Source organism: Roseburia intestinalis L1-82, from assembly GCF_900537995.1.
Classification (GTDB): domain Bacteria; phylum Bacillota; class Clostridia; order Lachnospirales; family Lachnospiraceae; genus Roseburia; species Roseburia intestinalis.
The window spans coordinates 142,843-200,000 of the sequence record NZ_LR027880.1 but is presented as its reverse complement, the minus strand read 5'-3'; the positions used below and the strand labels follow the sequence as shown (position 1 = coordinate 200,000).

Annotated in this window: 57 protein-coding genes, 1 tRNA gene and 1 other RNA gene (2 of these 59 only partly in view); 13 read left to right on the top strand and 46 right to left on the bottom strand. The window is 43.3% G+C overall.

The window, feature by feature from the left end; translation table 11 throughout:
- The 6 genes from RIL182_RS00985 to recR form a co-directional block, all read right to left on the bottom strand.
- Positions 1-130, bottom strand: partial view of a CvpA family protein gene (locus tag RIL182_RS00985; protein WP_006858684.1) — the start only. It extends 578 nt beyond the left edge of the window; the window shows 130 of its 708 coding nt (coding positions 1-130); the start codon lies at positions 128-130; its stop codon lies beyond the left edge, outside the window.
- A gap of 11 nt (positions 131-141) precedes the next feature.
- Positions 142-1,338 carry a DUF5711 family protein gene (locus RIL182_RS00980; protein WP_006858685.1) on the bottom strand — a complete coding sequence of 399 codons (1,197 nt, stop codon included), beginning with the start codon at positions 1,336-1,338 and terminating at the stop codon, positions 142-144.
- A gap of 168 nt (positions 1,339-1,506) precedes the next feature.
- Positions 1,507-3,015 (bottom strand): LysM peptidoglycan-binding domain-containing protein, encoded by a 1,509-nt coding sequence (locus tag RIL182_RS00975; protein ID WP_006858686.1) that lies wholly within the window; start codon positions 3,013-3,015, stop codon positions 1,507-1,509.
- A 170-nt stretch (positions 3,016-3,185) separates the two neighbouring features.
- A complete protein-coding gene (locus RIL182_RS00970; RefSeq protein WP_006858687.1) occupies positions 3,186-4,127 on the bottom strand; it encodes a transketolase family protein in 942 nt (313 codons plus the stop codon).
- Positions 4,115-4,951, bottom strand: coding sequence for a transketolase (locus RIL182_RS00965; RefSeq protein ID WP_006858688.1), 837 nt, complete (start codon positions 4,949-4,951; stop codon positions 4,115-4,117). Before RIL182_RS00965 ends, RIL182_RS00970 begins: the two co-directional genes overlap by 13 nt.
- Before the next feature lie 31 nt (positions 4,952-4,982).
- The gene (gene recR / locus RIL182_RS00960; RefSeq protein WP_006858689.1) at positions 4,983-5,579 is read right to left on the bottom strand and encodes a recombination mediator RecR; all 597 of its coding nucleotides are present in this window, start codon (positions 5,577-5,579) and stop codon (positions 4,983-4,985) included.
- Between the two features lie 204 nt (positions 5,580-5,783).
- On the opposite strand from recR, the gene RIL182_RS21045 reads away from it, so the two are divergent.
- Positions 5,784-5,939 (top strand): hypothetical protein, encoded by a 156-nt coding sequence (locus tag RIL182_RS21045; RefSeq protein WP_006858690.1) that lies wholly within the window; start codon positions 5,784-5,786, stop codon positions 5,937-5,939.
- Between the two features lie 75 nt (positions 5,940-6,014).
- Here RIL182_RS21045 and RIL182_RS00955 read toward each other — a convergent pair whose 3' ends face one another.
- From RIL182_RS00955 to RIL182_RS00840, 23 genes are all read right to left on the bottom strand, one after another.
- A complete protein-coding gene (locus tag RIL182_RS00955) occupies positions 6,015-8,663 on the bottom strand; it encodes a heavy metal translocating P-type ATPase (protein WP_006858712.1) in 2,649 nt (882 codons plus the stop codon).
- Between the two features lie 16 nt (positions 8,664-8,679).
- Positions 8,680-8,994, bottom strand: a complete 315-nt coding sequence (locus tag RIL182_RS00950; protein WP_006858691.1) for a metal-sensing transcriptional repressor — start codon at positions 8,992-8,994, stop codon at positions 8,680-8,682.
- Between the two features lie 141 nt (positions 8,995-9,135).
- Positions 9,136-10,467: an MATE family efflux transporter gene (locus tag RIL182_RS00945; RefSeq protein ID WP_006858692.1), complete on the bottom strand. Its 1,332-nt coding sequence runs from the start codon at positions 10,465-10,467 to the stop codon at positions 9,136-9,138.
- Between the two features lie 98 nt (positions 10,468-10,565).
- On the bottom strand, positions 10,566-10,943 hold the full coding sequence (locus tag RIL182_RS00940; protein WP_006858693.1) for a type II toxin-antitoxin system death-on-curing family toxin: 378 nt from the start codon (positions 10,941-10,943) through the stop codon (positions 10,566-10,568).
- On the bottom strand, positions 10,940-11,182 hold the full coding sequence (locus RIL182_RS00935) for a hypothetical protein (RefSeq protein WP_006858694.1): 243 nt from the start codon (positions 11,180-11,182) through the stop codon (positions 10,940-10,942). Before RIL182_RS00935 ends, RIL182_RS00940 begins: the two co-directional genes overlap by 4 nt.
- Before the next feature lie 137 nt (positions 11,183-11,319).
- On the bottom strand, positions 11,320-11,745 hold the full coding sequence (locus tag RIL182_RS00930; RefSeq protein WP_015561583.1) for a flavodoxin: 426 nt from the start codon (positions 11,743-11,745) through the stop codon (positions 11,320-11,322).
- A 190-nt stretch (positions 11,746-11,935) separates the two neighbouring features.
- Positions 11,936-12,541 carry a DUF3793 family protein gene (locus RIL182_RS00925; RefSeq protein WP_015519953.1) on the bottom strand — a complete coding sequence of 202 codons (606 nt, stop codon included), beginning with the start codon at positions 12,539-12,541 and terminating at the stop codon, positions 11,936-11,938.
- 521 nt (positions 12,542-13,062) lie between these two features.
- Complete coding sequence (locus tag RIL182_RS00920) at positions 13,063-13,554, bottom strand: hypothetical protein (RefSeq protein ID WP_006858715.1); 492 nt, start codon at positions 13,552-13,554, stop codon at positions 13,063-13,065.
- The gene (locus tag RIL182_RS00915; RefSeq protein ID WP_242655629.1) at positions 13,551-14,396 is read right to left on the bottom strand and encodes an endonuclease/exonuclease/phosphatase family protein; all 846 of its coding nucleotides are present in this window, start codon (positions 14,394-14,396) and stop codon (positions 13,551-13,553) included. Before RIL182_RS00915 ends, RIL182_RS00920 begins: the two co-directional genes overlap by 4 nt.
- A 55-nt stretch (positions 14,397-14,451) precedes the next feature.
- Positions 14,452-15,225: a GTP pyrophosphokinase gene (locus tag RIL182_RS00910; protein ID WP_006858696.1), complete on the bottom strand. Its 774-nt coding sequence runs from the start codon at positions 15,223-15,225 to the stop codon at positions 14,452-14,454.
- 177 nt (positions 15,226-15,402) lie between these two features.
- Positions 15,403-16,611, bottom strand: a complete 1,209-nt coding sequence (locus RIL182_RS00905; protein ID WP_044999472.1) for a UTP--glucose-1-phosphate uridylyltransferase — start codon at positions 16,609-16,611, stop codon at positions 15,403-15,405.
- Positions 16,612-16,750: 139 nt separating this feature from the next.
- On the bottom strand, positions 16,751-17,617 hold the full coding sequence (locus RIL182_RS00900; protein WP_015519948.1) for a YitT family protein: 867 nt from the start codon (positions 17,615-17,617) through the stop codon (positions 16,751-16,753).
- Between the two features lie 112 nt (positions 17,618-17,729).
- Positions 17,730-20,297, bottom strand: a complete 2,568-nt coding sequence (locus tag RIL182_RS00895; protein WP_134522977.1) for a hybrid sensor histidine kinase/response regulator — start codon at positions 20,295-20,297, stop codon at positions 17,730-17,732.
- Complete coding sequence (locus tag RIL182_RS00890) at positions 20,287-21,102, bottom strand: substrate-binding periplasmic protein (RefSeq protein ID WP_006858719.1); 816 nt, start codon at positions 21,100-21,102, stop codon at positions 20,287-20,289. Before RIL182_RS00890 ends, RIL182_RS00895 begins: the two co-directional genes overlap by 11 nt.
- 371 nt (positions 21,103-21,473) lie before the next feature.
- Positions 21,474-21,758, bottom strand: coding sequence for an acylphosphatase (locus tag RIL182_RS00880; protein WP_006858720.1), 285 nt, complete (start codon positions 21,756-21,758; stop codon positions 21,474-21,476).
- Between the two features lie 13 nt (positions 21,759-21,771).
- Positions 21,772-21,945 (bottom strand): hypothetical protein, encoded by a 174-nt coding sequence (locus RIL182_RS00875; RefSeq protein WP_006858699.1) that lies wholly within the window; start codon positions 21,943-21,945, stop codon positions 21,772-21,774.
- On the bottom strand, positions 21,945-22,190 hold the full coding sequence (locus tag RIL182_RS00870; protein WP_157579712.1) for a hypothetical protein: 246 nt from the start codon (positions 22,188-22,190) through the stop codon (positions 21,945-21,947). Before RIL182_RS00870 ends, RIL182_RS00875 begins: the two co-directional genes overlap by 1 nt.
- A gap of 20 nt (positions 22,191-22,210) precedes the next feature.
- Positions 22,211-22,891 carry a 3'-5' exonuclease gene (locus tag RIL182_RS00865; protein WP_006858700.1) on the bottom strand — a complete coding sequence of 227 codons (681 nt, stop codon included), beginning with the start codon at positions 22,889-22,891 and terminating at the stop codon, positions 22,211-22,213.
- 45 nt (positions 22,892-22,936) lie between these two features.
- On the bottom strand, positions 22,937-23,470 hold the full coding sequence (locus tag RIL182_RS00860; RefSeq protein WP_015561568.1) for a histidine phosphatase family protein: 534 nt from the start codon (positions 23,468-23,470) through the stop codon (positions 22,937-22,939).
- Between the two features lie 56 nt (positions 23,471-23,526).
- Positions 23,527-23,796: an FYDLN acid domain-containing protein gene (locus RIL182_RS00855; RefSeq protein WP_006858701.1), complete on the bottom strand. Its 270-nt coding sequence runs from the start codon at positions 23,794-23,796 to the stop codon at positions 23,527-23,529.
- A 298-nt stretch (positions 23,797-24,094) separates the two neighbouring features.
- The gene (fliB, locus tag RIL182_RS00850; protein ID WP_006858702.1) at positions 24,095-25,270 is read right to left on the bottom strand and encodes a flagellin lysine-N-methylase; all 1,176 of its coding nucleotides are present in this window, start codon (positions 25,268-25,270) and stop codon (positions 24,095-24,097) included.
- Between the two features lie 88 nt (positions 25,271-25,358).
- A complete protein-coding gene (locus RIL182_RS21905) occupies positions 25,359-26,984 on the bottom strand; it encodes a flagellin N-terminal helical domain-containing protein (RefSeq protein ID WP_006858703.1) in 1,626 nt (541 codons plus the stop codon).
- Between the two features lie 162 nt (positions 26,985-27,146).
- Positions 27,147-27,407 carry a carbon storage regulator gene (locus tag RIL182_RS00840; protein ID WP_006858704.1) on the bottom strand — a complete coding sequence of 87 codons (261 nt, stop codon included), beginning with the start codon at positions 27,405-27,407 and terminating at the stop codon, positions 27,147-27,149.
- A gap of 105 nt (positions 27,408-27,512) precedes the next feature.
- On the opposite strand from RIL182_RS00840, the gene RIL182_RS00835 reads away from it, so the two are divergent.
- Both RIL182_RS00835 and RIL182_RS00830 read left to right on the top strand, forming a co-directional pair.
- Positions 27,513-28,091: a tyrosine-type recombinase/integrase gene (locus RIL182_RS00835; RefSeq protein WP_006858705.1), complete on the top strand. Its 579-nt coding sequence runs from the start codon at positions 27,513-27,515 to the stop codon at positions 28,089-28,091.
- A gap of 222 nt (positions 28,092-28,313) precedes the next feature.
- On the top strand, positions 28,314-29,084 hold the full coding sequence (locus tag RIL182_RS00830) for a DUF6062 family protein (RefSeq protein ID WP_044999473.1): 771 nt from the start codon (positions 28,314-28,316) through the stop codon (positions 29,082-29,084).
- Positions 29,085-29,193: 109 nt separating this feature from the next.
- Here the strand turns inward: RIL182_RS00830 and RIL182_RS00825 are convergent, their stop codons facing one another.
- From RIL182_RS00825 to RIL182_RS00815, 3 genes are read right to left on the bottom strand one after another with little or no spacing between them, the layout of a single operon-like run.
- Entirely contained in the window at positions 29,194-29,544 is a 351-nt protein-coding gene (locus RIL182_RS00825) for a YbaB/EbfC family nucleoid-associated protein (RefSeq protein ID WP_006858706.1), read from the bottom strand.
- 10 nt (positions 29,545-29,554) lie between these two features.
- Positions 29,555-31,135: a DNA polymerase III subunit gamma/tau gene (gene dnaX / locus RIL182_RS00820; protein WP_006858707.1), complete on the bottom strand. Its 1,581-nt coding sequence runs from the start codon at positions 31,133-31,135 to the stop codon at positions 29,555-29,557.
- Position 31,136: 1 nt separating this feature from the next.
- On the bottom strand, positions 31,137-32,210 hold the full coding sequence (locus tag RIL182_RS00815) for a 6-phosphofructokinase (RefSeq protein ID WP_015561561.1): 1,074 nt from the start codon (positions 32,208-32,210) through the stop codon (positions 31,137-31,139).
- 308 nt (positions 32,211-32,518) lie between these two features.
- Here RIL182_RS00815 and RIL182_RS00810 point away from each other — a divergent pair, with 308 nt between their 5' ends.
- The 4 genes from RIL182_RS00810 (at position 32,519) to RIL182_RS00795 (ending at position 35,299) form a co-directional block, all read left to right on the top strand.
- Complete coding sequence (locus RIL182_RS00810; RefSeq protein ID WP_044999474.1) at positions 32,519-33,514, top strand: virulence RhuM family protein; 996 nt, start codon at positions 32,519-32,521, stop codon at positions 33,512-33,514.
- Between the two features lie 70 nt (positions 33,515-33,584).
- On the top strand, positions 33,585-34,130 hold the full coding sequence (locus tag RIL182_RS00805; protein ID WP_044999475.1) for a Uma2 family endonuclease: 546 nt from the start codon (positions 33,585-33,587) through the stop codon (positions 34,128-34,130).
- A gap of 175 nt (positions 34,131-34,305) precedes the next feature.
- On the top strand, positions 34,306-35,022 hold the full coding sequence (locus tag RIL182_RS00800) for a tyrosine-type recombinase/integrase (protein WP_157579713.1): 717 nt from the start codon (positions 34,306-34,308) through the stop codon (positions 35,020-35,022).
- Positions 35,023-35,068: 46 nt separating this feature from the next.
- Positions 35,069-35,299 carry a site-specific integrase gene (locus RIL182_RS00795; protein WP_006858728.1) on the top strand — a complete coding sequence of 77 codons (231 nt, stop codon included), beginning with the start codon at positions 35,069-35,071 and terminating at the stop codon, positions 35,297-35,299.
- A 145-nt stretch (positions 35,300-35,444) separates the two neighbouring features.
- Here RIL182_RS00795 and RIL182_RS00790 read toward each other — a convergent pair.
- Positions 35,445-35,518 (bottom strand) — tRNA-Pro (locus tag RIL182_RS00790).
- 255 nt (positions 35,519-35,773) lie between these two features.
- Between RIL182_RS00790 and RIL182_RS00785 the strand changes: the two genes are divergently transcribed.
- Together RIL182_RS00785 and RIL182_RS00780 are read left to right on the top strand one after the other, a co-directional pair.
- Positions 35,774-37,216 (top strand): sodium:proton antiporter, encoded by a 1,443-nt coding sequence (locus RIL182_RS00785; protein WP_006858708.1) that lies wholly within the window; start codon positions 35,774-35,776, stop codon positions 37,214-37,216.
- A gap of 15 nt (positions 37,217-37,231) precedes the next feature.
- Positions 37,232-38,230 carry a cytidylate kinase-like family protein gene (locus tag RIL182_RS00780; RefSeq protein WP_006858709.1) on the top strand — a complete coding sequence of 333 codons (999 nt, stop codon included), beginning with the start codon at positions 37,232-37,234 and terminating at the stop codon, positions 38,228-38,230.
- Positions 38,231-38,494: 264 nt separating this feature from the next.
- Here the strand turns inward: RIL182_RS00780 and RIL182_RS00775 are convergent, their stop codons facing one another.
- The 6 genes from RIL182_RS00775 to tadA all read right to left on the bottom strand — a co-directional run bounded on the left by RIL182_RS00775 (position 38,495) and on the right by tadA (position 44,213).
- Positions 38,495-39,880: an MATE family efflux transporter gene (locus tag RIL182_RS00775; RefSeq protein WP_006858710.1), complete on the bottom strand. Its 1,386-nt coding sequence runs from the start codon at positions 39,878-39,880 to the stop codon at positions 38,495-38,497.
- Positions 39,881-40,094: 214 nt separating this feature from the next.
- Positions 40,095-41,078, bottom strand: a complete 984-nt coding sequence (pta, locus tag RIL182_RS00770) for a phosphate acetyltransferase (protein WP_015561558.1) — start codon at positions 41,076-41,078, stop codon at positions 40,095-40,097.
- Positions 41,079-41,368: 290 nt separating this feature from the next.
- On the bottom strand, positions 41,369-41,842 hold the full coding sequence (locus tag RIL182_RS00765; protein ID WP_006858732.1) for a hypothetical protein: 474 nt from the start codon (positions 41,840-41,842) through the stop codon (positions 41,369-41,371).
- Between the two features lie 32 nt (positions 41,843-41,874).
- Positions 41,875-42,137: signal recognition particle sRNA large type (gene ffs / locus RIL182_RS00760), an RNA gene on the bottom strand.
- A gap of 200 nt (positions 42,138-42,337) precedes the next feature.
- Positions 42,338-43,531, bottom strand: coding sequence for a transposase (locus RIL182_RS00755; protein ID WP_243128698.1), 1,194 nt, complete (start codon positions 43,529-43,531; stop codon positions 42,338-42,340).
- A gap of 217 nt (positions 43,532-43,748) precedes the next feature.
- The gene (gene tadA, locus RIL182_RS00750) at positions 43,749-44,213 is read right to left on the bottom strand and encodes a tRNA adenosine(34) deaminase TadA (protein ID WP_006857069.1); all 465 of its coding nucleotides are present in this window, start codon (positions 44,211-44,213) and stop codon (positions 43,749-43,751) included.
- Positions 44,214-44,301: 88 nt separating this feature from the next.
- Here tadA and RIL182_RS00745 point away from each other — a divergent pair, with 88 nt between their 5' ends.
- Positions 44,302-44,880, top strand: coding sequence for a GNAT family N-acetyltransferase (locus RIL182_RS00745; RefSeq protein WP_015561555.1), 579 nt, complete (start codon positions 44,302-44,304; stop codon positions 44,878-44,880).
- Positions 44,881-44,936: 56 nt separating this feature from the next.
- Here the strand turns inward: RIL182_RS00745 and RIL182_RS00740 are convergent, their stop codons facing one another.
- Together RIL182_RS00740 and RIL182_RS00735 are read right to left on the bottom strand one after the other, a co-directional pair.
- On the bottom strand, positions 44,937-45,992 hold the full coding sequence (locus RIL182_RS00740; protein ID WP_006857070.1) for a DUF6128 domain-containing protein: 1,056 nt from the start codon (positions 45,990-45,992) through the stop codon (positions 44,937-44,939).
- Between the two features lie 127 nt (positions 45,993-46,119).
- Positions 46,120-47,718: a sensor domain-containing diguanylate cyclase gene (locus RIL182_RS00735; protein WP_006857071.1), complete on the bottom strand. Its 1,599-nt coding sequence runs from the start codon at positions 47,716-47,718 to the stop codon at positions 46,120-46,122.
- Positions 47,719-47,894: 176 nt separating this feature from the next.
- Between RIL182_RS00735 and RIL182_RS00730 the strand changes: the two genes are divergently transcribed.
- Both RIL182_RS00730 and RIL182_RS00725 read left to right on the top strand, forming a co-directional pair.
- Complete coding sequence (locus RIL182_RS00730; RefSeq protein WP_006857072.1) at positions 47,895-48,287, top strand: Fur family transcriptional regulator; 393 nt, start codon at positions 47,895-47,897, stop codon at positions 48,285-48,287.
- A gap of 183 nt (positions 48,288-48,470) precedes the next feature.
- On the top strand, positions 48,471-49,013 hold the full coding sequence (locus RIL182_RS00725; protein WP_006857073.1) for an NADH peroxidase: 543 nt from the start codon (positions 48,471-48,473) through the stop codon (positions 49,011-49,013).
- Positions 49,014-49,101: 88 nt separating this feature from the next.
- Here the strand turns inward: RIL182_RS00725 and RIL182_RS00720 are convergent, their stop codons facing one another.
- The 3 genes from RIL182_RS00720 to RIL182_RS00710 all read right to left on the bottom strand — a co-directional run bounded on the left by RIL182_RS00720 (position 49,102) and on the right by RIL182_RS00710 (position 53,160).
- Positions 49,102-49,524 carry an SseB family protein gene (locus RIL182_RS00720; RefSeq protein ID WP_006857074.1) on the bottom strand — a complete coding sequence of 141 codons (423 nt, stop codon included), beginning with the start codon at positions 49,522-49,524 and terminating at the stop codon, positions 49,102-49,104.
- A 409-nt stretch (positions 49,525-49,933) separates the two neighbouring features.
- Entirely contained in the window at positions 49,934-52,462 is a 2,529-nt protein-coding gene (locus RIL182_RS00715; RefSeq protein WP_172606687.1) for a sensor histidine kinase, read from the bottom strand.
- Between the two features lie 5 nt (positions 52,463-52,467).
- A complete protein-coding gene (locus RIL182_RS00710; protein WP_006857076.1) occupies positions 52,468-53,160 on the bottom strand; it encodes a response regulator transcription factor in 693 nt (230 codons plus the stop codon).
- Between the two features lie 245 nt (positions 53,161-53,405).
- Between RIL182_RS00710 and RIL182_RS00705 the strand changes: the two genes are divergently transcribed.
- The gene (locus RIL182_RS00705; protein ID WP_118772718.1) at positions 53,406-54,755 is read left to right on the top strand and encodes an MATE family efflux transporter; all 1,350 of its coding nucleotides are present in this window, start codon (positions 53,406-53,408) and stop codon (positions 54,753-54,755) included.
- 69 nt (positions 54,756-54,824) lie between these two features.
- On the opposite strand, the gene RIL182_RS00700 is transcribed toward RIL182_RS00705, so the two are convergent.
- On the bottom strand, positions 54,825-56,417 hold the full coding sequence (locus RIL182_RS00700; RefSeq protein ID WP_015561551.1) for a DEAD/DEAH box helicase: 1,593 nt from the start codon (positions 56,415-56,417) through the stop codon (positions 54,825-54,827).
- 371 nt (positions 56,418-56,788) lie between these two features.
- A protein-coding gene (locus tag RIL182_RS00695; RefSeq protein ID WP_006857078.1) for a GGDEF domain-containing protein crosses the window boundary here: on the bottom strand, positions 56,789-57,158 show its end. The gene runs 1,244 nt beyond the window's last position; 370 of the gene's 1,614 nt are visible here — the last part of the coding sequence; its start codon lies beyond the right edge, outside the window; it ends in the stop codon at positions 56,789-56,791.

Here is a 57,158-nt window from a genome sequence, read left to right as displayed (position 1 = left end):
CAACGGTAACAAATGTAAGTACTATGACCCACGATACCAGGGAATACACAATTCGCAAAAATCCTTTTCTATATCCTCTTATAATATTGTATCCCAGTATCAGCAATACCAGCAGCAAAACCCAGTTCATATGTATGCTCCTTATTTCAGTCTTATTTTTTCTGTTGTATCTTCCAGTATCAATGTATAATTCAGCGCGCCACTCTCGGAAATGATCTTATACAATGTCTGTTCAAACTCATGATGGAATTTATATATCCCATGTATGGTGTATATATCACATGCGTTTTCATTTGTAATACAAATCTCATTGTTCGCAAGAAATTCCACACCTGTATACTCCATTGTAAAATCTTTTTCCAGAACGCTTTTTCCATCCAGATCATAGACACTTATGTGATGTGTCACTGCCTCATCCTCATTGCTTATCACGCAGCCAATATAATTATCATTATAGAAAATACTCTTCACTTCTTTTTCAAAAGGGATCGTTCCGGATTGTTTTGGTTTCTGAGATCCCTCAAACAGGATCACTCCGGTATCCGAGAATGCCGCAAGCCTGTCATCCGCCAGGTAAACAATTTCCGGGATCACGGTATCTGGAAACGTCTGCGCTCCGACTACATGATCAATTTCACTTTCTCCTGCTGTTCCAAAATTGTAAAAAGCAATCGTACTTTTTATGCTTCCATCATTGATGTCCAACATGGCAACTGCAAGTCTTACAGCATCCGATGACAATGCAATCGCGACCGGATACCCTTTTTTTGCACCGTGAATCTCTCCTTCCGTTAATTTTGCACCTGTTTTATCATACATTGCAAGATAACCGGAAGCATCTTTTTTCATCAGAACCGCCACCGTTCCCTGCGATGCCACACGCACCTGCTGGATCGGCATTGTCGTTTCTATTCCGCCTAAGATTCCCTCCTTTGTCATGATATAGATCATAGTTCCCTTTTTATCATAGATTGTCAGGTAATCTTCGCAAATATCAATCTGCGGATCGGTCATCTCATAGGTCTGATTCCAGATCAGTTCGTTTGCCGTATCCGTATAAAAAGCACCGTCGTTGCTGTATTTTAAAATATTCCCCCCAAAATCTGCAAACTTTGTAGCCTCCGTATCAGCCCTGTCAACAGACGATCCCACGTCAAAATTCTCATAATGGCGCAGTGCCATAAACACCCAGAGTCCCGCAGAAACTGCCAATACGGTAACGATCAGAATAACGGTTCTTCTGACTACTTTTACCCGATGTTCACGCAGCTTGCGTTCATACTCTTCCATATCCGGTTCTTCTACCGTATGAAATCCTCTCTTGTTTTTTTCCGCCATACCAATCTCTCTTTCATCTTAAACCTCGTTCTTGCCCATTTCGGGCATCTCAAGTTTGTGCGTAAACACAAATCCTGTGTGTGAAAAATCTTTTTTTCACACTGATCTTTCGATATTATAGCATTATTCCCTGGATGTTTCATCTTATTTTTAGAAGCGGCTGCTTTGTTAATTCGGAAGCGTCAGATACTGGCCTGCATAGATTGCATCCGGATCATCAATCCCGTTTGCCTCGCATACTTTGTCCATCATGGCTGTTGTCTGATATATTTTCCGGCAGATCGCAGCCAGATTATCCCCCTGCCGCACCACATAGTACCCCTGTTTTAAATATGTCTGTGCCTCATCCGGCTGTGCCGCCGTCTCTTTTACGTTTTCCTTATTGCTGTTTGTTTCATCTGTGTCCGCTTCCGCCTTCTGTTCTCCCTCCCGATTCTGCATACTCTCTGTTTCCTGGGACTCCATCGTTTTCTGGGCATCTGCTGTTCCAGACGTTTCTGCAGTTTCTTCTGTATCTGTCATTCCTGACAATTCCGTTCCTGCCTGTATCCCTGCCGTTTCATCCGGTGCGGATGCCTCCGCCGCCTGCGTTCCATTTGTTTGAAGCTGTTCCGCCTCTGTCTGCGTACTGTGTTCATCCGCCTGTTTTGTCTCCGTCTGTTTTTCTATACTTCCTGCAATATTTTCCACCACGATCCCAGAATCTGCCGTTTTTTCTGTTTCCGGCATTTCTGTCACGATATGTACCTGATTCATCTGTGCCAGAGTATTTTCCATCTCATTCATCTTCTTATGGTTCTGATAAGCGGTAAAACCAAGAGTCAGTACCACCACAGCCAATACGAGGGAGGAATATGCAGGGATCTTTGCCTCTTCCGTTTTTTCCGCTTCTTCCAGTTGTTTCCGATAACGCCCCTGTCTTTTTCGTTCCAGATGTGGCTGCAGTCCGGGCTCGTCCGGCTGCATACTCTCTTCCATATAGAGTTCTTCTTCCAGGATATCGATATCATTCGTATCTTCCTTTTCTTTTATGTCGTAAACAGGCTCGTCCGGCTGCATGAATGTAACCTCGTCTGTCTCCGGCAAATTTACTTCTTCTGTTTTTTCTTCCCTGTGTTCCATCTTTTTTAATTTTACCGCGGCGTGCCTGTCATAATATATGTAAAATCCTTCTCTCCGGTACAGATGTCCGTTCCGGATGCTGAAAAATGTTTCCTCCTTTTCCAGGGTATCCATTAAGAACAATGTCTGATGAACGCCGCCAAAATGCGTCTGATGAAACTGTTCGATCTGTTTTGTCATATTCGGCAGACATCCTCTGTGATCTAATGCCCATCCAACAATGACCATGCTGTCATACTCATCTTTTAACCGTTTATATATATACGCCCATTCATGGTCGCTCCATCTTGGAATCTCTGCATCAAATTCCAAATGTTCCAGCTGTATTGCTGCCTCCACAAATGTGCACTGTCTTCCACTGTAATTTTCGAATCTTCCAAGCAAAACATATACAAGTTTTTCACAGCTGCTCTCATATGGATGCAGATACCTGTATACTTCATCCTCTATGTATATTCTCTCCCCAACATCCGGTCTCCCAATCTGTCTGATATCTTTTGGCAGCTTTTTTTCTTTCGTATCATCCCAATTTTCTTCCCGGATAATCTCAATCATTCCAATCCTCCCTGTTTAAATTTAAAAAGCTTTTTTTATTTTGAAATGGTATCACAGCATGTCCGATTTTTTTGTGGTTTTATGGACAGTTTTTCAAAAACTTTTCGACAGAAAAAGACTGCTGCATACGTTTCCGTAATGACAGCAGTCTCTCTTTTGGATTTCTTTTATTATTTTACAAATGCTTTTACTTTTTTGTAGATGCCCTCTGCATCAAGCTCATATTTATGAAGCAGCTCTAATGCCGGACCTGACTCACCGAATACGTCGTTGACACCGATCTTTAAGACTTTCGTCGGAGCCTCCTCACAGAGCACGTCACATACCGCACTTCCAAGTCCACCGATCACAGAGTGTTCCTCAACCGTAACGACTTTTCCGGTCTTTAACGCGGATTTTACAACCAGTTCACGGTCGATCGGTTTGATGGTGTGGATATTGATGATCTCTGCATCAATACCGTCTTTGGCAAGCATTTTTTCTGCCTCTACCGTCTCATTCACACAGAGTCCGGTTGCAAAAATTGTCACATCTTTTCCTTCTTTTAAGACAATTCCTTTGCCGATCTCAAATTTGTAGGTTGCCTCATCATTGAATACAGGAACCGGTAAACGGCCAAAACGAAGATATACAGGTCCTGCATGATCATATGCAGCGTGTACGGCAGCTCTTGCCTCTACATCATCCGCCGGGTTGATGACTACCATGCCAGGGATCGTGCGCATCAGGGCGATATCCTCCAGGCACTGATGGGTTGCGCCATCCTCACCAACGGAGATACCTGCGTGAGTTGCACCAATCTTGACATTCAGATGTGGATATCCAATCGAGTTGCGCACCTGCTCAAAGTTTCTTCCTGCCGCAAACATGGCAAAAGAGCTGATAAACGGCACTTTTCCACAGGTTGCAAGTCCTGCTGCGATGCCGGTCATATTTGCCTCTGCGATACCGACATCCCAGTGGCGCTCCGGGAACGCTTTTTTGAAAATTCCAGTCTTTGTTGCGCCTGCAAGATCCGCATCTAATACGATCAGGTCTTCATGCTCTTTTCCCACTTCTACCAGAGCATTTCCATAGCTTTCTCTTGTTGCAATTTTTTTTATTTCTGACATAATGCTTCCCCCACTTTCTCAAGGTCTTTCATTGCGATCTCATACTCTGCATCATTTGGAGCTTTTCCATGCCAGTCTACGGCATTTTCCATAAAAGATACACCTTTTCCTTTTACGGTCTTTGCAATGATCGCAGTCGGCATTCCCTTTGTCTCACGCGCCTCTTTAAATGCAGCACGAATCTCATCAAAGTCATTTCCATTGATATCGATCGTATGGAAATTAAATGCCTCAAATTTTTTGTCGATCGGGTAAGGAGAACATACTTCATCAACAGTTCCATCGATCTGAAGGTTATTATTGTCAACGATCACAACCAGATTGTCCAGTTTGCGGAATCCTGCCCACATGGCAGCTTCCCAGATCTGGCCTTCCTGGATCTCACCGTCTCCGCAGAGTGCATAGACACGGTAATCTTTTTTGTCAAACTTTCCGGCTGCTGCCATTCCGGCTGCTGCGGAGAGTCCCTGTCCCAAAGAACCGGATGACATATCAATCCCCGGAATGTGTTTCATATCCGGATGTCCCTGCAGGTAAGAGCCTGTATGACGCAGTGTGACAAGATCCTCCTTCGGGAAAAATCCACGTTCTGCCAGAACTGCATAAAGTCCCGGCGCCGTGTGGCCTTTTGAAAGCACAAAACGGTCGCGGTCTGCCATCTTAGGATTCTTCGGATCAATGTTTAACTCCTCAAAATACAGATAAGTAAAGATATCTGCTGCGGAGAGTGATCCGCCCGGATGTCCGGCTTTTGCGCTGTGTACTGCAGTTACAATACTTTTGCGGACTTCGTTCGCTGTTTTTTCAAGTTCCAGATTTGTCATAGTCTAGTCATGTTCCTTTCTATTCCTTTTATTAAATCTCCGTTCTGCCTTCTAAGGCACGGAGCAGTGTTACCTCATCAATATACTCTAAATCTCCGCCGACCGGAACACCACTTGCGATCCTTGTCACTTTGATCCCGGTAGGTTTGATCAGTTTGCTGATATACATCGCCGTCGTTTCTCCCTCAAGGCTTGAGTTTGTCGCAATGATCACCTCGTCAACATCCTTTTGCAGGCGCTGCATCAGCTCTTTTAACTTGATATCTGCAGGTCCGATTCCAAGCATCGGAGAAATTGCCCCATGCAGGACATGATAAACCCCGTCGTATTTGCCGGTTTTTTCATATGCTGCAAGATCTCTGGTATCTTCCACAACCATAATCGTCTTGTGGTTACGTCCGGCATCCTTACAGATCGGACACAGTTCATCATCTGTCAGGGTAAAACATTCCTTACAGTAACGGACATTTTTCCTTGCATCCACGATCGCAGACGAAAGTTCTTCGACCTGTTCCACCGGCATATTCAAAATATGAAATGCCAGACGCTGTGCAGATTTTGCACCGATTCCCGGAAGAGACGATAATTCCTGTATTAATTTACTGATCTGACTGCTGTAATAATCCATGGTGTTTCCATTCTTTCATTTATAATGTTCCAATACGGCTATATGCCTTCTTTAATATTAAAGGATAACGGCGATTTTTACAAGAAGTGTTTTTTACGGCATATTTTTTGAAATTTTTGTACATGATAAACAGGTAACCACACAAAAACAATAGATTACACGTCCCGCAGGCAAATCTGCTGCCGGAAATAAAAGGAGGACCATATGGCATCTTATGTAGCACCTGGAATCAAAGACAAATTCGAGACACTTTCAACGGATCTGAAAAATCTGATCCTCGAGCGAAATGTAGAGCTTAATAACATGCAGGATCTGATCCGCGTGTTAGAGCAGATCGTAGAAGAAGGGGAAGCCGAGTAACCACGGCCTCCCCTTCTCTTTTATGCTTATCTTTTTTGATCTGCAAAATACAATTTCTGTGCCCGTAACAATTCCTTACTGAATGTTAGTTACCTCATATCCTGCATCTACAACGGCTGCTTTTAATGCATCCGCACTGACTGATTTCTCTGCGGTAACAACTGCATTTTTGTCCTCTAAGCTCACCACTACCTCAGACACACCCGGTACTCCTTTTAAAGCCTTCTCAACGGTTGCCTGGCAGTGTCCGCACATCATTCCTTCAATACTTAATGTTGTTTTCATTGTTTGTTCCTCGCTTTCTGATACATCACTTTTTGTTTTTATTTCAGAAGTGACCGCTCTGTTTTCACAGACCGCACTCTCCTGTTCCATGTTACCTGTCTCATTTCCGGATGAAGATTTTTTTCCAAGCTTTACCCATCTAAGGCGCAGTGCATTACTTACTACACAGACGCTGCTTAAGCTCATGGCAGCCGCACCAAACATCGGGTTTAATTTTAATCCCCAGATCGGATATAAAAGTCCTGCCGCAAGCGGAATGCCGATGCTGTTATAGAAAAATGCCCAGAACAGATTTTCCTTGATATTTCGGATAACCGCTTTGCTCAAACGGATCGCCCCGACCGCATCGATCAGGTCATTTTTCATCAGGACGATGTCCGCGCTCTCAATGGCTACATCCGTACCTGCCCCGATCGCGATTCCCACGTCTGCGGAAGCAAGCGCCGGCGCATCGTTGATACCGTCTCCGATCATTGCAACTTTATGTCCGCTGTTCTTTAAGGCGGATATCTTTTCTTCCTTCTGTGTCGGAAGCACTCCGGCAATGACTTCATCAATTCCTACCTGATCTTTGATCGCCTGTGCCGTCACTTCATTGTCACCGGTTAACATGATGACATGGATTCCGTATTCTTTGAACTGTCTGACCGCTTCACGGCTGGTCGGTTTTACGACATCCGCAACGGCGATCACGCCTATGATCTGTGTTTCATCTGCAAACAGAAGCGGTGTTTTGCCCTGTTTTGCAAATTGTTCCATCTCTTTTTTTATCTCACCGGACAGGGCAACGTGTGCCTCTTCCATCAGCTTTTCATTTCCTGCATAGTAAAGTCTGCCGGAGGATAAACGTCCTTTAATTCCTTTTCCAAACAGCGCTTCAAAGTCATTTACTTTTTCCGGAACGATGTTCTTTTTCCCGCAATCGGAGACAATCGCTTCCGCTAACGGATGCTCACTTCCCTTCTCAAGACTGCCCGCAATCTTAAGCAGATCGTTCTCTGAAATTCCTGCATAGGTTCTGATATCCGTCACAACCGGTTTTCCATAAGTAATGGTTCCGGTCTTGTCCATTACAACGGTATCCACAATATGTGCTGTCTCTAATGCCTCTCCTGATTTGATCAGGATACCGTTTTCCGCACCCTTTCCGGTTCCAACCATGATTGCCACCGGTGTTGCAAGTCCAAGTGCACACGGACAGGAGATCACAAGAACTGCAATTCCGCAGGACATTGCAAACTCAAAATCTGCCCCGCTTGCCAGCCATAAGATAAATGTTACGATCGCGATTCCAATAACTGTCGGGACAAAGATTCCCGCAATTTTATCGGCCAGACGTGCGATTGGAGCCTTACTCGAAGATGCTTCCTCCACAAGACTGATGATCTGTGCGATCGTCGTATCTTTGCCGACACGCGTTGCACGCGCACGGATCAGTCCGGCTTTATTGATGGATGCAGAGATTACTTTATCGCCTTCCTGTTTTAACACCGGGATGCTCTCTCCGGTGATTGCGGATTCATCAAAAGAGGATTTTCCTTCTAAGATCACACCGTCCACCGCAACCGACTCTCCCGGCTTGATCACGAAAATATCCCCCTGCACCACATCTGCCGCATCAATGACCTGTTCTTTGCCGTCGCGCACGACTGTCACTGTCTTTGGTGCTAAGTTCATCAGCTTTGTGATTGCCTCACTCGTCTTTCCTTTTGACTTCGTCTCAAGATATTTTCCGACCGTGATCAGCGTAAGAATTGTTCCGGCGGATTCAAAATAAAGATCATGGCTGTACTGATGTACCAGTTCCATGTCTCCGATACGGAATCCCCAGCCGATCCGGTAAATCGCGAAGATACCGTATACCGTCGCCGCAGTTGCTCCCATTGCGATCAGACTGTCCATGTTTGGACTCCTGCGCGCTAATGTTGTAAAGCCGTTGCGGAAATATTTCTGATTAACAAACAGGATCGGAAGTAAAAGCAGGAATTGCGTAAATGCGTAAATGACTGCATTTTCACTTCCATGGAAAAACTTCATGGTAAGCGGCGGCATCGGAACGCCAAGCGCGTTGTAGATCATATGTCCCATCGACACATACATGAGCGGTATCAGAAATATCACGGATATGATCAGTCTTGTCTTCATGTTTTTGATATTCTTCTGCTGGATGGAAACGGCATCCTCCGTCTCCCCCGCCTTTACTGCTGCTTTTCCGTCTTCTTTTACCGAGGCACCGTATCCGGCATGTTCCACCGCCTCAATAATCTTTCCGGTATCAAGCTTTGTCTCATCATACTCGACCTGCATGCTGTTTGTCAGCAGGTTGACACTGACTGTCTTTATGCCCTCCAGTTTGGAAACACTCTTTTCCACATGGGAGGAACATGCCGAACAGCTCATGCCTGTTACGTCAAACTTTTCCTTCATGTCAATCTCCATTTCTAAATACAAACCGTTATTTCATCAATTTTTTTAACAGTTCACAGAGTTCGTCGACAGCCTGCTCATTGCCTTCTTTGATGTCTTCGGAAACGCAGGTTTTAATATGGCGTGCTAACAGCTCCTTGTTAAATCCGTTTAATGCAGCCTGGATCGCAGATACCTGTGTGACGATATCCACGCAATATCTGTCATCTTCCACCATGGCACGCACTCCCCGCACCTGTCCCTCTATCCGGGAAAGTCTCGTAAGCAGTGCCTTTTTTTCTGCACTCTCACGCTGTTTATGCTTCACATTATCTCCGTTTGCGCTGCATTTTTCACATGCCATCTGTCTACCTCCGGTCTGTATAGTCTGTGCTGTCCCTGATTTTTTATCACGGTTTTACCATTTTATTGTATACCATATACCCCTATTGGGTATCTTGAATTTACACCACGATCTGCATTTTGTCAAAAGATTTTCTAAGTGTTAAGAATTTTTATCAACAAACTTTATTCTCCGCAATCCACACAGTGTGATCAGCATTGTCACAAATTCCGCCGCCGGGAAGGCCATCCATACCCCGTTTAATCCAAATATTGCGGACAGTATAAATGCAAAGAAAATGATCGCCACAAAACCTCGGGAAATCGACGCTGCAAATGCATATTTTGTAGATTCGACAGCACTTAATATGGCAGTCCCTACGATATTGATCCCGGCAAATAAAAATCCGATAAAATAGATCCGCAGTCCAGTTTCTGCGTAGTCAGCAAGCGTCCTGTTATGTTCGCCATTAAACACTGCAGTCACCACAGGTGCAAACAGGTAAATAAAAATAACCAGAAGTACAGAGACGCCTACTGCAGTCGTAACCGCCATTTTTAAATAAGTTTTCACATCTTTATGAATATCCCTGCCATATGCCTCGCTGACTAACGGCTGGGAGCCCTGTGCAATTCCGTTAAACAGGGCAACTGCAACAAGTGATGTGTTTGCAACCACGCCGTAAGCCGCCACTCCGGTATTTCCGGCAAGTCCAAGGATGATCATATTAAAGACGACCGTGATCACACCGGATGAAATCTCTCCCACAAAAGAGGACACACCAAACTGACAGCAGAAAAGTATTTTTCGCAAAGATGGCAGCATCGGCTTAAATTTTACCGTACATTTTTCCGAGCGGAAATGGATACAGCAGATCAGGATGCCGACCACCGGGGAAAGTGCCGTTGCAAGCGCAGCTCCTTCCATGGAAAGTCCCAGTGGGAACATCAGTACATAGTCAAACACAATATTGAACAGACTGCTGAATAATGTCGCAGCCATTGCGATCGACGGATTCCCATCGTTGCGCACAAATGCATTGCAGATATAATTCCACATAAAAAAGGGCGCAAAACTCATAAAAATGCGCGTATAATTTTTCCCAACCGCAACGATCTCTGCATCCCCGCCAAGCAGGGCGATCAATTTATCCGGGAAAAATATTCCTACAAGCATAAAAAGCAGGCCAACAATCAATGCCCATGACAGTGCATGGAAAAAGTATCCGTCTGCATTCGGATGTTCCTGATTCCGCTCGATCACCAGACGGATCGCTGAACCGACACCCATCATTGCCCCGATGGCAAAGATCATGTTGTAGACCGGCAGTACCAGATTGAGTGCGGTGATACCATCCGTCCCCACCGCAACAGAAATAAAGTAGGTATCTGCCAGAATATAGACAGACATACCTACCATGCCAAGCATGTTCTGCGAGACATACTTTACAAATTTTTTTAACATCATAATCCCCATTTTATCAACTTCAATCATAGATTGTGCACTTCTTGGACAATGCTATTGTCATGAATAATAGACCGAACACAAAATTTCAATATTTTCTATATTCGGTCTTATACCCGTTTTACTATTTAATTTTGATGATTAAGAACCCATTGCAATAAACCATTATAATCTACGCTTCCCGATGCAACATTAAGAATTGTTTCATATAATTCTTTTTGCGTATATTTAAGTTCTATCCCGTTCAACGCAAGAAATACAAGCATTGCATGTGTTCCAATTCTTTTATTACCATCTATCATACAATGATTCTTTATCAGTCCATATCCTAATCTTGCAGCTTTCGCCTGTATTGTCGGATATAATTCGTCCCCTCCAAAGGATTGAAAAGGCGTTTCCAAAGCCGAGTCCAATAAATTATAATCTCTGACTCCATCGCTTCCACCAGTCTGCTGAATTAATTGAGTATGAAGCATAAGGATCTGCTCTTTGCTCAATTTTTTCATTTAGCCAGCACCTCATATGCTTCCCTATTCTGTTCCATAAGCTGCTTCGAAATACTCAATACATCATCATCAGATGCTATCATATCTTTATCCGCTTTACTAAAGTCTATAACAAGGTATCTTGGTACATTGTTTTTCAAAATTACTGCTGAACCGCATTCATCTACCAGTCGTGCAACCTTAGAAAAATTCTGGTTTGCTTCGGAAATTGAAACCATTGTATTTGTATCTATAGTCATTTGAACACCTCCATAATCTTTTTACAATAGTATACACATTTTTTAGGATAAATTCAACCTAACACAAACAGGCAGGTCGTATCCGACCTGCCTGACTTATTATTCTGATTTCTCTGAACCTTACTTTTTATGTTCTTTTATATAAGCGCTTTTCCAAGACTTCTGCACGCTTCTAATGCTTCAGCGTCCGGTGCTTCATGTGCGATCACACCTTCACCATTTACAACAGTTGCTCCTGCTGCATTCATGCGTTCTTCCCAGTCGCGCATCCACTGTCCGTCACCCCATCCGTAAGAACCGAATAAAGCGATCTTTTTGCCTGCTGCAAAGCCTTCTACCTCTTCTACGAAAGGCTCCATCTCGCTCTCCTCTAATACTTCAGCTCCCATTGCCGGGCAGCCTAATGCAAATGAGGATGCAGCTTTTAACTCATCTACGGATACTGCAGATACCGGAACAACGTCTGCCTCTCCGCCTGCTGCCTTGATTCCCTCTCCAACTGCATTTGCCATTGCTTCCGTATTTCCCGTCTGGGACCAGTATGCCACGATAATCTTGCTCATATTTCCTCCATTCCTGTGCTTATTTTTGCACATTCATTTTATACAAACGGATTCCTGGTCTCGCACGACGCCTTTGCCGCATCAAGCCGGGTGTTTTCCGTTTTTATCTTATTTACTTTCATCTGAAAATCCAGTCATACATCAAATGATAGAATATGCTTTTGTAAACATTCTGTTATCATGAGTCCATCTAGGCAGACTCTAACATCTTGCCGTAAAGCAGAAGTTCATGGATTTCCATGCCGGACGATATCAGGCGGATCGCGTCTTCCTTTGCCTGATTGTAGCGGTCAAATGTTATTCTTGCCGCATCCACATCTCCATATACTTTCCAGTAACCGCAATATAGGTAATTGCGTCCCTCGTTTCGGATAAAACCTAACACATCTTCTACAGGATAACCCAAGAGCAGTCCAAGCTCATGTGGAAAAGACAGATGATCCTTCATATATTTTTGATAGCGGGCACACAGTTTTTCAAAAATGTCGATAAGGCGTAATGTCTGATACCCAAACAATCTCATCGTTTCCTTCACATCTTCTTCGTTCAGATAAGCGAGTAGTTGTTTTTCACGAAAAAGCAGGAATATTGTACGATGTTTTGTCTGGTAGAGTGTATGTACAGTAATTTCTGTATTACGGAACAAATCTTTCACATCTTCTTCGTTGCTCTTTGTCACCGTAAGAAGATTTGACAGTTTGATTCCCGTAAGAAGCGGGGCACATTGCAGTGCCAGTTGAGTCTTTAATTCTTTTTTATCCATCTTCTCCAGAATCTCTAACACTTCCCTGCTCATGGTCATCTCCCATAGAACAACAGATCTCTCGATCCATTGTTTTAACATATATAGTTAGTTTATCCTAACTCCTGTTTAAAAAAGAAAGAGTTGCTAGAACTCATTTCCTTTTCTGATAGTTAGATTACACTAACTTTGGTTATTTGTCAATAACTTTTTTTTAATTTTTCTATTATTTTGATGTTGGGGGCAGATAGTGCATTTAAACTTCTTGATTGACAAATTGCACAAAGCCGTGTCTGTTTTGTTCCGTTGTACGAAAATAAGAAAATCTAAGCCTGCCTGAGTCAGGTTTTCTCAGAGTGACGTGAATGGCAACAACGAGTCCTCCATGACTCGATGCTGCCTTGTTCTGCCATCCGTGGCAGAACATCACTGTGTATTACCAGGCAGTCTAAGATTTACTAATTTTCTCCCAAAGTCACAAAAGCAGTCTCGGCTTTGTGCAATTTGCCAGTCGTTATGTTGTGAATGCACTATTTGCCCCCAACATCATTATTTTAAGAGTGTATGATTTAGTGTCATTCTATATTGATCAAATTTGATACAACCGCACTGATTCGCTCTGAACCGAGAACCTTCCCCACTAAATTTATAACTTCTTCCTCTGAGGAAAGCGTAAACTCACTTTTATCCATTCCAATTTCGTCAGCTATGGACTTTTCCAATGATACTTCCACAGGATATACCGATATGCCAAAAGCGACAAACATAATCCTGTATTTATATTTTGGTGCCGCTTTTGCTGTTATATAAAATTCATAAATAAATTTGCTCTGTTGGTCTCCCAAAACATTTTGCACATCAAAGCTATTATCCTGCACAAAAAGTCTCCCTGCCAGTTCCAGTTCATTTGATTTAGAATAGCTTTTATAATCCCCCTTATAAGGTGCGATCCTCGCAATCACTTTTCCATCTGTCATTTCAGACAAATATTTGCATTGTTCACTTATGATATCGTGCGGTGTGTGTATCTTCTTTTCTGTTTGTACTCTCCATAAATTCTGCATCATGCATCCTCCTTAATACCAAATACGATCGGCAGGTGATCGCTATATTCTTTCCGGTTCGGTATCCCTTTACCATCTGCTAAAACACCACTGCTTGTTTCTGTCACAATTTTCAGATTATCTTTATCAAAGTATTTTACCATATCAGCACTGACAATAACCTGATCAAAAATATGTTTGTAAAAATTGAATGCACCTCCCGAATCATAATAGCATGTGCTGTGAGGTGTATTCAAATCACCAAAAAAATTCCACATGGGGTTATAAAACATCTGATAGTTTTTCCCATATACGTCTCTCTCACGCTTATTTTCGACAATGTCAGCATATGGCAAAGCATGAAAATAATTCGCTTTTAACATTACCTCTTCAAACGGATCAGCATTAAAGTCCCCTGCTATGATAACCTTTTTATGTTCCGCTTCACTTTGTGCCTCACACAATGCATCCATAAACTGTTCTGCCACAATTTCCCTGTCTCTGTTTTCAGCATATCGCTTACTTGGAAAATGTAACCCCGCAATTAAAAAGTCTGTTAATACATTGTTTATGGAACATATAAAATAATATTTTGAATCCCTGATCAACTCTACATTAAACTTCATACTTACGAGCATTTTTGCCCTGCTGTCTTCTGGAACAGGTGCAGTTTTAAAATCCTTTCCATTCACTGAAAGCATATCGCACATAAGCTTCATATCAAAAGTATATTCAGCCAAAATCACAATGTCTATGTTATTTTCTAATATCAGTTCTATTATTTTTTGTCTGACATTTTCTCCCCGTATACTGTGCCTGTCTTCCTCTGTCCGTATTCCCGCATTCCAATACAAAATATTTATCATCCACAGCTCCATTATTTTTTATCCTGAAAATTCTGTCCATAAAATAATTTCCGTCTCACTCCTCTAACGCCGCATTCATGATCTCCATCTTCTCCTCCGCCTCATAGATCAGGCGGCTGCATTCTTTTAACTCATCCGAAAAATCCATCGTGACGTCCTGGTAAAGTGACTTGTACTTGATGTCGTGCTCCAGGCTCGCCCAGAGATCCATCGCAAGGGTGCGGATCTGCAGTTCAACCGGCACCATCTGTTTTTTGTTCATAAAATAGACCGGCACACGGATAATGATGTGCAGGCTGCGGTAACCGTTGCCTTTCGGCTGCTCGATATAATCTTTGATCTCCATGATATGTATGTCATCCTGCGCCATCAGGCGGTCACGGATCAGATATACATCCTTGATATAGGAACAGACCACGCGCACTCCGGCGATATCGTAAATATTGTTGCACGCTGCGCTGAGTGTCAGATCAAGATTCTTTTTCTGAAGCTTTCCCAGAATGCTTTTCGCCGATTTCAGCCGCGTGTCGATGTGATGGATCGGGCAGCGCAGTTTGCGGTATTTAAACTCATCCTCTATGATCTCAAGGCGCGCGGTCGTCGCGCACATCGCCGCATTGTACATGCGCAGGATCGGATCAATCGTCTGGGAAAACTGCTCCTTCATATCCGCGATATGCTCCATGTCATCATCGACCATGCCGCGCACCAACATCAGGCTGTTTTCCTGCGCTGCATCCGCTGTTTCTTCTGCATCTTCCACCTCCACAGAAGCCTCATACTGCTCCTGCTGTTTCTCATCCTGTACAAGTGTCTGTCTCTGTATCATAACAAAAAAACCCGTTTCTAAATTGTTTTCTTCTTCATTGTCACGCCGTCTTTTCGCATAGCATCTGTTGAGCGTAACTGTCTCTCACTATAAATATTAGTATAACAGATACCGCCAGAAACGGCATAAAGTCTGTATGAAATATTTATAAACAATTTAAAAACAGGGTTCTATTTTCTATAATTCGATGCCGCAGCCTTTCATCAGCTCTCTTGCAGAATCTAAGGAATCTACGCCGTGAAGGTTTTTGATCGGCGCAAATTCTCTCTCACGCACTACCTCATATGGGATACAGTCATCCATCATGTGCACCATATCAAGCACCAGTGTCTCGAATTTGTATCCATTTGGCTGCTCCGGTTTCACAAATGTGCCGTCCACATCCATGTATGGGATCTTTTTCTCTACCACATGGATCGGCATTCTTGCGTCTGCGATCTGCTCTAATTTCTTTTCTGAGAACAGATAGTTTAAGATTACGCCAAAACCGTATTTTAAATCACCGTTTTCTTTGCGCGCCGTTGACATCTCCTCTGTCATCTCGTAGTATTCTGCGATCGAAGGTTTGCCATCTTCCGTACAGAGTACACCGACACGTTCGTCCGGTGCAGCTTTTCGTACTACTTTTGCACCACTCTCGCATCCGTAAGCGATGGTTGCGCCGACAAACATCGGGTCTGCGATGCGCTGTAAGCAGTTATCTACGGCAAATACGTTGATCCATTCAATACCTCTTTCTTTGATATCAGAAAGAAGTCCTGCATTTACCATAGATGAAAACCAGCCGCCGTTGCCGTTTGGAGACATTGCCACCTCAGTCTGGGATTCCATATAGATCCGTCCCTCATAATCGCATGCCGGCACCATTTCCTGTACGAAAAATTTCACATAATCTTTCGGATAACCAAAGTAATCATGTTCCTCAAAAAAAGCTGTCGTATCTGCGTTGTTGATATTGCTTGTCATAATATAAAGCGGTACATATACTCCTGCCTCATCTGTCACGTCCATCAGATTGCGAAGCAGCTGCTCAAATAAATATAACTCTTTGGCCACTCCGATATTTAATGTTCCCTTTGGCCGGTCAAGTCCAAGGCGGGTTCCCTGTCCGCCCGCTAAAAGCACCGCACCGACTTTTCCCTCACGGATCGCCTTTAAACCGAGTTCTTTGAATTCAGCCCCTCTTGCCTCGATCTCGCTAACTTCCACGGCATCTAACGGAGCAAATACACCGCGCTCATTGACAGTTTCTTTTCTTTCAATGTGTTCTAACACTGAAAAATCAATCTCCTCTAATCGCTTTGTCAGTTTCTCATTCTGCTCTGTGGTATTTTTCTCCATCATCGCCTTGATGTATTTCTGATTATCATCTTCCCAAATTTTCATTCGCTTCTCCATTTCTTATCTTATAAAATAGCTGCATCACGGTTTTGTACTCATACCATCTTCAGATATGCATAACTTTTCACATACGCAACCCACTCTCTATATTATATAATAGACTTCTCATTCCCGCAACCAAACCTTAGTTGAAACCACGGAAACCCTTTCCGATAATCTCACTGCTGTTTGTGATTGCAATAAACGCGGATGGCTGGTTCATACGGATATAATTACGAAGTTCTACCGCCTGACTCCGCTTCATGACCGTTAAGATCACCGTCTTCTGATTGTGCTGGTAAGCACCTTCTGCCTGATAAACCGTAGCACTGCGGTTTAATTCTTTTGTGATAAATTCACAGATTGGCTCCGGATCGTTGCATATAATCGTAAAATACTTGCACAGGTTGATACTCTCGATCACATTATCGACTACCAGAGATTTTGCCAGAAGACCGCACATGGAACAAAGACCTGTCTGCGCATCAAATACAAGACAGGATGCAACGACGATTCCAAGATCCACTAAAAATAATGCTGCTCCAATGTTCAGCTTCGTATATTTCTTTAAGATCATTGCCACGATATCCGTTCCGCCGCCGGACGCTCCGATATTAAACAGAATTGCCGCGGAAAATGCCGGCAGTACGATCGCATAGATAAGCTCTAATACCGGCTGTCCGGTCAGAGGCGCATCCATCGGAAACACCCGCTCCGCAAAGCTTAACCCAACCGATGTCAGTACACTGACGTAAACAGTTTTGACTCCAAATCCTCTTCCAAGAAATATAAATCCAAGTACCAGCAACAGCATATTGATGATAAAGGTAAGATTTCCCGGAGATGTCGGAAGTACGGCACCCAGCACGACTGCCAGACCGGTTACTCCGCCAAACGAAAAATTATTTGGAAATTTAAATACATACACTCCCACAACAAGAATCAGTGTTGCAACAGTCAGCACCACATACTCTTCCACGGTACGTTTGATCTTTCCAAGATTCTTCTGCATTTCTTTTGTCCTCACTCTTTGTATATTTCGCAGAAGAAGTATACTACATCTCTTACTGATAATAAAGTACCTTTGTGCAAATCGGAACTGCATTTTTTTCGGACATCAGAGATCAGATATCTGCATCTCCTTTTGCATGCTCTTTCCGCTTTTTGCATATATCGGAAATTACCTGAATGAGTTTTTCTGCATCCAATGGTTTGGAAATGTGCGCATCCATGCCGGCTGCCAGACTCCGCTCCTCATCATCTGCAAATGCATTTGCTGTCATCGCGATGATCGGAACGGTTTTTGCATCTTCTCTCTCCAGTTTCCGGATGCACTGCGCTGCCTCCAGACCGCCCATAACAGGCATCATCAGATCCATCAGAATCACATCATATCCACCCGGTTCTGATGCTGCAAACAGATCAACAGCTTCTTTGCCATTCCATGCCTCCTGTACCTGTGCCCCCTCATTTTCCAGCACAAACCGGGCGATTTCCATATTTATCTCATAATCTTCCACCAACAGTATTTTATCATTTTCAATTCCCTTTACTGCATCGGTACTTTGTGTCTGCTCCGTCTGCATTTCGATGCTGTCATCCGGCAGAAACGGGATCACAAGTGTAAACCGGGTGCCTTTTCCAGGCTCACTCACGAAGTGGATCGTTCCTTCCATCTGTTCTACCAGTTTCTTTACGATTGCAAGTCCAAGTCCGGTTCCGGTATAGGAAGTGCGTGCTGAACTGTTTTCCTGCACAAACGGTTCAAATGCATGTTCCTGAAATTCCGGGCTCATCCCGATCCCATTATCGGTACACACAAACTCAAACACGGCTTTTTCATTTTTCGGCGGCAGCTCCCGGCACTCCAAAATCACTTTTCCATTTGGTTTATTGTATTTTACCGCATTTGAAGTAATATTTTGTAAGATCTGCCGGACATGAAGAGAGCTTCCAAGCAAATTTTCATGGTTGATCTCTCCTTTTTTTACCGTCAGCGTGATTCCCTGTTCAGTTGCCGCCATCCCGACTACTGTCTCCACTTCTTTTAATATTTCAGAAATGGAAAATGGCTTTTCCTCCAGCTTAATCTGCCCGGATTCCAGTTTATTCATATCCAGAACATCATTGACCAGCTCCATCAGAAAGGTGGATGAAAGCAGAATCTTATCCAGACACTCCTCCTGTTTTTTGGGATTTCCGATATAATACCGACAGATATCCACCATTCCGCGTATCCCATTGATCGGTGTGCGGATATCGTGGCTCATCCGCCGTAAGAAATCCGTTTTCGCAATGTTTGCCTGCTCTGCCTGTTCCACCGATTTTTCCAGTTTTTTCTGATAGTCCATCTCACGCATTTTTTCGTCGGTAATATTTCTGCTCAGAAAAAGCGCCGCCTCAACATTGCCATGTGCGTCATGATGCTGCGGCACCAGCATGATGCTGAACCATTCTCCCTTTCCGATTTCGGTCTGGCAATTGATATAATCTTTTCCCTGCAGCCGCTCTGCAAGTGTATCAGGGTTTACAAAGTCCCAAAATTTCTGCCGTTCTGACTGCGCAACTGTATTTTTACAGAAAAATTTCATCATGTTAGCAGTGTTTGTCTCATTGCCGGTCATTTTTCGAATCTGGTCAGATGCTTTGATCATTTCCCATGTATTCTTTTTGAGATCTAACAGCATACAGATAGAAAATACACTGCTGACAGATTGGATGATATGATACTGTTTTTCCATTTGGCGCATATTCGATTCCGCCACATACCCCCGTACCAGCATAAATGTCATCCAGCACAATATGTATACACCCATGGTACCGATCACAACCTTTGTACGCAGTGCATATATCGCAGTTTCGGGGAAAAATGCATAAAGTGTATAATCTTTCATCTGCTTGATCTCCCCATACCAGCTGCCTCCCGTACTTTCCAGATGGATCATCCTGTGCTCATCCCCTGTATATATGTCCGGTGTAAAAATATCACGATACTCCCCCGGCTTCACAGAAAGCAGTTCCTCCGAATTGGAACTAAGCACTTGTTTGTCGTCTGTCACCGCAACGATACCATTCATATCAAATGTAAATCCAGTAAACAGCGAGTAGATGGAAATATCACCGTTGTCTTCCATGTTTTTTTCTTTTTCAATATAAGCGGCGACAAGCCCTTTTCCGTCTGTCCTGGATACCACCGCAAAATCATAGTTTTCCCCCTCTTTATCAAGCCGTGTGATATATGTTTTCCGCGGCTGCTCCAACATATTTTTTACTGCCGGTTCACTCATCTGTTCCTGCCAGAATGTATCCATCTTTCCAACATCTTCTGCCTGATACACACAATTCAGATTTTCGTCTATAAGCAGAACACCATCTAATCTCTGATCTTTCATATAGCGTTCGACCAGCTCTTCCTGATCTGCATCTTTCTCTTCCAACCGCTGATCCAGCTCCAATGTCTTATCTGCCAGACGATAAAGACTCTTTACTTTATCATTATTTTTGTAGTCATCATATTTTTTGACACGGTCCTGCATAAAATCGAGTGTTTCATCTGCAATTTTCTCAATTTTCATCCGGTCATACCCGGTAAATACCACAAAACATACTATCCCTAAAAGCACTCCCATCAAAAATGGCAGCCATATATATCTGCGGGCGATGATCTTTGTTATCTTTTCATTATTCAGCATTTGTGACCCCCAGTGCTTTTTCGGCATCCAATCCGTATTTTTCTACCATGTCCCGGAGTGTTCCATCATCCTGCATCTCTTTTAAAATCTGTGTCATTTTTTTTGCCAGATCCTGATGAGTGTCATTTTTGAAAGCAACTCCCAGTTCTGAAATATACAGACTTTCATCCAGTATGGCATACATATCCGGTGCATTCCCAACAAATCTCTCAAGCGCACTTTCATGTCCTGTGATCGCATCCACATACCCTTTCCTGAGGCTTGCATAGATCTCGTCCATGCCGGACAGACTATACACCATATCCACCTCCGGGACTCTCGGATCACTTCTCTCTAACAGAACCTCCTCCGGTTTTGTTGTCGCCTGTACTGCAACCCTTTTCCCTGCAAGATCGGATATGTTTCTGATTTTGCTGTCCGTCCGCACTGCAATCACCTGTCTGCTGTAAAGGTATGGGCCAGCCCACTGATACTCATCCTCCCTGCCATTCATGGTAAAGCTTCCCCACAGACAGTCCACCTTCCCATTGTCCAGATATTCATCCTTTTTATCCCATACGATATATTGAAATACCGGTGTGTATCCTAACTGTTCACACACCGCCTCCGCCAGTTCCACATCAATACCTACCGGCTTTCCATCGTCATCCAGATAATTATATGGCTCATAATTATCACTTCCGATGATAAGTTCTGGCAGCTCTTCTCCCACCTCCTCAGGATCCTTTTTCATAATGCATGCTGCCCCCAGTGCCATAAAACATATCCCTATTGCCGCAATGTACTTTTTCAAATTAATCTCCATTCTTGCGCTGTCTTTTGCGCATCTCAAGTTTGTGCGTAAGCACAAATCTTGCGTGTGAAAAATCTTATTTTTCACACTATCATTCCTTTTTCGTTTATATTTGCGTGATTCACCATTTTTATTTTAATGTTTTGTAAAATACACGTCAATTACAAATGTATATTTTTAGTGTTTTAACGACGCTCTTCAACTTTTTTTGACAAAAAACGGATAATGCATTTTTTGCACTATCCGTTTTTTTACAGTTATTGTTTCCATCCAGGCTGGTCTGCTCAGTTACAGCGGTGACTATCTGAACCGGATTACTAAAAAATACACCGGCATGACCTTATTCGAATATAGAACCACTTTCTCAATTAGAAAGGCAGAGTTTATCTTATGTAGAATCCATACTCTCTCTCTTCGATCGGTATCTGATTTGCCGTGATACGGTCAATATTTACGTAGGTGCCCTGGTTTACCATCGCAAGCACTTTGTCGATCTGCTCGTCCGTCCCCTGCACCTCCAACAATACGGATCCGTCCGGCTCATTTCTTACCCAGCCAGTCACACCAAGCATGTTTGCGGCGTGTTCCGCCCGGTAACGGAAACCGACGCCCTGAACTGCACCATAGACAAATACCTTTTTTCTGATTATTTTTTCGTTGTCCATCATGTTGACATCCTTTTTAACCGATCAGTTCATACTGCATCAATTCATATTTTAACTTGCTGCCCTCCAGGATCTCCGCCGGAAGCAGGGCGCGTGCCACAAGTTTCAGATCATTCGATTCGATGTCGGTTCTGCGCAGGTTCGCATAATCCCCGTCGATCGAAACCACTTCATAAAACCATGTCTCCATTACTTTAAGTCCTCCTCTGTATAATAAGTGCCTGACATCTCTGCATTGATCTCAGCAATTTCTCTTTTTCCGTTGATATAATCTGCGTAGATATCCCACAGATCCATATCACCACTGTCACCAAGCCCGTCCTCATCCGGGATCCACTGCCTGATCAGCGCAATGCGCTGTTCTTTGGTCGTATTTGCAATGCTGTAATCTTCCATTTCATCTCCATTTCTGCGTGTAATAATTTTATTTTTCACACTGCACAATTCTTTCTTTTTTATACATTTTTCGTATATCTGCAATCCGGGAAACCGGTGCATCCCCAGAACCCGCCAAATCTTCCGTTTCTCTTTTTTAAGGCAAGTCCGCATCGCGGACAGATTTTCTCCTCTGTCTGTTTTGCAGATGTTCCGCCTGATTCTTTCGCCATCAACTCAAACACCTGCTGGTTCATACGGCAGTCCGCCAGTGCGCGGTGCGCCCCTTTGGTAGAGATACCATAATGTTCCGCCAGATCAGAGAGCTTCCTGTGTTTCCATTCCGGGAAACACAGTTTTGCGATCGCAAGTGTATCTATATAGTCGTTTGTCAGTGTCTGCCCAAAATATTTTTCGCAGTCTCTGTACAAAAACTTCATATCAAAACCTGCGATATTATGCCCTGCCAACACATCATCCCCGGCAAATGCAAGAAATTCCGGTAAGACTTTTTCAAAGGAGCGTGCATTTTCCACCATTTTATCTGATATATTATTCACGCTGCTTGCCGCATAAGGAATTGGTCTGCCCGGATTTACAAGTTCACTGAACTCGTCCACGATCTTTCCGTTTCTTACTTTTACCGCTGAGATTTCTATCACTTCATCATACAGACTTGATATCCCCGTGGTTTCAAGATCATAAAGTACATAATCCCGGACATATTCTCTCCGCTGTTTTCCTTTTCTCTTTCCTAACATGAAAGTCCTCCATTCCGGTGACACGCTTTACAGCTGTCCCATCTTTTAAAATTCATATCTGACCACTGCGCAATTTGCCACACCAAATGCGGCGTATTCCTCGTTGGTCATCTCATAAAAATAGGACTGCACCACACGCGCGATTCCATTGTGCGCCACGAGAATATAAGTTTTATCCGAAGCTGCCACCTCATCTAACAGGTTATAGATTCGCTGTGCCAGATGAAGCATCGACTCTCCGCCTTCGTAACAATTTACAAACTGTTTTTTGGCTTCCCTGAACTCTGCTCCGTCTCTCGGTGTAGACTCATATTTTCCAAAGTTCTGTTCTTTTAAACGTGCTTCTTCCCTTGCCGGAATCCCGGTAATCTCTGCGATATGGAGTGCCGTGTCCTTTGCCCGGATCAATGGGGAATAAAGAATCTCATCGGCTTTAATTCCCTGTTCTAAGATCTTTTTTCCTGTCTCAACCGCCTGTTTATGTCCAAGTTCCGTGAGTGCAATATCCGTTGCACCGCAGATCTTATTTTCCACATTCCAAATTGTCTGTCCATGGCGGACAAAATAAACCTGTCCCATTTTATTCTCCATTCCTGCGTGTGAAAAATCTTATTTTTCACACTGACTCCTTTTTTCTATATCCACGCATAATCACCACCGGTCACTGCAAGTGAAAGCAGCGTATCCATCCGCTCAACCTCTTCTGCTCCTTTTACCACCTGAATCAGCTTCGCACTTTCTGCTGCCACCGGCATCTCCTCGTCCGGTCCGACTTCCATATCCGGCTCTTCCCCACAATACGGACATACGAGCTGCGGTCCTGTCTGTAACGCCAAAAACCGGTTTCCACATTCTTTACATTCATAATATCCACACATCTCTGTGCCATCCGGTACATAATACATTGTCTGATCCTCCCTGTCTGCATGTCACTGTTCACTCCCTGTCAGTTAGTCCAGCAACGATCTTATGGCATCAATTTTACCACAAAGCGGTTCCATGTTCCATCCAGACTTTTACAGCTTCATTCATACCAAATTCTGTTGCAATACCTGCCGACACCCCATTCATATTTTACATTTGGCAAATAAAAACGTGATTTCACACAAAAGTCTGGCATTCAAAGTGTGCAGTATGCACAAAAATGGGCGATAACTCGCATAATTCTGCGTGTTCCGCCCATTACCAAATACCTCTGAACATTTACCCCCATAAATTGCACAGACAAATTAAAAAAGCAGGAGACAAAACCCCCTCGTCCATTCCAAGCTGCATAATCTTCATAATTTCCTCATTTCCATGTAAAAATCTGCGGACAACAAATGCAACGATCACATTTCTTATTTCCGCATCCGCTTCGTGTTTCATGGAATATAAAATCAACAGGTGCGCCGCCACTAAATTACATAATACACACGCAAGATAATTTTTTAATAATTTACGGTTCTTCTGGGGCGTAAAAGCAGAACGCATCCAGTTATACACAAGCATGTTTTCCCACTGCTGTTCATTTTCCTGTGCTGTCCACTCTTCTCTGGCATGATTCCATTCATCAAATGTACATGTCCGGTTTAAATGAAGTAATTGCAATATTTTATCACTGGTACCGGATTTATCGGAGAACATTGATCCAAGAATAATTTTTTCATAAGCATTTACCGTCCCACACAGAGACTGGAACTGCTGTTCTCTGTTAACTTTTGTATTCTTTATCCCCTGATACATTGCCTGGTAAAACGATGGTTTAAAAAAATGTTCCAGCTTTTCCCCTACTGCTTCAAAATCCTGTTCAGCTATCTGTGAACTCATTTTTTCTATCGTATAAGCCCCATAAAATTCCCGGAACCACAATGGAAGTTCTGACTTCTGAATAAAATCTGTGATTTCCCCCCTCACTGTAAGATTGATCTTCATCACATGATTGTATATAGGAATGTCTTCCATATCTAAATCCGGATCGCGCTCAAACATAAAAGTTATTTTCCCGGATACCTCAAATAACAGGTGTGCTGCTTTCGGACAACCCAGAAAGATATATTTCTCATCTGTATCATACGACCTTACTGTTTCCCGTGGAAATATTGCACAGGTACGGCATAGTTTCTTATTTCCTTTATTTAGTACAATTTCGCACAACTGGTCTTCATTCAGCATCGGGCACATTCCATCCGTATCCCGCAGCCGCACTATATAACTCTGTAAATCAGAGTTATATGTTACACCTTTTCTGGCAAATCTTCCAATCTCTCCCCCCATCATCCTGTAATCTTTTAATGTTTTCTCTTCCATTGCTATCATCCATCCCCCGCAGCAGGTCAATGGGCACTCCGCTCCAATACATGCAAATTCATCGTAAAACGTTGTTTTTAACAGATTCATTTTTTCCTCTTTCTATGAAAAATGTCCTGGAGCGTAACGCCCCAGGACATCTTTACATTGCATATAATAATTACCGTTTTTCCAGAGATTACTGTAATAAGGAGAGTACACCCTGTGTAGACTGGTTCGCCTGTGCAAGCATAGACTGACCTGCCTGTGCAAGAATGTTGTTCTTGGAGTACTCAACCATCTCTTCTGCCATATCTGTATCACGGATACGGGACTCTGCAGTCTGGGTATTCTCTGCTGCTGTATCAAGGTTGCTGATGGTGTGCTCCAGACGGTTCTGGATCGCACCCATTCTACCACGCTGTGCAGATACTTTCTTGATTGCTGCATCAATGGTATCAGTTGCTTTCTGTGCGCCAGCCTGTGTGCTTAAATCAACTTTGTTGCCATCTACGCCAAGTGCTCTTGCACTCATGTCATCGATAGAGAAACTCATGGTCTGACCTTCATTTGCACCAATCTGCAAGGTAATGCCAGCACCAGAAGATACACTGTCATAACCAGCTTGCCCCCACATAGCATCTGTACTTCCAAGACCAGCTCCGGCGGTGCCAGCACCCATTGTAATATCAGTCACAGTTGATGCGCCACTGGTTGCAAATAAAGTATTTGGCTCATCTGGTGTATTTCCACTTAATTTAACATCAAAGTCGAATCCTGCCGTTTTAAGAACATCTTCTAAATCTTCTGCCGTATATTCTTTGCCTGCTGCAAGATGAATTGTATATTCACCTGCTGTTACCGCATTTGCTCCATCAATTTCAATTGCTGTATTTGTCTCTACTTCTTCTTTGCCTGCTGCCTTATCAAATTTGAATTTAAATACAGTATCATTGAACTCTGCTCCATACTTATTTGCCGTAAATGAAATTGTATCTGCACCAACAAATCCAGTTACTGTTCCTTCATCAGATACTGCCTTCACACCACCGGCTGTTACAGTTCCGGCAGTTGTGTCTGCATCTGCATTAAAAATACCATTCTTTAAAGATACTTTCACTTCAGCCGGTGCACCCGTTGCAGAACTGTCTTCCTGTTTTGCATTTGCGATCAAGTCATCAATTTCGTCCTGTGTATATACCTTATTTTTCGAAAGATTTAAAGTTAATGTCTTTCCATCAGCAGCCCAGATAGCAGTCTCCTGACCTGCCTTTGTTGTTGTGGCAGCTGCTGTTGCTACTTTAATACCTTTCACGTTAGATGTTACAAGTGCACCGTCTAATGTTGCATCTACAACACCAAACTTCGGACCTGACCCGGTTGAAGATGTACTTCCACTCTGAGAACCATCCAGCAGCTTCATCGTGTTGAACTCTGTTGTCTCAGAAATTCTTGTCAGCTCTTCCTGTAACTGGGAAACCTCGTTCTGTACTGCCTCGCGGTCGTCATCTGTCTCTGTACCGTTGGCTGCCTGTACGGATAACTCTCTCATTCTCTGTAAAATAGAGTGGGACTCATTTAATGCTCCCTCAGCGGTCTGGATTAAAGAGATACCATCCTGTGCATTGTCAGATGCTTTATTTAAACCGCGGATCTGGCTTCTCATCTTCTCAGAAATAGAAAGTCCTGCTGCATCATCTGCTGCACGGTTGATCTTGTAACCGGAAGATAACTTCTCTGATGATTTTGCCTGCATTCCTGTTGTAACACCTAAATTTCTGTTCGCATTCATTGCGGACATGTTGTGCTGTACTACCATTGCCATAATATTTACCTCCGTGTGATAAAAAATGTGTTCTGCCGTTGCCCGGCATCCGGGAATCCTTTCCCTTTTTTTCCGTGATATGCGGAAATTCTTCTTAATTTTTAAGACATACGTCTTAAAAAGATTTATAATAAGCCCGACCCCTAGGTTAGCCTGACCTTATTACCTTGCTTCTTCTGATCTGCTGCGGCGCTCCCTCATCAGAATTGCAGCGATCTCTTTCTGTGCCTGTTCCGAAATGCCCTGTTCCTTATAGTAGTGAGTACGGTTGCTTTTTCTTTCTGCAGAACTGCGCGCAATGTTCATCTCTCTCGGCGCATCCACCAGAAGATGAATGTTATTTGCAGAACCGCCGGAAAAAACGACCCTGATGTTTTTACCGATGTCAATATAGTCACCTGGCTTTAACGTTAACTTGAGCATATAATCTGTTTTCCTCCCTGATTATCTGTTTCTCCCTGAATGCAACATTCCATATAAAATGTTGCGTTTACAGGCTTGCGGTATTTTCCGCAGAAAGGAGTCATTATGGGTACAACACAGCCGATCCGTGACAAGGACGAACTAAAAAATTTCATTGCATATTACGAGGTTGCACATCCGAATATCCGCAACTATACGATGATCATTCTTGGGCTCTACACCGCATTGCGCATCAGTGATGTATTGAATTTAAAATGGAAAGATGTGTATTATTTTGAGAAAGACTGTTTCTTAGATCATCTTCTGATCCATGAACAGAAAACAGGAAAGGTCAATGAGATTGCCTTAAATTCACACGTTATCAAAGCACTGGACTATTACCGGAAAACAAGAAAACCTGACGCGGAGGATTATATTTTTTCAAAACCCACCACACCTGCGCATCCGCTCTGCCGTTCCCAGGCATATCGTATTGTGCGCAGAGCAGCGGACGAAACCTTATGCGAAACGCATGTCAGCTGTCATTCGCTCCGCAAGACGTTTGGCTATCATGCATGGAAACAGGGAATTTCGCCGGTTCTTCTGATGGATCTGTATAATCATTCCTCGTTTTATATCACAAAGCGTTATCTGGGAATTTCTCAGGACGAGCGGGACAGTATTTTTCATACCATTAATTTCTGAACGGATTTAAAAAAATTTAAATTTGGGGGTTAAGTTTCTTTTTGTTCTGCCGAAATAATAATTGCAAATAAAAAACGCAACATTTTATATGAAATGTTGCGTTTTTTATTTATTATGGCATAACTTTAAATTTATTATGAGTTATTGTTTGAATTATCAGACTTTGTTATAATTCTTATAAATAAAGAAGTGGATCAACCAGCCAAAGGAGTCATAGATCATATGAAAGAAAATATTGCAACCATCCCCTTAATCAAAGCATTCAACGCCAAAGACGAATGCCCTTTCTGCAATTTAGAGCGCGAAGCCGAGCAGCATGCGGTCTCATTTATTTTAGGTTCCGCCTATATGGAGGATGATATCCGTGAAAAGACAGATGCAACCGGATTCTGCCGCCATCACTTTAAAATGATGTACGATTACGGCAACCGACTTGGAAATGCATTGATCTTAAGCACGCATTTGAAGAAACTGAACCAGGAACTCGCAAAAGAAATGTCCGATTTTGCCCCAGGCAAATCAAGTCTGTTAAAACGCATGAAACGCACAGACACAACCACAGAACATGAACCGCAGACTGCACTTGGCGCATGGATCTCCAAAAAGACGACGGACTGCTATGTCTGCGATCATTTCCGAAAAATCTATGGCAGATATCTGGATACATTCTTCGACCTGTATCTGAAAAATGAAGAATTTCGCCAGCTTTTTGAAGAGAGCAAAGGTTTTTGTCTGCCTCATTTCGGAGATCTGATCGAGACTGCGGAAAACAAATTAAACGATACGCAGAAAAAGGAGTTTTACCCGAAGGCATTTGCACTGATGCAGGAAAATATGGAACGCCTGCAAAAAGAAGTCGCATGGTTTGTAGAAAAAAATGACTACCGGAACAAAGATAAAGACTGGGGAAATTCCGCAGACAGTATTCAGCGCGGCATGCAGAAATGTGCCGGCGGCTATCCGGCAGATGAAGTGTTCCGGGCAAAGTTGTAAACTGAGGTCTTTTGGGTTCATGGAACGTAATTTCCAATGAATCAAAAAAGGCATAATGATTCAGGCGAAAAACATTCCTTGTCTTCCCTGAATCATTATGCCTTTTTTCCTAGAACGGAAGTCCGCCAAGACCACCCATGCCGCCGGTAATTTTTGACATGGAATCCGAAGAGAATTCTTCTAACTGACGAAGTGCCTCATTGGTTGCTGCCATGATCAGATCCTCTAACATCTCGATGTCATCCGGGTCAACTACTTCCTCGGATAATTTTACTTTTGTAATCTCTCTCTTACCGGAAACAGTAACTTCAACAGCTCCACCACCTGCTGCTGCAGTAATCTCTTTTTCTTCTAATTCTTTCTGTGCCTCTTCCATCTGACGCTGCATTTTCTGCGCCTGTTTCATAAGGTTGTTCATGTTGCCCGGCATACCGCCCGGGAAACCGCCTCTTTTTGCCATGTGAATCCTCCTAAAAATCGTCTTCTTCTATTTCAAAATTAATCAACTGGCGTAAATCGGGATAGATCTCCCCGCTTGGCGTGCCAGTGTCATTTAATTTTACCAGAATCTCTACCTCTTTGCCAAGTCTTTCTGCAACTGCTGCCCGAAATTCATCCTGGCAGTTGGAACGGTTCTCTTCTATATAAGTGTACGCATTGGCATCCTCAAATGCCAGGATCAGCGTACCGCCCTCTCCTAATGTCGGAACTGCTTTTTTGAGATAGGTTCTTGTGATCCCTGTCAGCTGTGATAAAATGCCGCTCCAGCTGCTCATGATCTGTTTGATATCTTCAGGGATTGCCTTGGGAAGTTCCTTTTTTTTTAACACCGCCGATGCGGCAGAAGAACCTGTTGTCCCCGCAGCCATGTCACCGGATGCCTGCGTTACCACAATACCCTTCTCCAGCTTTTTTTCGAGACTGTCCACGCGGTCGATCAGCGAACCATAATCTTTTTCCATCTCCGGTTTACATAATTTGATCACCGCAATCTCGATCAGTATACGCTTCTGTACGGCATAACGGATCTGATTACTCAGTTCTGAAAAAATACGGATATAGCGCATAAGAATGTCTGTGTCTACCATCTGCGCCTCTTCTTTTAACAGGGCAAGATTCTCCGTTGAAATGTCAAGCACATCCTCCATGTCATCCGAGCTCTGTACAAGCATGAGATTCCTCAGATACCAGGTAAAATCATTGACAAACTGTCCTAATTCCCTGCCCTCAATGACCATCTCATCGATCACACCGATTGCACCGGTCACATTTTTCTCTAAAATCTGACGGAGTAGTCTGCTGAAAATCTCAGTATCAACCGCACCGAGTGTTTCAAGTACTTTGTCGTAAGTAAGATCCTGCCCAAGATAAAACGCAATACACTGGTCTAACAGACTGAGTGCATCCCGCATGGAACCGTCCGCCGCCTTTGCGATATAGCGGATCGCACGTTCCTCCACTGTGACCTGCTCCTTTTCCATCAGTTCCATCAGTCTCGCTGAGATCGTCTCAATGGAAATACGCCTGAAATCGTATCTCTGACAGCGGGATAAGATTGTGATCGGTATCTTGTGTGCCTCCGTTGTTGCCAGAATAAAAATAACATATGATGGCGGCTCCTCGAGTGTCTTTAGCAGTGCATTAAATGCACCTATGGAAAGCATATGAACCTCATCGATAATGTAGACTTTGTATTTGCCTTCCGTCGGACGGTATTCCACCTCCTCACGGATCTGGCGGATGTTATCCACACCGTTATTCGATGCGGCATCGATCTCGATCACATTCATGGAGTTGCCCGCTGCAATCGCCCTGCAGGCCGGGCACTCTCCACACGGGCTGCCGTCTACAGGATGCTCACAGTTGACCGCCTTTGCAAATATCTTTGCGATGGTCGTCTTACCGGTTCCCCTGGTTCCACAAAACAGATACGCATGCCCGATCCTGTCTGCTTTGATCTGGTTTTTTAATGTTGTAACAATGTGTTCCTGTCCTTTGACGTCCTCAAACTCCTGTGGACGGAACTTACGATATAATGCTGTGTATGACATCTTAATCCCCGAAACTGATTCCAATCCGTTTTGCCTCTTTGATCATCTGGCAATCCGGGTCTACTGTTTTTAATCTGCCTGCCACTTCACCTAATGGAACGCGTTTTGTCTTTCCATTGATCATGGCGATCATGTTGCCATAATCCTCGTCCATGACAGCCTGTGCTGCGGCAGAACCAAGTCTGGTACAGAGTACACGGTCGTATGGACACGGACTTCCGCCTCTCTGTGTATGTCCCGGAACCGTCACACGGACTTCCACTCCGGTCTCCTCAAAAATACGATCCGCGATCTCATAGGAAACAGACGGATATTTGCGTTTTGCAACCTTTTCTTTGTACTCCTTTTTGGATAATGCCGCATCCTCTTTTGAGATAGCTCCCTCCGCAACCGCAAGAATTGTAAATCCTTTTCCGGCTTTGGTACGCTTATTAATAGCTGCGATCACTTTTTCAATGTCATAAGGAATCTCCGGCAGTAAAATGATATCTGCACCACCTGCAACTCCTGCATAAAGTGTCAGCCAGCCAACTTTATGTCCCATAACTTCCACGATAAATACGCGGTTATGGGAAGCTGCCGTTGTATGGATGCAGTCGATCGCATCCGTTGCAATATTGATCGCACTCTGAAATCCGAATGTAACATCCGTTCCATAGATATCGTTATCGATCGTTTTCGGAAGATGAATTACATTTAATCCTTCCTCGCGAAGCAGATTTGCCGTCTTCTCCGTTCCATTTCCGCCTAAGATGACCAGACAGTCCAGTCTTAACTTATAATAGGTAGATTTCATCGCCTCCACTTTGTCTAATCCGTTCGCATCCGGCACACGCATCTGCTTAAACGGCTGTCTGGAAGATCCAAGGATCGTTCCGCCTTTGGTAAGTATTCCGGAAAAATCTGCAGATGTCAGTAATCTGTAATCTCCATAAATCAGCCCTTTATAACCATTTAAAAAGCCGTAAATCTCCAGCTCATCCACATTTTCACTTAAGCCTTTTACTACGCCGCGCATTGCTGCGTTTAATGCCTGGCAATCACCGCCGCTTGTTAACATACCGATTCTCTTCATCCGCGTTTCCTCCTGCATACCCATATTTACTTTGCCCAGTTTTCACATATTCCGGCTGACTGACAAAATCGCAGTGCCTGATATGTGTCTTTCGCTCTATTTAAAATATTACCCTTTTCACGGATATTTTGCAATATTTCAGATAAAAATCAAGAGCCAAATATTAACCCACAAAATGATTAATATTCAGATCAATTCCATAAATGCTAGAAAAAAATAAGCGGAGCACACCGATATGTGCTAGAATTATTTTTGAAGAGTTTTACGAAAAAAATTGAACATTTAACTATTTGAAAGGAGATACTGATTTGAATTTTCAAGGAAATATTCTAATTTATCAAAATGAAAAGGGGGATACAAAAGTTGATGCTTATTTCAACGATTCCACTATATGGATGACACAAAAAAGTATTTCCCAACTTTATCAGACTTCTCCTCAAAATGTGACATTACATATAAAAAATATATACGCTGATGGAGAATTATATGAAGAAGCAACTTGTAAGGATTACTTACAAGTTCAATCTGAAGGGAGCAGAACTGTTCAGAGAAAAGTAAAAATATATAATCTTGATATGATTCTTGCAATCGGATATCGTGTACGAAATAATATCGGAATACATTTTCGAAACTGGTCCTCATCCGTTCTCTCCGAATATATGAAAAAAGGATTTGTTCTTAATGATGAACGTTTAAAAAATCCAAAAAAATTTGGTTCCGACTACTTCGATGAACTTCTTGAACGTATCAGAGATATTCGTTCTTCTGAAAAACGTGTTTATTTAAAGGTTCGTGACATATTTGCTACATCTGTTGATTATGATCCACATTGTGAACAGGCAGATCTTTTTTTCAAAACCGTTCAGAATAAACTTCATTATTCCGTTCATGGGCATACTGCACCAGAACTAATTGTTGAACGTGCTGATGCTTCCAAAAAAAATATGGGTCTTACTTCATTCAAAGGTGCGAAAGTAAGGAAATCAGATATAACCATTGCCAAAAACTATTTAACTCAGGAAGAACTTGAAAATTTAAACAGAATTGTCACCATGTATCTTGATTATGCAGAAGATCAGGCTAAACGTCATATTCCAATGTATATGAACGATTGGGAAAACCGCTTAGATGCATTCTTACAGTTTACTGGCAGAAGTGTTTTAGATAATGCCGGACATATTTCCAGAGAAGCTGCCGATAAATTTGTCAATGAACAGTATGCCCTTTTTGATCATAACCGTCATTGTCTAGAATCTGAAGATTCAATGGAATTGGATGCATTACCTATTCTTCCAAAAAAATAAGCGGATCACACCGATATGTGCTAGAATTATTTTTGAAGAGTTTATGTTATTGAAACAGGAGGTACACACTATGCCATTACCAAAAGAAAACACTTACACGACCGATTACATCTATTCACTTCCAGAAGGACAGCGTGCAGAGCTGATCGACGGTGTCATTTATGACATGGCACCACCAAACAGATTGCATCAGAAAATCCAGCAGGCTCTTGCATGGAGCATTGAGACATATATTCGCAAAAATAACGGTTCCTGTGAAGTCTATCCTGCCCCATTTGCCGTTTTTTTGAATAAAGACGATAAAACATACGTCGAACCGGATATCAGCATTATTAGTGACAAATCAAAGCTGGATGACCGCGGATGCAGCGGTGCACCGGACTGGGTCATCGAGATTGCATCTCTAAGTACGAAACGAACTGATTATGGCGTGAAGTTATTCAAATACCGTTCTGCAGGAGTCCGTGAATACTGGATTGTAAATCCACTTACCAAAACAGTAAACGTCTATGATTTGGAAAAAGAAGAGCTGTGCGATCAATATAGTTTTGATGATGATATACAGGTGTGCATTTACGATAACCTGATGATAAATATTGCAGAATTGCTGAAATAAATAAAAACCGCCCCTGCGAACCGGACACCAGCCAACAACAGGAGCGGATGCGTGCTCTGAAGATACACGCCCTGAACAAGCACATTGTATCATTCGGAGCAGCCAAACGCAAGCGGAACACCAGTTCTCTGCTGGCTGTTATTTTTATACCCCAAAATAGAAAGGAATGATACATATGAAAATCGAAAAACTCCCAAGCGGCTCTTACCGGATCAGAAAAATGTACAAAGGGCAAATGTACACAGTTGTGTTTAATGAGAAACCAACACAGAAAGAAGCTATGCAGGCTATGGCTGCAGAACCGGATAAAATAAAAAGTAAAAAATACCATCTAACATTCACAGAAGCTGCCCAGCAATACACAGAAACCAAAGAACATGTGCTCAGTCCTAAGACCGTAAAAGAATACCTTGAAATACCCAGCAGACTCACAGACGATTTTACAAATAAACCTATATACGATATTACGCAAATCGATATTCAAAAAGAAATCAATATCCTGGCAAAAACGCTTGCGCCTAAGACAATTCGTAATTACCATGGCTTTATATCATCCGTTTTGGGAATGTTTCGACCGGAAATGAATATTTCCACAACCCTGCCCCAAAAAATCAAAAATGAGCCGTATATCCCCACTGATGAGGATATAAAACGATTATTACAGGCTGCGCAGGGCAGCATGTTTGAGATTCCTATCAAACTCGCCTGTTATGGTTTACGTCGTTCAGAAATATGCTCTCTGACCATAGATGATCTAAACGGAAACACGCTCGCGATTGATTCTGCCAAAGTGCTGGATAAAAATAATCAATGGGTGGAAAAGCAGACAAAGACAACTGCAAGTACCCGCGAGATTGTCATATCCCCCCCAATTAGCCGATTTAATCCGTGAACATGGATATATTTATAAAGGGCTTCCAAATTCAATTACCAAGCACATGAACAGGTTACAGGACGAATTAAATATGCCCCATTTCTCACTCCACAAACTCCGTCACTATTTTGCGTCCTACATGTCATCTTTAAATATTCCAGAAGCAGATATTCTTGAGATGGGCGGATGGGAAACAGATTATGTTATGAAAAATGTATACCGCCATACTATGAAAGATAAATTAAAAACCTCTCAGGACAAAGCATCCGATGCATTGTCAAAGATATTATTTTAGAATTTGTCATGACAAATTCCATGACAAAAAAAGATATAAATATGACAAATTTTAAGTAAACAGACCAGATATTTTAGAGCAAAACAATAGCCGAAAAGCCTTGATTTTACAATAAAATCTCGACTTTCCGGCTACTTTGCACCAATCGGGGTAACAGGATTTGAACCTGCGACCTCACGGCCCCCAGCCGTGCGCGCTACCAAACTACGCCATACCCCGTAGACAAGGAACATCTTTATCGTAGATGATATAAACTTGTCAGAATCCACTATACCATATGTATATGCTTTTTTAAAGGTAAGAATGCATTTTGTATTTTTTTTATTATTTTTATGCTTTTTTTATTTTCTGGTAGAAAAAAAATTCAGATTGTGTTAAGATTTAACCTTGCAAAAAGACTATTTATTGACATTTTTTTGCAATCAACAAATAATGATATGGATTTATATATCATAGAATTTGGAGGCTGATTTTATGAAAAAGTTATTTGCTCTTTGTGGAAGCATTGCAACTATGCTGCTTTTCACACCGCTAACGATTCTCGCAGCAGAATCCGGCGAAAGCAGTACTGCAACAGTTCCGATATGGCTTTGTATCCCATTTGCCGGTCTGTTACTCTGTATCGCAGTACTTCCGCTTGTAAAACCGGAATGGTGGGAGAAAAACCAGCCGCTTGCCGTAGCCGTATGGTCCCTGTTATTTATCATTCCGTTTGCAGTGACCTATAGTGCCGGAGATGCGGTCGAAACAGTACTTGAGTGTATTTTAAACGATTACCTGACTTTTATCGTCCTGTTATTTGGTCTGTTCTGTGTTGCCGGTAACATCACTTTAGAAGGCGATCTCGCAGGTTCCCCGCGCGTCAACGTAATCTTCCTTGCGATCGGTACCTTACTTTCCAGCTGTATCGGTACAACCGGTGCCAGTATGTTAATGGTACGTCCAATGATCAAGATGAACTCCTGGCGTCAGCACAAGAGTCACATTATGGTATTTTTTATCTTCCTGATCTCGAATATGGGAGGATGCTTAACCCCGATCGGTGATCCGCCACTTTTAATGGGATTTATGCGTGGTGTTCCGTTCTTCTGGAGCCTGCATCTGTTCCCGATCTTAATCTTTAATATGGTAATTTTACTGACTGTATTCTATCTCTTAGACCGTCACAATTACCGCAAAGATATTGCAAACGGCAGAAAACCGGATATCAGCAAAGCCGGTACCACATTAAAGATCGATGGTCTGCACAACATTATTTTCCTTATTATGATCGTTGCTGCTGTTATTTTAAGTGGAACTCTTCCGAACCTTGCAGCATTTCAGGATGCAGCCGGAAACGTTCGCGGTATCCGTGTATTCCGTGAGGTGACACTTGGTTTTCCTTCTATTATTGAGGTTGCCATCATCCTGCTTGCCGCTTTATTATCTTTTAAAACAACAGACTCTCAGATCCGTACCAGTAACCACTTTACCTGGGGTGCGATCAAAGAAGTTGCCGTTCTTTTCATCGGTATCTTTATTACCATGCAGCCGGCACTGATGCTTCTGAAATCCATGGGACCGGAGCTTGGTCTTTCCAAACCGCTTGAGATGTTCTGGGCAACCGGTGCACTTTCCAGTTTCCTTGATAACACACCGACCTACCTGGTATTCCTGACAACTGCAGGTACGCTTGGTTTCACACAGGGTATTGCAACCACGGTCGGAACAATTCCGGTCAAAATGCTTACCGCGATTTCCTGTGGTGCCGTATTCATGGGTGCAAATACTTATATCGGAAATGCACCAAACTTTATGGTAAAATCCATCTCTGATGAAAACGGTGTGCGCATGCCATCCTTCTTCGGATACTTATTATGGTCAATCGTATCTTTAGTTCCGGTGTTTATCATTGACACTCTGGTATTCTTTTTATAAAGGGGGGATTTCACAATGGAAAATAATATCGAAACATCACGGGCACTTGCTACCCGCATTTATGATCTCGACAGTGAAGTTTACCGTCTGGTAGGTTCTTCCCTTGGACGCACTTTTACCGGCGACAAAGAAACAAGTATTCGTAACCTGACAACCCTGATCTCCACACATCCACAGGGACACCTGCTCCGCAGTGAGATCGCTTTAATCGGTAATATGGCGCGTACGATCCGTAACAAAGAGGATCGCAGCCGTATGATGCACGAGTACAATGAGATTTTACATCAGATCGCAGAACTGCCGGAAAGTTTTGGTTCGGTTGATATCCTTGACCAGAACCTTGCTTCCTTAAATACATCCAACCTGCACCAGAAGTTTTCCAAAGACGATCATCTGATCATCTGCATCGGAAGAACACACGGAAGCGCCGGTACGGATATTGGTTTCGCGCTTGCGGATGCATTAAAGATCAACTACTACGATGTTGAAATTTTCAACCGTGTATTAGAGCGTTTAGAGGCAGAAAAAGATTCCGTCACAGACCGTGACAGCTTTACATCAAAGCTTAACCAGGTTGCAAAACATGATACCAGTGCAAAACGTTTCTTAAAAGATTTCAGCCGTTATCACGGCCTGCCGAAGAAAGATGCCGTATTTTTCAACCAGAGCGATCTGATCGTGGAAATGGCAAAAAAAGAAGACTTTATCGTAATGGGCCGCTGTGCGGATGTGATTCTGACAAACAACCGTATCCCGCACATCAGTATCTTCATCACCGCTCCGTTTGAACAGCGTGTGCGCCGTATGATGGAGGTAAACAATCTTCCACTCAAGGAAGCCGTCCGCCGTTTGAAAAAGATTGATAAAGGACATGAGCAGTACTATCATTTTTATACCGGACGTAAATGGGGAGATGCCGTAAACTATGATCTTTGTATCAACAGTGCATGCTACGGTATCGAAGAATCCGTAGAACTGATTGAGCGTATGATCGATATCCATCCGGAGAAGTAGATCACATGCTAAAGAGGCATATTGCAGAAACCAGCTGGGCTGGCTGCAATATGCCTCTTTTTTATGTTTATGTATATTTTTCTTTTATTTTACATATAATTTATAATTGTGCAACAACTATATGGTTTTCCACTATTATGCACTCTTATCCACATTATCCACAGAGTTATCCACATTTTTTCTGATAGTTTGTGTATTGTTTGTATATTGTCTAACATTTTACATTCATCTGTCATTTCATATTTTTGCTGTTCCAGCGTTTTCCTATACAACACGCTTATTGAGCCACTTTCCCCGCTTATACCGTATTACAAATAAGAGTGAGCGGAACACCCAGTCCACATACATTCCGATCCACACGCCAAGCACGCCCATTTTCAGCGTTCCTGCAAAGAAATAGCTACTTGCAACACGGAATACCCACATGGAAAACACGCTGACTTCCATGGTATATTTCGCATCCCCCGCTGCACGCAAAACGTTCGGAAGCGCAAAACTGAGCGGCCAGATGAGCATGGCACAGATGGAAAAAGTCTGCAAAAGCTGCACCGTGATTGCAAACGCCTCGCCGGACAGTGAAAAACACCCAACCATCGGACGGACCAGAATCAATAACGTTATGTCGGTCAAACACATACCTCCATATGCAAGCCCTAACAGTTTTCTGCTGTACCATTTCGCCTGCTCTTTTTCCCCGGCACCAATGCAGCGTCCGATCACTGTCACCATCGCAAGCCCGATCGCAATCCCCGGAATATTGGCAAACCCGGCAATACTGTTTGCCACGGCATTTGCGGCGATCGCAGCCGTTCCAAACGTTGCCGTCAGGCTTGACACCAGAAGTTTACCGATCTGAAACATCCCATTTTCAATACCGCTTGGAATACCGATCTTTAAGATTTTTCCGATCACATCTTTCTGTGGACGCATACAGCCCGGTGTCGCGATGCAGAGCGGATTATCTTTTTTCGATAATAACACGACCATGACAAGTGCAGACACCATTCTTGCGATCAGTGTCGCAAGCGCTGCTCCCATTACACCGATTCCAGCACCATAAATCAGGATCGCATTGCCGCCAATGTTAATCACATTCATGACAAGGCTGGTGTACATACTGATCTTACTGTTTCCAATACTTCGGAAAAGTGCCGCCCCGGCGTTATACACACCGAGAAACGGATAAGATATCGCCGAGATCAAAAAATAAATCTGAGCCGCATCCATCACATCTGCTTCAATCTGTCCGAAAATTGTACGCAATAAAAAACGATGTAAAAATAATACCAGAATCATTACTGTTCCGGATGATGTGAGCATGATAAACATCAGCTGTCCCGCAGAAAGTTTTGCTTTCTCCGGCATCTTTTTACCGAGATACTGGCTGCACACAACGGCCCCGCCTGTCGCAAGTGCCGACAGTATCTGAATCAATAACACACTGATGCTGTCTACGAGTGATACACCGGAAACGGAAGCCTCTCCACAGGAAGACACCATCAGGGTATCAAACAGACCGATGCTTAAAGCCAGCATCTGCTCTATGATCAGCGGTATGATCAGTTTTTTCAAATCCTCTCTTGTAAAAATCGGTTGTTCCATATTAATCCTCATTTCTGCACAGTCTTTTTGTATCACAAATTTGAGCATAAGTACATTCCTGCACAGTCTTTCTGTATAACAAATTTGAACATAAGCACATTCCTACATGTAGAAAATTCAATTTTTCACATGTGTTTCCACACAAAACGTGGCATAGCTTTACGCCATGCCACGTTTTTATTCTGTCATATTTGTTTTGTATTTAAAACGTACTGTCATGCACGGAAAATTCTACCCGTACCAACAGTTCCAATCATCCGTCTTATGCAAGTGCTGCAGTGATGATAGCCATAGAATAAACTTCTGCTGCATTACATCCACGGGACAGATCGTTGATCGGAGCATTTAATCCAAGTAAGATCGGACCATAAGCCTCGAAATTACCAAGACGCTGTGCGATCTTGTAACCGATGTTTCCGGCACTGATCTCCGGGAAGATAAATGTGTTTGCATGACCTGCAACCGGATTGCCCGGGCATTTGGTACGTGCTACACGAGGAGAAACTGCTGCATCGAACTGAAGTTCTCCCTCGATTGGAAGATCCGGATATTTTGCTTTGGCTTTGGCTGCAGCATTACGCATCTTATCTACATCCTCACCTTTACCAGAACCAAGTGTAGAGTAGCTTAAGAATGCAACCTTCGGATCAACACCGAAAATCTTTGCACACTGTGCTGTCTCACCTGCGATCTCAACTAACTCATCCTCTGTCGGATGGATGTTGATTGCACAGTCACCCATTGCAAGAACTTCGTTCTCACCGGTAGCTGCAGGACGTACCATGATAAAGCAGGAAGATACGATTGTGTTGCCCGGTTTTGTCTTGATCAGCTGTAATGCCGGACGTACGGTATCTGCTGTTGAATAGGTTGCTCCACCGAGAAGTGCATCAGCAACGCCCATTTTTACAAGCATGGTTCCGAAGTAGTTTGCCTGGGAAAGAATACCTCTTGCCTGCTCCGGTGTCACACCTTTGCTCTTACGAAGTTCACAGAATAAATCTACCATCTCATCCATTCTGTCATAATTAGTCGGATCAATGATCTCTGCTCCACGGATATTAAAACCGCACTCTTCCGCTTCAGCAGCAATTTTATCCGGATTACCGATTAAGATCGGATGAAGGAATGTTCCTGCTAACAGGCGGGAAGCTGCCTCTAAAATACGAGGATCATCGCCCTCTGTAAACACGATTTTCTTAGGATCTTTTTTTAAGATGTCGATCAGTTGTCCAAATCCAAACATGATTAATTCCTCACTTTTTATAAATTGTAATTGGCGCTCTCTACCAGCGCATATCATGTTTTCATTATATAGCAGTTTTTTCGAAATTCAATATTTGTATTCAAATAAATGCAGTTTTATTTGACATATTCTCTCAACTTTGATATACTGTCAGTGTCTTTGTGAAAAAATTAACGTAAATTGTATTTTTCTTTATACAAAAGGTACCGTATACCAGAGACCTGATCCCCGGATCATGCGTCTGATATACGGTACCTTTTCCATATAATTTTCTGTTGTCTGTGACAAATCTACTGTTCGTTATCTTTTGTTTCTTTCTCCTGCTTATTCCCTGAATGTCTGATTGCACCTAACAGTTCCGGCACATGCTGTTCCTTATCCGGTTTGGTTGCGAGCATGAATCTGCGGAAAAAGAATAAAATTCCGATGCTGACTACGGATAACAGGTCTTCTAATGCTGACGTTTTCTGTACGATCATATGACGGGCAATCAGAAAGATCAAAACCTCCATGATATTCTGTGAACTTGGTTTGCAGAGCATCTTGATAAACTCTACCCCAATCACGACGTCAAACACAGCATCGAGAAAAATAAGAAATGCCTCCCCATTCGTCCGGTTCTGCCAGTATACCAGAAGTTCCGGGAAAAGATTTACCGCCGCTATGACCACACCAACCACAGCAACTAACGCTATGATGAGTTCTAAACCTTCACTTACCTGATACAGTCTTTTTCTGAGTTTGTCCACTGTAATTCCTTTCATCCTGATATATGGTCAATTTTAGATATACAAAACCGAGCGCCTCCCATCGAATCCAGACCACAGACGTTACCTCCACAGTTAACTCGGCCCAGGCACCCTTACGGCACACAAGAGCTTCTGCTTAGGGCTGCTTCATTCCTGACCTGACCCGGTTCACAGATTCCTGTTGCGTAAGACCCAAACTTCAACGCCACTTATGAAGGGCAGCTCCACAATCTGACAACCCTCCGTTCGGCATCACCCCAGCTATAGCGGATTGCTGGTTCAGGGTACCGCTGCCACCCCGGCTGCTCGGAGATTTAAGTATAGCCTATTTCGCCCTGTATTGTCAAGCCAGATACGCGCTTAACAGGGATTTCGCTTTTAACTTTTTTATCTATGCATTTTTATAAATAATCCAGTTATCAGCATTCCATCTGCGGTTACCCTTCGTTCCTGGTCAATACGCGCAAAATTCCCCCTGCTTTTTCCCTATATATTTTTTCTGCTGATTTTCTATCCGCCTTTTTCACATAAAATCTGTTTCACTTTTTCTGTTAGCAGCTCATCGCAAAAAATCCGGTTTATGCTCTTTCGGCTTATACCACTTCCTGCAAAGTTCCGGCTTCTTCGGTACAAATATAACTCTCTTACATTAAAGCCTATGATTATCAGATTAAATATGGTTTCAACCGCATCTCGACAGTAACAGTGCTTTGCGTGGTAATACGTTTTCAATTGATGGAAACCATTCTCCTCAATGTCCCACCTGCGGTGCATCATTTCCCATAAGACTCGGTAGTCTGCCGCTTCCAGAGTCGTTACAAGCCACATGAAACGCTCTGTTTCTTTTCCATTTTCTTCCCACTGCTCATGATACCGCACCACACGCAGTTTATATGGACACCCTTCCATCTTAAAACCAGAAAGATCCCATACTTCAATCTTCTTTTTCCCTTTCCAGAAAGATGCCTTTTTTCCCTCATCCTGTTTGAACAGACGCTCTGCATCCTGAAAAATCATTCTTCTTTCGTCTTTCAGGCGTATCACCCCTTCCAGACCATTTTCCTTCAGAGTGTTGATAAATGGAGCATTCAGATATAACGCATCCGCCACAATCACATCCGCAAAATGTCCATGCCGTTTCTTCAGCCGCTCAATCAACCTTTTTCCGCCTGTCAGTTCTCCTTCGTCTTTCCCAGAACCATCCCTTGGTTTTAACATTTCCTGCCCCAGAATTACGTGTGGCGATTTACCTATAATCATGCACACCACACTCCGGTAAAAGTATTCGGTTTCCCCTGTGTGTTTTTTTCGGCTCAGACAGTTCGGACAGGATTTTTTTGTACTGCTGAATAATTCCACACCATCGAGACCTGCCACAACATATCCGCCTATCGTTCCTTCCCGGAATACCCGGTTACGTTTTATGATATCAATCATTTCTTCATGTATGCTGCGTATTTCATCCGGGTTTATTCTGGAGAGAAGGTCGCGGACTGCATCAACTTTTGGAATCCTTCCACTGATACAGTTTTTCAGTCTTTTCGACATGCTTTCAGGGGCTGAAAAAATGGTATGGAAACTTTCATACTGCAGCATCAGAAAAAGCAGTACCGGCATGACAATGTTAAACAATGGAATAGATTTTCTTTTTCTTTCGTCCGTTAAACACTTGATTTTTTGCGGGATTTTATATACACTCTTCATATAAGTTAGCAGTTTCTTCAATGCTAATTTTTCATTCAGGACACCTTCTTTCGTATGTTTTGTTCCATAACATAATTATACAATAAAAGGTGTCCTTTTTGAGTGATTATACAGAAAAAAACAGTAATTTGATACCCAAAATTGATATCCCCTGCTTTGCCTGGAATTCACAGGCAGAACAGGGGCTTTTATTTTTTAAAGCGAAATCTCTGCGCGCTTAAGACTTCTTTTTCTGGCGAAGTTCTTTAAAAAATGTGGAAAGCATTGCCGAACACTCTTCCCCAAGCACACCCTTTTCTATCTCGACCTGGTGGTTAAACTGCTGCATCTGGAGCAGATTTAATACCGAGCCGGCGCATCCGGCTTTGGGATTCATGCTTCCGATCACCACTTTTTTCATCCGGCTCTGAACGATCGCACCTGCACACATCTGACATGGCTCTAACGTCACATACATCGTGCAGTCCTCTAACCGCCAGTCACCGGTTTTCTTACTCGCTTTGCGGATTGCGGTCAGTTCCGCATGTGCTAATGTGTTGCCTTCTGTATTTCTTCTATTATATCCACGCGCAATGATCTTATCGTTCTGCACGATCACACAGCCGATCGGCACCTCATCCAATGCATATGCTTTTTTTGCCTGCCGTATCGCCGCTTTCATGTATTTTTCATCCTGATTCATGGACAGTTTCCCCGAAATGTTATACTATATAGTATGCAGTATTGTACCGCATTTTTTCATTTTTGTCGAGAAGGAGGCATCTTGCCTGATGCAGTGGAAAAACGCTTCTTTAAAATATGAATCTCAGACAGACCGGCTGATCTTAAAAGTCTTAACACCGAATTATGCAAATGCGGTTTTAAATTTTCAGAACCGCAATCGTGAAAGTTTTGAAGCCTACGAACCGACAAGACCTGCCAACTTTTATACCGCATCCTACCAGCAGGCAGTTTTAAAGTGTGAATGGGATCTCGCATTAAAACAACAGTGTATCCGTTTCTATGTTTTCCGGAAGGATGATCCGCAAATGATCATCGGAACCGTATGCCTGCACGACATCCGCTTTGCAGCATATTCCTGCACAGAGATCGGCTATAAATTTGACGCAGCATTCCGGCGCATGGGCTATGCCTCAGAAGCGATTAAAAAAGTCATGTCACTTGCCTTTTACGACCTTCATCTTCATCGTGTATTCGCACGTGTTATGCCGGAAAACAAGCCCTCCATCTACCTTTTGGAATCGCTCGGTTTTCAGTATGAAGGTGTAGAACGCGGCTGTTTTTTTATCCAGAACCGATGGGCAGATCATCTGCGCTACGCGTATCTCAACCCTTCCACCGACAATTAACAGCTGCATTTTTTATGCACAGCCCCTGTCAAAAACGTCTCCATTTTGTCAGACAGTTATTCCTCAAAAAAACGATACCAGCAGCCAAACCGGTTTTCAACCTGCTCCGGCATAAATTCCGGGAATCCAAAGATGATCGCCATGACACGCTCCTGATTCTGATAAATGCCAGGCACCCCTAAAAACCATCTGTTTTGTGTATCTTCTTCTATTTTTCCAATCACCAGATACCGGTAATTAAAAAATCCATGTAACAGAAAACTGTTATTTCCGAGATACCAGTATTTTCTCGGCAGCTCCCGTAGATCCTTTAATTCAATTTTAATACAGGTAATATTTTTTTCCGAAAATGGCATGCTTGCCGGATGATTTTTTAAAAACTGCTCCCAGATGTCCGTCCACTGGTACTGTGGAAAGAAATTGCGCGCGGGGAGTTCTGTCGCAGCGAGCTCACTGTCATATTTCTGTGCCGGCTGGGTGGTCTGTTTTCTGTTTTTCTGTTGCCTTTTCATACTGTCCGGCACAGGTGTTTTACCTGACACAGGCTTGTTTTCTGTTTCTGATATGATATTTTCCGTTTTATGCACATCTTCTCTTGCATGCATATCTTCTCTTGCATGCATATCTTCTCTTGCATGCATATCTTCTCTTTTATGCAGGTCTTCTTTTGTATACAACTCTTCTTCCACCGGCGGTTCCTCTGGCTGGCTTTCTCTCCACTCCCCAAAGTGCTCCATATCCACGGTAAGCGGCTCCCCCTCCGTCCAGCGGCTCATGAAAATACGTCCATCTTCGCTGCACAAAAAAATCCCGTCCATCTCAAAAAAACTGAGTGATGATGTCGGTATATGCATTATTTTCATTGCTGTGGCAAAATCTCCAGCACCATTGCGGACGTCAATTTCTCCGATCAGACTTCCCTCCATCTGATTACCCTGTTTGCGAAACAGATAAACCCTGCAGTGCGTCTGCGCAGCATAGACACTACGCAGATGGATTTCAAGCCTGCACTCTTCTCCCCGCAGCTCGATCCTGGCAAATCCCGTATTGCCTGCCTTTTTTGCATTTTCATACCCATATATATATGCAATAAACCGTTTCATTCCTGCCATAGGCAATCTCTCATCTCTGTTTTTGTTTTCTTCTATTTGTATTCCGTTTTTTTATAAATTAGAACATAAACGATAACATCCATTGCCTGACGGTCTAAATATAACTACTTACTCTGTCCTTTCATTTTCATTGGTATCCCGCTTTTATTTCTCTCTTCTTTTGATACATTTTGTCATCTGCACGGGATCTGGTATCCTCGATATCCCGGTCTGTTTCCGGGTCAAACTCCGCATAGCCATAGGCAATCTGTATCTGTGGTATTGCGTTCTTCGAATTAAACTCATCCTGTTCCTGCTCCATCTGCCGGAATAACTCTTCCATATCTGAAGGATCATTCCCATAGATCACAACGCAGAATTCATCTCCACCGATCCGGTAACAATTTCCACAATTTCCAAACACATGCAATATGATCCCCGCAGCATTTTGGATATATGCGTCTCCGGCTGCGTGCCCCATCGTATCATTGCACTGTTTTAAATTGTTAAGGTCAAAAACAACAATCTTCGCCTTCTTCGGTCGCCTGTTTACCTTGATCCATTCATCATATGCATTCCGGTTATAGAGCTTCGTCAGCATATCTTTGGTTGCAAGTTCTTCATAGATCTGCAGCTTCCGCCCTGCATCCACCTGCTCTGCCACTTGTCTGCATACTTCGACCGCAAAAATAATGATATAGATAAAAACACCATACATGCCATATATACTTGTCTGAAATGATCCGTAATAAAAGTGCAGCAGATCTGCCGCAAGCGTTCCCAGAAGAATAAACCCACCAACCACAACAAACCGCAGATGGCGGTGTACCTTCGTTTTTCTGTACTCAGAAATCAGCATGACTATCGTATAAAGCAGCGCTACCCCCAACAGGACATGTGTGACCGTGTACATCTGCCGGAAGCCTCGAATCCCGGCAAGCTGCAATATAAGCTGTACCGCCAGATTCAGATATGCCAGCACGCAGATAATATCTGATCCCCACTTGTCCTCAACATCAAAGAATCCCTTGGTAAACCACACAAAGGAAGGCACCATGAGTATCAGGGCTACCGCTGATACGAATACGATCTCAACTCTGACCGGAAACAGGATCAGAAGTGCGGCATCTGTCTCGTTCAATGCCCAAGTTCCGGTCAGAAAGGAAAAAGTGCCAAAATGCAGCAGAGTCTGCTTCATTTTCATTCTGGTCCGTGCGATCAGCCACCACAGTACCATGAAGAAACCCAATAATATCTCTAGCAGACAGATAAATGTTACCGGCATGGATCTGTACAACATTCCGCTATACATCTGGGTATACCCGCCGATTGAAAAATCAATTTGCTTTTGTCTGACCTCCGGATAGACCGCACGGATCATAACCTGGATCTGTTCTGCCCCGGATGGTATCCCGACATAATTCCACATAACTACGGGTGACACCTTAGGCATTGCCTGCTGCTGTCCGACATGATAGATCAGCGTGTCATCAGCGTACACACTGACTTCCATATGCGCCGTATAAAAACGCAGACAGTCCCCTCCATCCTTTATCTTCTGTGCAGAAAATACAAACCTGCGGTTATCCTCATCTGTCTGGTATTCCCTGTCCGGAATAATGCTGCGGCAATATTTTTCCTGATGTTTGTTGTCAAAAAAACTCAATGATAAAATAACAACATGCAGAAAGACACACACTGCCACTATGATATAATATATCCTGCCCAGAATTGTCTTTACTTTCAAACTGCTTCTCCCTTACACTGCCATTTATTGTCAAAGCTATATTCCATATATACCACAAAACATTAGTTTATCAAAGATTAAAATGAAAAACCAAACCATCTTCATCTTGACATTTTTTCTCTGTGATTATATAATAATTTTAGTAACAATTACTATTATCAAGAAAGGATGGTAATATGCTGAAACGAAGTAAGCAGCGGGAATCCATCAAGAAGTTTCTCATCTCGCGTTATGACCACCCTACCGCAGAGACCGTCTATATGAATATCAAGGAAGAATTTCCGAATATCAGTCTCGGTACGGTATACCGCAATCTGTCATTACTGGCAGATATCGGTGAGATCCAGAAACTGTCCACCGGAATTGGACCTGATCGTTTTGACGGTAATCCAAAGCCGCATTACCATTTTATCTGCAAGGAATGCGGGAGCGTTCTGGATTTAAATGTAACGGGACTGGATCATATCAATGTTCTTGCCGCACAGGACTTTGACGGTGAGATTGAAGGACATGTGACTTATTTTTACGGAAAATGCTCTTCCTGTAAAGCCAAAAGACAGACTTCCTGATCATTTTTCCCCAAAAAACTTCTAAAATAATATAAAATAATGTTGACAAAAAGAAGTTTTTCATTTAAAATCAGTAATAGTTACTGATATCAATTTAAAGCATACAGTAATAGATTTCAAATAAGCGGGGAAATCTATTACAGCAGACAAATAACATTTTTCAAAGAAAAGGAGATTAAAATTATGGCAAAGTATGTATGTACAGTATGTGGTTATGTTTATGAAGGCGATGCAGCTCCGGAGATCTGCCCGGTATGTAAAGCTCCGGCTGAAAAGTTCAAATTGCAGGAAGGTGAGAAAGTATGGGCTGCTGAGCACGTAGTTGGTGTTGCAAAAGGAGTAAGTGAGGATATCGTATCCGATTTAAGAGCAAACTTCGAGGGTGAGTGCTCTGAGGTTGGTATGTATCTTGCAATGGCTCGTGTTGCTTACCGTGAAGGTTACCCGGAAGTTGGTTCCTACTATGAGAAAGCTGCATGGGAAGAGGCAGAACACGCTGCAAAATTCGCAGAACTGCTCGGTGAAGTTGTAACAGACAGCACCAAAAAGAACCTTCAGATGAGAGTTGACGCTGAGAACGGTGCAACAGCAGGAAAAACTGATCTTGCAAAACGTGCAAAAGCTGCAAACCTTGATGCAATCCATGATACCGTTCATGAGATGGCACGCGATGAGGCAAGACACGGAAAAGCATTTGAAGGACTGTTGAACAGATACTTCGGTTAATCTTTAAACCGCATAGACAATAAGCATTTCATAGGATAGACAGTTGTCAGCTGTCTATCCTTTTCGTTTGAAAATCAATATATATACTTTATGCCGGTTCCCCAAGTATGATCCGTATCAGGTTTTTATCCAGCATGATCGTCCGGTTCCACGGGTTCACGATAATTCCCTTTGCCTCTTCTGCGGCAAGTACCGCGCGGAATGCCTGCTCAATTCCTGTTAAAAATGTAGACATTACACTCCCGCTTCCCTTTAATTCTTCCTCAAAACTGGTAAATGCCGCCCACCAGCTATTGCCGTCCGGCGTCTGCACTGCCTGTATCTGCATCTGGTTCCCGCCCGTCGGCGGTTCCACCGCTATGATAAACTGACCGCCCTCTTTCATGCGTCTGCGTATCACTGTCAGGGTATGCGCTAACATCTCTTCGCTTGCCTCCTGCTGCAGTGCCGCGATTGCGGTTTCTATTTTTTCATTTCCCTGTAATCCCTCATCGATTTTATTGTTATCCATAAAAGCTCCATTTCTATATGTAAAAAATTTTATTTTTTATACTATTGCCACTTGATTCAACTGATTATTTTACAACCACTTTTGTTTTATCTGTTTCATAAGCTGCTCTCCCTTTTCCCTACATATTATACCCTCCAATTTTCCTTTTCACAATCTGCTTTTCGCCGCACAGGGACAAGGAGTCGCTTGCGAGTTACTGTTCACAGGCAGGCATTTTCTGAACTGAAAATGCCGTATGATACAGTGGTGGCAGCAGATTTTGCCGATTTGGAATGCGAAGTGCGCATCCCGCCCGGAGGGCTTTTTCATTCATAGGACGTAATTTCCTATGAATGAAAAAAGCATGGCATCCCTCTGGACAACCATGCTTTTGGGTTATTGTTCACACCTGTAGTTCAACTTCCAACAATTACAGTTCTTCGATTTTTTCTTTTGTTTCTTTCTCTGCTGTCTCGGCAAACCCGAGCACGACCTTAAACAGATCTCCGTCCACATACAGACGGAATGTACCACCCATAAGATCCATCAGGCTGTTTGCGATAGAAAGTCCGAGTCCGCTTCCTTCCGTATTTCTGGATGCATCGCCCCGCACAAAACGTTCCATCAGTTCATCACTGCTGATATTGAGCGGGTATTTTGACGTATTGCGGAAGGTGATAGACACCTGTGCCTCTTTTACTTCAAGATTGATGTAGACACGCGTCCCACTCTGGGCATATTTGCAGATATTATTCATCAGGTTATCGATCACACGCCAGAAATGTCTGCTGTCCGCCATGATATAGACCTGTGTCTCCGGCTTTTCGATCACAAGATCAAGTCCTGCCTCTTTTGTCTTTTCCTCAAATTCCCCGACCGTCTGTGTCATAAATATCCCAGCTTCTAACCGCTCTAAATGTACCGGAAGGTTTCCGGTGGACGCCTTGGAAGCCTCGATCAGGTCTTCGATCAGCTTTTTCAATCGGCTTGACTGGCGCTCTAACACCTCTAAATACTCCTGCGCTGTCTCGTTGTGCAGATCTTCTTTTTCCAGCAGATCCACATAGTTGATGATCGACGTCAGTGGAGTCTTAATGTCATGGGACACGTTCGTGATCAGTTCTGTCTTGAAACGTTCACTCTTCATCCGCTCTTCGATCGCATGTGTCATGCCGTCGCTGATATGGTTGATCTGTTCTCCCTGTTCCTTAAATATACCGTTCATACGCTTTGTACTGATCTGATAGCCCGGCTCACCGCCTGCAATTTTTTCCGTTCCGTTCTTTAACTGGTTTAACTGCACACAGTACCACAGGACCAGCGGATATAAAACCAGTTTTTCTAACAGCCAGAGTAAAAGGGCTATGTCTGAATTAAAAAACATCAATACCCCTATGCCCTCAAAAAATGCAAGTACCAGCATGACCAGGATCACTTTCCAGAGAAACCCGATATTTTCCCAGATCATCCGGGCGAACTGTCCGATTTTACGGAAAAGCTGGTAACACAGGGTATGTCTCCACCATTTTCCCAATTTTACCCGCACGGAAAAACTTAATAAAAACAGTAACAACAGCCATCCCATGCAAAGGGTTGCAACTGCAGTAACAAATAAGATAAACGGCAGATACGCAACATCGACATTTATCAGGAATATCTCTGCCACATAGAAAACAAATACCTCTGCCAGCACAGCCCCCACTGCAAAAACATCCAGCCACAGATGATCCCAGACAGTCGTAACGATCTCATCCGTTCCATTCCGGTGCCCCGCCGCACACATCAGAAATACAAAGGCTGCTGCTCCGATGATAAAACTTACAAACATTGTGACTAGCGCCGTGTAACGCATGCTGTATACAAAATTCAGCAGGGTATTTGCCTGTACGTACAAGTCCGTACTGTTCCAGTCTGTCCCAACATTCTGCGGCAGGATCACAACCATCTGATAAGTGGTTTTCGGTGATGTGTTCCCCATGTTTACCCAGAGTGTATAGTTGCTGTCAAGATAATAATCCTCGTGTGTTGTATACGAAACGCTGGCATCTTCTTTGTTTTTTTCAGATGAGTCCACCCGGTCGATCTCATCCATGGATATCTCCCGGACTCCGTCTAATAACACATTTCCCCAGTGATTTACATCCATGCGCGTGCCATCAAACATGTCAAACGTGACGTATTCTCCATTTGCAATATCATCCATGCCGCTGTCTGTGACATCCGTCAGTGGCTCTTCCGTTGATTCTGCTACTATATCCCCGTCCGCAGCATCGGTCAATGTCTCATCTGTAACCGTTCTTTCCGCAGAAGCAGCATCTCCTGTCCCGTCTGTGTGTTCAAACACATACATTTTTTTCTCGGTATCATAAGTAAAAGCTGCGCTTCCATATCTGCCTATGTCCGTCTCAACCTTCTGCACCGGATAATACTCATTTCCCGCCAGATAAACAAAAATACCTTTTGCCTCATCATAACAGATACGGTCCGCATAGACGCTGACCCATGAATCTTCCCCCGAATACATAAGTTCCACACCGCCGCCGGTCAGGAAATTTCCATTTGTGTATACAATCTGATCTTCGTCCGATAATTCCACACTGTTTGTATACACATCTTCCAGACTGATCTTATCCGAAAAGTTGCGTTCCGCATACGATTTTTCATCATTCAGGTCAATCCCCTCGAGACTGTCTGCTTTGATAATACCATATTTAAAATATTTGCTTTCTACAGAACCTGCCGGCTGTTCCCGCCTTACATCATCCACCGCGGACAGACCATATTCATAGGAAACATTTTCAAACCACTGCTTTCTTGTTTCATCCTTTGAATTTCTATAGATTCCTTCATCAAACATAAAGATCACACCCACCGCGCTGAACACAAAACACAGTGCACTGGCACTGAGCGCGATCCAGGCAATGATCTTTGCCGCTGTCGATCCTCTCCAATTTTTCACTTTTCTCACACCTGTCCTTCCATTTTATAACCGCGTCCCCACACAACTTTCAAATACCGCGGTTCTGCCGGGTTATACTCCACTTTTTCCCGCAGATGCCTGATATGTACCGCCACCGTATTCTCCGTTCCGTAGGGATTATCCTGCCATACCTGTTCGTAAATCTGGTTCGGGGAAAACACCTCTCCGGGATGCTCCATCAGAAGTTTTAAAATATCGTATTCCGTGCGTGTCAGAGAAATCTTTTCGCCGTCAAGCGACACCTCTTTGCTGCGGTCGTCAAGTTCGATCCCGCCGATCGAGAGAACATCTTTTCTGATAGCTCCGCCTCCGAGCTGCATATAGCGTCTGAGCTGTGATTTGACGCGCGCCTGCACTTCAATCGGATTAAACGGTTTGGTGATATAATCGTCCGCCCCGACAGTCAGTCCTAACACTTTATCTGTATCCTCACTTTTTGCTGTCAGTAAAATAACCGGAACATTGCTCGTCTCACGGATTTTCACCATCGCTGCAATCCCATCCATCTCCGGCATCATGATATCCATCAGTACCAGATGGATGTCCTGTTCCTTTAACACCTCAAGCGCCTCTTTTCCGTTATATGCTTCAAATACCTGATAACCGTCCGCCATCAGATAGATTTTTAATGCTGAAACAATGTCTTTCTCATCATCGCACACCAGTATACTGTACATGTTTTCCCCTTTTCCACAGGTTTTCGATAGATTTTTACATAAACCTGTCTCTTTATGATCATGCTTTTATTGTAACGGAATAATTATGAATTTCCAATCAGTCAAAACATTAAGATTTGATGAAGTTGTACCTTGTATTCGGATAAAAGGAATGCTAATATAGGAAGGTAGTGCTCCCGGAAGTTTTTATTTTCCGGGAGTAAATTATGGAATTTTTTACACAAAGGTTAAACAAAGGAGGATTTATGGAAGAAAATAAAATGGGCGTCATGCCGATTGACAAACTCATTATCTCAATGTCCCTGCCGATCATGATCTCCATGCTCGTTCAGGCGCTCTATAATATTGTCGACAGTATTTTTGTTGCCATGATCAGCGAAAATGCCCTGACCGCAGTGTCTATGGCTTTCCCGATCCAGAACCTTATGATTGCTGTCGGTGTCGGAACTGCCGTCGGCGTAAATGCGCTTTTAGCGCGCTCCCTGGGAGAAAAGGATACCGAAAAAGTAAATAAGGTCGCAGAAAATGCTGTATTTTTAATTCTTGTCAGCTATCTGCTCTTTCTGATCATCGGTCTGTTTTTTGCAGAACCGTTTTTCCGCAGCCAGACAGATATTGAAGAGATCATCGTTTATGGAAAACAGTATCTGACGATCTGCTGCTGTCTTTCTTTCGGTATTTTTACGCAGCTTATGTTTGAGCGTATGCTGCAGGCAACCGGAAAAACCATTTATACCATGTATACACAGGGTGTCGGTGCGATCATCAATATCGCTCTCGATCCGGTTCTCATCTTTGGTCTGTTTGGTCTCCCGAAAATGGGCATTTCCGGTGCTGCTGCTGCAACCGTCATCGGACAGATGATTGCCGGTATTCTGGCAGTTGTTTTAAACCACACAAAAAATAAGGAAGTACAGATTGACCTGCACCATTTCCGCCCGGACAAAAATATTATCGGACAGATTTATGTGATCGGTGTTCCTTCTATTGTAATGCAGGCGATCGGTTCCGTGATGAACTACGGTATGAACCGTATCCTGATCGCGTTTTCCTCCACGGCAACCGCAGTGTTCGGCGTTTACTTTAAACTGCAGAGCTTCGTATTTATGCCGGCTTTTGGTTTAAACAACGGTGTCATCCCGGTTATGGCATACAACTACGGTGCCGGAAACAAAGAGCGTGTCACAAAAACTTTAAAACACTGTGTCGCTTATGCAGTCAGCATCATGGCAGTCGGCCTGCTTTTATTCCAGCTCTTTCCAAAGCAGCTTCTCTCCATGTTTCAGGCTTCCGACACAATGCTCTCCATCGGTGTCCCTGCGCTGCGTATCATCAGTTTAAGTTTCCTGCTTGCCGGCTTTGGAATCTCCTGCAGTAGTATTTTCCAGGCACTTGGAAAAGCAGTCTACAGTATGTGCATTTCCATTGCAAGACAGTTGGTGATCCTGCTTCCGGCAGCATACCTGTTAGCACAGTCCGGCAATGTCAATCTGGTATGGTGGGCATTCCCGATCGCTGAACTGGTATCTGTGGGTGCAACTGCATTTTTCTTAATGAAGATCAACCGGAGTATCGTGAGCAGGATCGGACAGTAACATTACAAAAAAATCCCGTATGAGACTGATTTTAAAAATCATCCTCACACGGGATTTTTTACTGCTCTTTTATTTCTGGTTTGCCGGTTCCATATTGACGGAGCGGCCTTTGATCTTTGCATTTTTCATGGCTTCTAAAACTTCTTTTCCGTATTCTCTCGGCACTTCCACGAATGTGTATTTATCATACATATCAATGGCTCCGACAAGTTTACCCGGCATGCCGGATTCGCCTGCAACCGCACCTAAGATATCGCCCGGTTTCACGCGGTCTTTTTTACCGATGTTGATAAACAGACGCACCATGCCCTCTTCAGCTCCGGTATTGTCAAAATCAAAAGAGTCCTCTCTGTCATTGTCAAGATTGATCTGTCCCAACGCCTGTTTTAAGAATGCTGCAGCAATATCCATTGCGGTATAATCGGATTCATTGATCTGCTTTTCGATGATATCGATCGTATCTTTTAAATTTTCCTCGTCGATAATTCTTCCGATTTCTTCCATGACCTTCTCAGCCTTGATCTGTGCCACATCATCCGTGGACGGGATCGGCATTGCAACGATCTTGGTCTTGCAGTAACGCATGATATCTTTTAATTTATATACTTCTTTGCCTTTGACGAAAGTAAACGCACGTCCGGTTCTTCCGGCACGTCCGGTTCTTCCGATACGATGAACATAATATTCGTCATCCTGTGGAATATCATAATTGAATACCGCTTCCACATCATCCACATCGATACCTCTCGCTGCAACATCGGTTGCGATCAGGATCTCTGTTTTTCCGGTACGGAAACCGCGCATCACACGGTCACGCTGTGTCTGCTTCATATCTCCGTGCAGTCCCTCTGCAAAATAACCGCGTCCCTGCAGTTCCTCGGTCAATTCGTCCACCATGCGTTTTGTGTTACAGAACACCAGAGAGAGTTTTGGATTATAATAATCAAGGAGTCTGGTCAAAACTTCTATCTTGTCTTTTCTCTTTACATCATAGTAATACTGCTCAATATTCGGAACGGTCAGCTCTTTTTTTACCACTTTGATCGTCACGGCATCGTGCTGGTATTTCTTGGTGATATCTAAGATCGGCTTTGGCATGGTCGCAGAAAATAACACCGTCTGACGTCCTTCCTCCGGGATATACTCTAAGATCGTCTCAATATCCTCACGGAATCCCATGTTTAACATCTCGTCTGCCTCATCAAGTACGATCGTGTTCACTGCCTCACAGCGGATCGTCTTTCTGCGCAGATGATCCATAACACGTCCCGGTGTACCGATAATAATCTGTGCCCCACCCTTCAATGCCTTGATCTGACGGCTGATCTCCTGTCCGCCGTACACCGGAAGGATCTTTACACCGTGCATATATTTTGCAAGTTTACGGATCTCATCCGCCACCTGGATGGCAAGCTCTCTTGTCGGTGATAAGATGATAACCTGTGTTTTTTTATTATTCGGATCTACTTTATGCAGTACCGGGATTCCAAATGATGCCGTCTTTCCGGTTCCTGTCTGTGCCTGTCCAATGACATCCACACCGGACATCACAACCGGAATTGCCTGACTCTGGATCGGTGTTGCCTCTTCAAATCCCATTTCTGCTATCGCACGCAATACCTGCGGATATAAATCTAACTGATCGAATCTAACTGTTTCCATATATTTCCTTTCTATAGAAACGTGCGCCATTGGCGCGCGTAAAACAAGGGGCTGATCAACAGCCCCCATAAGCGCAACAGTCTGAATGATAACACGGTGCCCGTACTTTTGTCAAGAAATTCCCCCGCGCAACAGTTCGCATCAACTGCGGATTTTCGGGAATTATGTACCCCAAACCTCATCTTTCGACAAAATCGTCGCCGATTTTTGGTCTGGGTGTTACTTCTTATTTAAAAGCAATCGACAATCATGTATATTATCCATTCTACTGCATCACTTTTTACTTCCGGTTTTCCGTGTGAAAAACTCGATTGCGGATTTTTGTTTCTATCTGTTATATTCTATGCCGCATTCATAAAATGTTTCCTGTTTTATTTGTCACTCACATCTGCTAAGTGTCCCAGTGCAAGATCATTTCTGGATTTTTTCTTAACCTGATAAAGCATCGCATCTGCCGCATGCAGAAAATCCCAGCTCTTTGTATCATCTTTCGGAATATCATAACAGATTCCCTGTGAGATTGTCACGATAGGCATTGCCTTAGAATATGCATGTTGGATTCCAAGATCAATGATCCGCTGCCGCAATCCCTCCGCCGCATGTCTGACCGCTTCCTCCGTCATATTCTGATAGAGAATGATAAACTCATCCCCTCCATATCTCGCACAGAATATCATATCATTCTGCATCAGCTCAAGCTGCTTTGCGATCCGCTTAATGCACTCATCCCCTGCCTGATGT

Excerpts from the sequence above, each read along its gene's own strand:
- RIL182_RS00980 (WP_006858685.1), bottom strand. The coding sequence starts at position 1,338 with ATGGCGGAAAAAAACAAGAGAGGATTTCATACGGTAGAAGAACCGGAT.
- RIL182_RS00975 (WP_006858686.1), bottom strand. The coding sequence starts at position 3,015 with ATGATTGAGATTATCCGGGAAGAAAATTGGGATGATACGAAAGAAAAA.
- RIL182_RS00970 (WP_006858687.1), bottom strand. The coding sequence starts at position 4,127 with ATGTCAGAAATAAAAAAAATTGCAACAAGAGAAAGCTATGGAAATGCT.
- RIL182_RS00965 (WP_006858688.1), bottom strand. The coding sequence starts at position 4,951 with ATGACAAATCTGGAACTTGAAAAAACAGCGAACGAAGTCCGCAAAAGT.
- recR (WP_006858689.1), bottom strand. The coding sequence starts at position 5,579 with ATGGATTATTACAGCAGTCAGATCAGTAAATTAATACAGGAATTATCG.
- RIL182_RS21045 (WP_006858690.1), top strand. The coding sequence starts at position 5,784 with ATGGCATCTTATGTAGCACCTGGAATCAAAGACAAATTCGAGACACTT.
- RIL182_RS00955 (WP_006858712.1), bottom strand. The coding sequence starts at position 8,663 with ATGGAGATTGACATGAAGGAAAAGTTTGACGTAACAGGCATGAGCTGT.
- RIL182_RS00950 (WP_006858691.1), bottom strand. The coding sequence starts at position 8,994 with ATGGCATGTGAAAAATGCAGCGCAAACGGAGATAATGTGAAGCATAAA.
- RIL182_RS00945 (WP_006858692.1), bottom strand. The coding sequence starts at position 10,467 with ATGATTGAAGTTGATAAAATGGGGATTATGATGTTAAAAAAATTTGTA.
- RIL182_RS00940 (WP_006858693.1), bottom strand. The coding sequence starts at position 10,943 with ATGAAAAAATTGAGCAAAGAGCAGATCCTTATGCTTCATACTCAATTA.
- RIL182_RS00935 (WP_006858694.1), bottom strand. The coding sequence starts at position 11,182 with ATGACTATAGATACAAATACAATGGTTTCAATTTCCGAAGCAAACCAG.
- RIL182_RS00930 (WP_015561583.1), bottom strand. The coding sequence starts at position 11,745 with ATGAGCAAGATTATCGTGGCATACTGGTCCCAGACGGGAAATACGGAA.
- RIL182_RS00925 (WP_015519953.1), bottom strand. The coding sequence starts at position 12,541 with ATGAGCAGGGAAGTGTTAGAGATTCTGGAGAAGATGGATAAAAAAGAA.
- RIL182_RS00920 (WP_006858715.1), bottom strand. The coding sequence starts at position 13,554 with ATGATGCAGAATTTATGGAGAGTACAAACAGAAAAGAAGATACACACA.
- RIL182_RS00915 (WP_242655629.1), bottom strand. The coding sequence starts at position 14,396 with ATGATAAATATTTTGTATTGGAATGCGGGAATACGGACAGAGGAAGAC.
- RIL182_RS00910 (WP_006858696.1), bottom strand. The coding sequence starts at position 15,225 with ATGATACAGAGACAGACACTTGTACAGGATGAGAAACAGCAGGAGCAG.
- RIL182_RS00905 (WP_044999472.1), bottom strand. The coding sequence starts at position 16,611 with ATGAAAATTTGGGAAGATGATAATCAGAAATACATCAAGGCGATGATG.
- RIL182_RS00900 (WP_015519948.1), bottom strand. The coding sequence starts at position 17,617 with ATGCAGAAGAATCTTGGAAAGATCAAACGTACCGTGGAAGAGTATGTG.
- RIL182_RS00895 (WP_134522977.1), bottom strand. The coding sequence starts at position 20,297 with ATGCTGAATAATGAAAAGATAACAAAGATCATCGCCCGCAGATATATA.
- RIL182_RS00890 (WP_006858719.1), bottom strand. The coding sequence starts at position 21,102 with ATGGAGATTAATTTGAAAAAGTACATTGCGGCAATAGGGATATGTTTT.
- RIL182_RS00880 (WP_006858720.1), bottom strand. The coding sequence starts at position 21,758 with ATGATGGACAACGAAAAAATAATCAGAAAAAAGGTATTTGTCTATGGT.
- RIL182_RS00875 (WP_006858699.1), bottom strand. The coding sequence starts at position 21,945 with ATGGAGACATGGTTTTATGAAGTGGTTTCGATCGACGGGGATTATGCG.
- RIL182_RS00865 (WP_006858700.1), bottom strand. The coding sequence starts at position 22,891 with ATGTTAGGAAAGAGAAAAGGAAAACAGCGGAGAGAATATGTCCGGGAT.
- RIL182_RS00860 (WP_015561568.1), bottom strand. The coding sequence starts at position 23,470 with ATGGGACAGGTTTATTTTGTCCGCCATGGACAGACAATTTGGAATGTG.
- RIL182_RS00855 (WP_006858701.1), bottom strand. The coding sequence starts at position 23,796 with ATGTATTATGTACCGGATGGCACAGAGATGTGTGGATATTATGAATGT.
- fliB (WP_006858702.1), bottom strand. The coding sequence starts at position 25,270 with ATGAATCTGTTAAAAACAACGTTTTACGATGAATTTGCATGTATTGGA.
- RIL182_RS21905 (WP_006858703.1), bottom strand. The coding sequence starts at position 26,984 with ATGGCAATGGTAGTACAGCACAACATGTCCGCAATGAATGCGAACAGA.
- RIL182_RS00840 (WP_006858704.1), bottom strand. The coding sequence starts at position 27,407 with ATGCTCAAGTTAACGTTAAAGCCAGGTGACTATATTGACATCGGTAAA.
- RIL182_RS00835 (WP_006858705.1), top strand. The coding sequence starts at position 27,513 with ATGGGTACAACACAGCCGATCCGTGACAAGGACGAACTAAAAAATTTC.
- RIL182_RS00830 (WP_044999473.1), top strand. The coding sequence starts at position 28,314 with ATGAAAGAAAATATTGCAACCATCCCCTTAATCAAAGCATTCAACGCC.
- RIL182_RS00825 (WP_006858706.1), bottom strand. The coding sequence starts at position 29,544 with ATGGCAAAAAGAGGCGGTTTCCCGGGCGGTATGCCGGGCAACATGAAC.
- dnaX (WP_006858707.1), bottom strand. The coding sequence starts at position 31,135 with ATGTCATACACAGCATTATATCGTAAGTTCCGTCCACAGGAGTTTGAG.
- RIL182_RS00815 (WP_015561561.1), bottom strand. The coding sequence starts at position 32,210 with ATGAAGAGAATCGGTATGTTAACAAGCGGCGGTGATTGCCAGGCATTA.
- RIL182_RS00805 (WP_044999475.1), top strand. The coding sequence starts at position 33,585 with ATGCCATTACCAAAAGAAAACACTTACACGACCGATTACATCTATTCA.
- RIL182_RS00800 (WP_157579713.1), top strand. The coding sequence starts at position 34,306 with ATGAAAATCGAAAAACTCCCAAGCGGCTCTTACCGGATCAGAAAAATG.
- RIL182_RS00795 (WP_006858728.1), top strand. The coding sequence starts at position 35,069 with ATGAACAGGTTACAGGACGAATTAAATATGCCCCATTTCTCACTCCAC.
- RIL182_RS00785 (WP_006858708.1), top strand. The coding sequence starts at position 35,774 with ATGAAAAAGTTATTTGCTCTTTGTGGAAGCATTGCAACTATGCTGCTT.
- RIL182_RS00780 (WP_006858709.1), top strand. The coding sequence starts at position 37,232 with ATGGAAAATAATATCGAAACATCACGGGCACTTGCTACCCGCATTTAT.
- RIL182_RS00775 (WP_006858710.1), bottom strand. The coding sequence starts at position 39,880 with ATGCTCAAATTTGTGATACAAAAAGACTGTGCAGAAATGAGGATTAAT.
- pta (WP_015561558.1), bottom strand. The coding sequence starts at position 41,078 with ATGTTTGGATTTGGACAACTGATCGACATCTTAAAAAAAGATCCTAAG.
- RIL182_RS00765 (WP_006858732.1), bottom strand. The coding sequence starts at position 41,842 with ATGAAAGGAATTACAGTGGACAAACTCAGAAAAAGACTGTATCAGGTA.
- RIL182_RS00755 (WP_243128698.1), bottom strand. The coding sequence starts at position 43,531 with ATGAAGAGTGTATATAAAATCCCGCAAAAAATCAAGTGTTTAACGGAC.
- tadA (WP_006857069.1), bottom strand. The coding sequence starts at position 44,213 with ATGAATCAGGATGAAAAATACATGAAAGCGGCGATACGGCAGGCAAAA.
- RIL182_RS00745 (WP_015561555.1), top strand. The coding sequence starts at position 44,302 with ATGCAGTGGAAAAACGCTTCTTTAAAATATGAATCTCAGACAGACCGG.
- RIL182_RS00740 (WP_006857070.1), bottom strand. The coding sequence starts at position 45,992 with ATGGCAGGAATGAAACGGTTTATTGCATATATATATGGGTATGAAAAT.
- RIL182_RS00730 (WP_006857072.1), top strand. The coding sequence starts at position 47,895 with ATGCTGAAACGAAGTAAGCAGCGGGAATCCATCAAGAAGTTTCTCATC.
- RIL182_RS00725 (WP_006857073.1), top strand. The coding sequence starts at position 48,471 with ATGGCAAAGTATGTATGTACAGTATGTGGTTATGTTTATGAAGGCGAT.
- RIL182_RS00720 (WP_006857074.1), bottom strand. The coding sequence starts at position 49,524 with ATGGATAACAATAAAATCGATGAGGGATTACAGGGAAATGAAAAAATA.
- RIL182_RS00710 (WP_006857076.1), bottom strand. The coding sequence starts at position 53,160 with ATGTACAGTATACTGGTGTGCGATGATGAGAAAGACATTGTTTCAGCA.
- RIL182_RS00705 (WP_118772718.1), top strand. The coding sequence starts at position 53,406 with ATGGAAGAAAATAAAATGGGCGTCATGCCGATTGACAAACTCATTATC.
- RIL182_RS00700 (WP_015561551.1), bottom strand. The coding sequence starts at position 56,417 with ATGGAAACAGTTAGATTCGATCAGTTAGATTTATATCCGCAGGTATTG.